The organism is Pseudomonas sp. GW822-FHT06D10, assembly GCF_058799535.1.
This window is the reverse complement of record NZ_JBXALN010000002.1, coordinates 738,192-794,063: the sequence shown is the minus strand read 5'-3', so window position 1 is coordinate 794,063 and position 55,872 is coordinate 738,192. Positions and strand designations below refer to the sequence as shown.

At 64.9% G+C, this 55,872-nt stretch carries 53 protein-coding genes and 1 tRNA gene (2 of these 54 running past the window's edge); 18 read left to right on the top strand and 36 right to left on the bottom strand.

Annotated elements, in window-relative coordinates; translation table 11 throughout:
• Positions 1-456 carry the 3' portion of an alpha/beta fold hydrolase gene (locus tag AC1RL5_RS09220; RefSeq protein ID WP_015634505.1) on the top strand. 429 nt of this gene lie to the left of the window's left edge, so only the last 456 of its 885 coding nucleotides appear in the window; its start codon lies off the left edge, out of view; the stop codon is at positions 454-456.
• Positions 457-611: 155 nt separating this feature from the next.
• Positions 612-685, top strand: a tRNA-Gly gene (locus AC1RL5_RS09215).
• 106 nt (positions 686-791) lie between these two features.
• Here the strand turns inward: AC1RL5_RS09215 and AC1RL5_RS09210 are convergent.
• Positions 792-1,220, bottom strand: coding sequence for an SMI1/KNR4 family protein (locus AC1RL5_RS09210; RefSeq protein ID WP_072451057.1), 429 nt, complete (start codon positions 1,218-1,220; stop codon positions 792-794).
• A gap of 272 nt (positions 1,221-1,492) precedes the next feature.
• Here AC1RL5_RS09210 and AC1RL5_RS09205 point away from each other — a divergent pair, with 272 nt between their 5' ends.
• Positions 1,493-2,221, top strand: a complete 729-nt coding sequence (locus tag AC1RL5_RS09205) for a class I SAM-dependent methyltransferase (RefSeq protein WP_207239867.1) — start codon at positions 1,493-1,495, stop codon at positions 2,219-2,221.
• 77 nt (positions 2,222-2,298) lie between these two features.
• Here AC1RL5_RS09205 and AC1RL5_RS09200 read toward each other — a convergent pair whose 3' ends face one another.
• Positions 2,299-4,074 carry a sensor domain-containing diguanylate cyclase gene (locus tag AC1RL5_RS09200; RefSeq protein ID WP_019094829.1) on the bottom strand — a complete coding sequence of 592 codons (1,776 nt, stop codon included), beginning with the start codon at positions 4,072-4,074 and terminating at the stop codon, positions 2,299-2,301.
• Between the two features lie 374 nt (positions 4,075-4,448).
• Here AC1RL5_RS09200 and AC1RL5_RS09195 point away from each other — a divergent pair, with 374 nt between their 5' ends.
• The 4 genes from AC1RL5_RS09195 (at position 4,449) to AC1RL5_RS09180 (ending at position 8,554) form a co-directional block, all read left to right on the top strand.
• Positions 4,449-5,984 (top strand): DUF1800 domain-containing protein, encoded by a 1,536-nt coding sequence (locus AC1RL5_RS09195; protein WP_492589257.1) that lies wholly within the window; start codon positions 4,449-4,451, stop codon positions 5,982-5,984.
• Positions 5,985-6,011: 27 nt separating this feature from the next.
• The gene (locus tag AC1RL5_RS09190) at positions 6,012-7,199 is read left to right on the top strand and encodes a DUF1501 domain-containing protein (RefSeq protein ID WP_207239865.1); all 1,188 of its coding nucleotides are present in this window, start codon (positions 6,012-6,014) and stop codon (positions 7,197-7,199) included.
• Positions 7,200-7,674: 475 nt separating this feature from the next.
• On the top strand, positions 7,675-7,962 hold the full coding sequence (locus tag AC1RL5_RS09185) for a hypothetical protein (RefSeq protein WP_015634499.1): 288 nt from the start codon (positions 7,675-7,677) through the stop codon (positions 7,960-7,962).
• A 217-nt stretch (positions 7,963-8,179) separates the two neighbouring features.
• Positions 8,180-8,554, top strand: coding sequence for a hypothetical protein (locus AC1RL5_RS09180; protein ID WP_015634498.1), 375 nt, complete (start codon positions 8,180-8,182; stop codon positions 8,552-8,554).
• 58 nt (positions 8,555-8,612) lie between these two features.
• Here AC1RL5_RS09180 and AC1RL5_RS09175 read toward each other — a convergent pair whose 3' ends face one another.
• On the bottom strand, positions 8,613-9,149 hold the full coding sequence (locus AC1RL5_RS09175) for a GNAT family N-acetyltransferase (RefSeq protein ID WP_492589256.1): 537 nt from the start codon (positions 9,147-9,149) through the stop codon (positions 8,613-8,615).
• A 231-nt stretch (positions 9,150-9,380) separates the two neighbouring features.
• Between AC1RL5_RS09175 and AC1RL5_RS09170 the strand changes: the two genes are divergently transcribed.
• Positions 9,381-11,537 (top strand): TonB-dependent receptor, encoded by a 2,157-nt coding sequence (locus tag AC1RL5_RS09170; RefSeq protein WP_492589255.1) that lies wholly within the window; start codon positions 9,381-9,383, stop codon positions 11,535-11,537.
• A gap of 74 nt (positions 11,538-11,611) precedes the next feature.
• On the opposite strand, the gene AC1RL5_RS09165 is transcribed toward AC1RL5_RS09170, so the two are convergent.
• From AC1RL5_RS09165 to AC1RL5_RS09150, 4 genes are all read right to left on the bottom strand, one after another.
• Positions 11,612-12,622, bottom strand: coding sequence for an Ldh family oxidoreductase (locus AC1RL5_RS09165; RefSeq protein WP_053149530.1), 1,011 nt, complete (start codon positions 12,620-12,622; stop codon positions 11,612-11,614).
• Between the two features lie 88 nt (positions 12,623-12,710).
• The gene (locus AC1RL5_RS09160; RefSeq protein ID WP_093404222.1) at positions 12,711-14,297 is read right to left on the bottom strand and encodes an aldehyde dehydrogenase (NADP(+)); all 1,587 of its coding nucleotides are present in this window, start codon (positions 14,295-14,297) and stop codon (positions 12,711-12,713) included.
• 32 nt (positions 14,298-14,329) lie between these two features.
• Entirely contained in the window at positions 14,330-15,901 is a 1,572-nt protein-coding gene (locus tag AC1RL5_RS09155) for an APC family permease (RefSeq protein WP_492589253.1), read from the bottom strand.
• Positions 15,902-16,060: 159 nt separating this feature from the next.
• On the bottom strand, positions 16,061-16,981 hold the full coding sequence (locus tag AC1RL5_RS09150) for a dihydrodipicolinate synthase family protein (protein ID WP_072451064.1): 921 nt from the start codon (positions 16,979-16,981) through the stop codon (positions 16,061-16,063).
• A 276-nt stretch (positions 16,982-17,257) separates the two neighbouring features.
• Between AC1RL5_RS09150 and AC1RL5_RS09145 the strand changes: the two genes are divergently transcribed.
• From AC1RL5_RS09145 to AC1RL5_RS09125, 5 genes are read left to right on the top strand one after another with little or no spacing between them, the layout of a single operon-like run.
• A complete protein-coding gene (locus tag AC1RL5_RS09145; protein WP_072451065.1) occupies positions 17,258-18,190 on the top strand; it encodes a 4-hydroxyproline epimerase in 933 nt (310 codons plus the stop codon).
• On the top strand, positions 18,187-19,308 hold the full coding sequence (locus tag AC1RL5_RS09140; protein ID WP_072451066.1) for an NAD(P)/FAD-dependent oxidoreductase: 1,122 nt from the start codon (positions 18,187-18,189) through the stop codon (positions 19,306-19,308). Before AC1RL5_RS09145 ends, AC1RL5_RS09140 begins: the two co-directional genes overlap by 4 nt.
• Positions 19,305-19,538, top strand: a complete 234-nt coding sequence (locus AC1RL5_RS09135) for a 2Fe-2S iron-sulfur cluster-binding protein (RefSeq protein ID WP_041116425.1) — start codon at positions 19,305-19,307, stop codon at positions 19,536-19,538. The genes AC1RL5_RS09140 and AC1RL5_RS09135 overlap by 4 nt, the downstream gene beginning before the upstream one ends.
• Positions 19,535-20,824: an FAD-dependent oxidoreductase gene (locus tag AC1RL5_RS09130; RefSeq protein WP_492589251.1), complete on the top strand. Its 1,290-nt coding sequence runs from the start codon at positions 19,535-19,537 to the stop codon at positions 20,822-20,824. Before AC1RL5_RS09135 ends, AC1RL5_RS09130 begins: the two co-directional genes overlap by 4 nt.
• A gap of 59 nt (positions 20,825-20,883) precedes the next feature.
• Positions 20,884-21,660 carry an AraC family transcriptional regulator gene (locus AC1RL5_RS09125; protein ID WP_011059750.1) on the top strand — a complete coding sequence of 259 codons (777 nt, stop codon included), beginning with the start codon at positions 20,884-20,886 and terminating at the stop codon, positions 21,658-21,660.
• Positions 21,661-21,667: 7 nt separating this feature from the next.
• Here AC1RL5_RS09125 and AC1RL5_RS09120 read toward each other — a convergent pair whose 3' ends face one another.
• Positions 21,668-22,441 carry a GNAT family N-acetyltransferase gene (locus tag AC1RL5_RS09120; protein ID WP_492589249.1) on the bottom strand — a complete coding sequence of 258 codons (774 nt, stop codon included), beginning with the start codon at positions 22,439-22,441 and terminating at the stop codon, positions 21,668-21,670.
• Between the two features lie 206 nt (positions 22,442-22,647).
• Positions 22,648-23,733 (bottom strand): type I restriction endonuclease, encoded by a 1,086-nt coding sequence (locus tag AC1RL5_RS09115; RefSeq protein WP_015634486.1) that lies wholly within the window; start codon positions 23,731-23,733, stop codon positions 22,648-22,650.
• A 251-nt stretch (positions 23,734-23,984) separates the two neighbouring features.
• On the opposite strand from AC1RL5_RS09115, the gene AC1RL5_RS09110 reads away from it, so the two are divergent.
• Complete coding sequence (locus AC1RL5_RS09110) at positions 23,985-24,395, top strand: low affinity iron permease family protein (RefSeq protein WP_072451069.1); 411 nt, start codon at positions 23,985-23,987, stop codon at positions 24,393-24,395.
• Positions 24,396-24,433: 38 nt separating this feature from the next.
• On the opposite strand, the gene AC1RL5_RS09105 is transcribed toward AC1RL5_RS09110, so the two are convergent.
• The 7 genes from AC1RL5_RS09105 to yiaY all read right to left on the bottom strand — a co-directional run bounded on the left by AC1RL5_RS09105 (position 24,434) and on the right by yiaY (position 31,209).
• On the bottom strand, positions 24,434-25,342 hold the full coding sequence (locus AC1RL5_RS09105) for an SDR family oxidoreductase (RefSeq protein WP_072451070.1): 909 nt from the start codon (positions 25,340-25,342) through the stop codon (positions 24,434-24,436).
• A 43-nt stretch (positions 25,343-25,385) separates the two neighbouring features.
• Positions 25,386-25,916, bottom strand: coding sequence for a DUF4142 domain-containing protein (locus tag AC1RL5_RS09100; protein WP_093404236.1), 531 nt, complete (start codon positions 25,914-25,916; stop codon positions 25,386-25,388).
• Between the two features lie 159 nt (positions 25,917-26,075).
• Complete coding sequence (locus tag AC1RL5_RS09095) at positions 26,076-27,425, bottom strand: sensor domain-containing protein (protein ID WP_011059745.1); 1,350 nt, start codon at positions 27,423-27,425, stop codon at positions 26,076-26,078.
• A 104-nt stretch (positions 27,426-27,529) separates the two neighbouring features.
• Positions 27,530-28,168, bottom strand: coding sequence for a LysE family translocator (locus AC1RL5_RS09090; protein ID WP_011059744.1), 639 nt, complete (start codon positions 28,166-28,168; stop codon positions 27,530-27,532).
• Positions 28,169-28,407: 239 nt separating this feature from the next.
• Positions 28,408-29,139 (bottom strand): PA3715 family protein, encoded by a 732-nt coding sequence (locus tag AC1RL5_RS09085; RefSeq protein WP_072451073.1) that lies wholly within the window; start codon positions 29,137-29,139, stop codon positions 28,408-28,410.
• A gap of 25 nt (positions 29,140-29,164) precedes the next feature.
• Positions 29,165-29,902, bottom strand: a complete 738-nt coding sequence (locus tag AC1RL5_RS09080) for a PA3715 family protein (protein WP_053149500.1) — start codon at positions 29,900-29,902, stop codon at positions 29,165-29,167.
• A gap of 158 nt (positions 29,903-30,060) precedes the next feature.
• Positions 30,061-31,209 carry an L-threonine dehydrogenase gene (gene yiaY / locus AC1RL5_RS09075; protein WP_011059741.1) on the bottom strand — a complete coding sequence of 383 codons (1,149 nt, stop codon included), beginning with the start codon at positions 31,207-31,209 and terminating at the stop codon, positions 30,061-30,063.
• Between the two features lie 158 nt (positions 31,210-31,367).
• On the opposite strand from yiaY, the gene AC1RL5_RS09070 reads away from it, so the two are divergent.
• Positions 31,368-32,387 carry a DUF4917 family protein gene (locus AC1RL5_RS09070; RefSeq protein WP_041752724.1) on the top strand — a complete coding sequence of 340 codons (1,020 nt, stop codon included), beginning with the start codon at positions 31,368-31,370 and terminating at the stop codon, positions 32,385-32,387.
• Positions 32,388-32,496: 109 nt separating this feature from the next.
• On the opposite strand, the gene AC1RL5_RS09065 is transcribed toward AC1RL5_RS09070, so the two are convergent.
• On the bottom strand, positions 32,497-33,039 hold the full coding sequence (locus AC1RL5_RS09065; protein WP_015634479.1) for a helix-turn-helix domain-containing protein: 543 nt from the start codon (positions 33,037-33,039) through the stop codon (positions 32,497-32,499).
• 161 nt (positions 33,040-33,200) lie between these two features.
• On the opposite strand from AC1RL5_RS09065, the gene AC1RL5_RS09060 reads away from it, so the two are divergent.
• Both AC1RL5_RS09060 and AC1RL5_RS09055 read left to right on the top strand, forming a co-directional pair.
• A complete protein-coding gene (locus AC1RL5_RS09060) occupies positions 33,201-33,983 on the top strand; it encodes an aldolase (protein ID WP_011059738.1) in 783 nt (260 codons plus the stop codon).
• Between the two features lie 31 nt (positions 33,984-34,014).
• Positions 34,015-34,902 carry a dihydrodipicolinate synthase family protein gene (locus AC1RL5_RS09055; protein WP_011059737.1) on the top strand — a complete coding sequence of 296 codons (888 nt, stop codon included), beginning with the start codon at positions 34,015-34,017 and terminating at the stop codon, positions 34,900-34,902.
• Between the two features lie 68 nt (positions 34,903-34,970).
• On the opposite strand, the gene AC1RL5_RS09050 is transcribed toward AC1RL5_RS09055, so the two are convergent.
• The 19 genes from AC1RL5_RS09050 to AC1RL5_RS08960 form a co-directional block, all read right to left on the bottom strand.
• Complete coding sequence (locus AC1RL5_RS09050) at positions 34,971-35,504, bottom strand: hypothetical protein (protein WP_072443233.1); 534 nt, start codon at positions 35,502-35,504, stop codon at positions 34,971-34,973.
• Positions 35,504-36,148 carry a hypothetical protein gene (locus AC1RL5_RS09045; protein ID WP_011059735.1) on the bottom strand — a complete coding sequence of 215 codons (645 nt, stop codon included), beginning with the start codon at positions 36,146-36,148 and terminating at the stop codon, positions 35,504-35,506. The genes AC1RL5_RS09050 and AC1RL5_RS09045 overlap by 1 nt, the downstream gene beginning before the upstream one ends.
• Before the next feature lie 272 nt (positions 36,149-36,420).
• Complete coding sequence (locus tag AC1RL5_RS09040) at positions 36,421-36,759, bottom strand: YegP family protein (RefSeq protein ID WP_011059734.1); 339 nt, start codon at positions 36,757-36,759, stop codon at positions 36,421-36,423.
• Between the two features lie 62 nt (positions 36,760-36,821).
• Positions 36,822-38,150, bottom strand: a complete 1,329-nt coding sequence (locus AC1RL5_RS09035; RefSeq protein ID WP_072451354.1) for an LLM class flavin-dependent oxidoreductase — start codon at positions 38,148-38,150, stop codon at positions 36,822-36,824.
• Positions 38,151-38,163: 13 nt separating this feature from the next.
• Positions 38,164-39,591 carry an MFS transporter gene (locus tag AC1RL5_RS09030; RefSeq protein WP_072451077.1) on the bottom strand — a complete coding sequence of 476 codons (1,428 nt, stop codon included), beginning with the start codon at positions 39,589-39,591 and terminating at the stop codon, positions 38,164-38,166.
• Positions 39,592-39,720: 129 nt separating this feature from the next.
• On the bottom strand, positions 39,721-40,470 hold the full coding sequence (locus AC1RL5_RS09025; protein ID WP_492589247.1) for a tRNA-dependent cyclodipeptide synthase: 750 nt from the start codon (positions 40,468-40,470) through the stop codon (positions 39,721-39,723).
• A 4-nt stretch (positions 40,471-40,474) separates the two neighbouring features.
• Positions 40,475-41,251: a 2OG-Fe(II) oxygenase gene (locus AC1RL5_RS09020; RefSeq protein ID WP_011059730.1), complete on the bottom strand. Its 777-nt coding sequence runs from the start codon at positions 41,249-41,251 to the stop codon at positions 40,475-40,477.
• 292 nt (positions 41,252-41,543) lie between these two features.
• Entirely contained in the window at positions 41,544-42,530 is a 987-nt protein-coding gene (locus AC1RL5_RS09015; protein ID WP_492589246.1) for an aliphatic sulfonate ABC transporter substrate-binding protein, read from the bottom strand.
• 3 nt (positions 42,531-42,533) lie between these two features.
• The gene (locus AC1RL5_RS09010) at positions 42,534-45,002 is read right to left on the bottom strand and encodes a TonB-dependent receptor plug domain-containing protein (RefSeq protein ID WP_492589245.1); all 2,469 of its coding nucleotides are present in this window, start codon (positions 45,000-45,002) and stop codon (positions 42,534-42,536) included.
• A 25-nt stretch (positions 45,003-45,027) separates the two neighbouring features.
• The gene (locus AC1RL5_RS09005) at positions 45,028-45,525 is read right to left on the bottom strand and encodes a RidA family protein (RefSeq protein WP_072451079.1); all 498 of its coding nucleotides are present in this window, start codon (positions 45,523-45,525) and stop codon (positions 45,028-45,030) included.
• 88 nt (positions 45,526-45,613) lie between these two features.
• The gene (locus AC1RL5_RS09000) at positions 45,614-47,191 is read right to left on the bottom strand and encodes a flavin monoamine oxidase family protein (RefSeq protein WP_015634470.1); all 1,578 of its coding nucleotides are present in this window, start codon (positions 47,189-47,191) and stop codon (positions 45,614-45,616) included.
• A 266-nt stretch (positions 47,192-47,457) separates the two neighbouring features.
• A complete protein-coding gene (locus tag AC1RL5_RS08995; protein WP_019094807.1) occupies positions 47,458-48,669 on the bottom strand; it encodes a dipeptidase in 1,212 nt (403 codons plus the stop codon).
• A gap of 203 nt (positions 48,670-48,872) precedes the next feature.
• Positions 48,873-49,835 (bottom strand): ABC transporter substrate-binding protein, encoded by a 963-nt coding sequence (locus tag AC1RL5_RS08990; RefSeq protein WP_072451081.1) that lies wholly within the window; start codon positions 49,833-49,835, stop codon positions 48,873-48,875.
• Positions 49,836-49,847: 12 nt separating this feature from the next.
• Positions 49,848-50,657, bottom strand: a complete 810-nt coding sequence (locus tag AC1RL5_RS08985) for a class II aldolase/adducin family protein (RefSeq protein WP_015634468.1) — start codon at positions 50,655-50,657, stop codon at positions 49,848-49,850.
• A 161-nt stretch (positions 50,658-50,818) separates the two neighbouring features.
• Entirely contained in the window at positions 50,819-51,757 is a 939-nt protein-coding gene (locus tag AC1RL5_RS08980) for a D-isomer specific 2-hydroxyacid dehydrogenase family protein (protein ID WP_072451082.1), read from the bottom strand.
• Positions 51,754-52,959: an acyl-CoA dehydrogenase family protein gene (locus AC1RL5_RS08975; RefSeq protein ID WP_072451083.1), complete on the bottom strand. Its 1,206-nt coding sequence runs from the start codon at positions 52,957-52,959 to the stop codon at positions 51,754-51,756. Before AC1RL5_RS08975 ends, AC1RL5_RS08980 begins: the two co-directional genes overlap by 4 nt.
• A complete protein-coding gene (locus AC1RL5_RS08970; protein WP_011059720.1) occupies positions 52,956-53,735 on the bottom strand; it encodes an ABC transporter ATP-binding protein in 780 nt (259 codons plus the stop codon). Before AC1RL5_RS08970 ends, AC1RL5_RS08975 begins: the two co-directional genes overlap by 4 nt.
• A 3-nt stretch (positions 53,736-53,738) precedes the next feature.
• Entirely contained in the window at positions 53,739-54,560 is an 822-nt protein-coding gene (locus AC1RL5_RS08965; RefSeq protein WP_015634466.1) for an ABC transporter permease, read from the bottom strand.
• Between the two features lie 222 nt (positions 54,561-54,782).
• Positions 54,783-55,682, bottom strand: coding sequence for a LysR family transcriptional regulator (locus AC1RL5_RS08960; protein ID WP_011059718.1), 900 nt, complete (start codon positions 55,680-55,682; stop codon positions 54,783-54,785).
• A 106-nt stretch (positions 55,683-55,788) separates the two neighbouring features.
• Here AC1RL5_RS08960 and AC1RL5_RS08955 point away from each other — a divergent pair, with 106 nt between their 5' ends.
• A protein-coding gene (locus AC1RL5_RS08955) for a cysteine dioxygenase family protein (RefSeq protein ID WP_492589243.1) crosses the window boundary here: on the top strand, positions 55,789-55,872 show its 5' end (the start). The gene runs 546 nt beyond the window's last position; the window shows 84 of its 630 coding nt (coding positions 1-84); it begins with the start codon at positions 55,789-55,791; its stop codon lies beyond the right edge, outside the window.

The window sequence follows — 55,872 nt, the reverse complement described above, 5'->3', positions numbered from 1 at the left end:
GACTACCTCGGCAGCCGCGATGGCCATCGCGTCGGCGACCTGGTCAACAACACCATCGGCAAGCACCTGCCGTCGCTGTTCAAGCGTTTCAACTATCGCCACGTCAGCAGCCTGGCGGAACATGAGTACGGGCAGATGCACTTCCACATCAGCCATGTGCTCCATGGTGATCGCCAGTGCTACCTCAGGGCTGCACGCAACATCCAGGTCCCGGTGCTGTTCATCAACGGCGAATGGGACGAGTACACCTCGGCCAACGATGCCCGGCTGTTCGCCAACCATGTGCAGCAGTCGAGCTTCAGCACCATCCAGGCCACCGGGCACTTTCTGGACATGGAGCACAAGGCCGCCTGCCGCGACACCCGCCAGGCCCTGATGGGGTTCCTCAAACCGGGCCAGTACGACAACCGTTCGCGTGCCCCGCATGTCCAGGAGCAGCATGTACGAGCCCTCTGAAAAGCCCTCCTCGCAGGCCGCCTGCATACCGTGACAACCCCGGTTTTCACGGTAGGGGGCGGGCTGGCGATGAAGGTCAGCGGCGCGCAAGCACAAGTCAGCTAAAGAAAAACTTCAAATCCACGGCCACATCTGGTACAAAGTCAGCCGTTCGAGCGGGTGTCGTATAATGGCATTACTCCAGCTTCCCAAGCTGATAACGAGGGTTCGATTCCCTTCACCCGCTCCACTTCCCCAATCTGCGTGCCCACGCAGAAGCTCCAAGCAGTTTCCCAGTCGTTGAACTGCAGCGATCTCTCCCTCCAGACCTGACCATTCAAGCCCAAGCCTTGTGCCTATCCGGGCCGATCGGTGCTGGCCAGAAAAGCTGCATAGCCATCGGCAACCACGGACGTGGCGCCAGTCTCATGGGACCAGAGCACCACCACCGGCTCACCGGCCTCCCCCAGCACGGCGTAATCGAAGCAGTAGTAGTCGCCCGTGCCGAACTGGGCGAACGGCAGCAGGCTGGAGAAACCCGCCGGCTCAGCGCAGACGTTGTCCTGACAGGCCCGCCAGCCGCCTTCGAAATGGCGGACTATCGACTCCCAGGTCTTGCGCGGATCCCGGGCATCGAAGACCGGAAACACCTCCAGCGCCCCCAGGGCCTTGCCGTTGTGCTCCAGCAACCAGCGCGCGAACGAGCAGGGCAAGGTACGCCCCAATGCCGTCTCTGCCGCGCGGATCGCCTCGATCGTCGTGCCTGTCACTCTCGCTTTGCCCATGATGCCTCTCTTGGGGTACGAATTCGGGGCCGGGGACACTCGGTGTTCCCGGCCGGCGATTGTGCCGATGAAGATCCTGGCGTGCAAAGCATCCGGCGATGGCCCGGCCCGCAAAACTGGCTAAGATATCCGACCTGTTTTGCTGCACCACCTGCCCGGCTATCGACGATACCTGCGTCGCGCCCTGCGAGGGAGAAGCCCCTCAGCCGTTTCAACTGCATGACATTCCCTGCCCACCAGGGCTGCACACGAACCTGAAAGAGCCTCCCCACATGACTCAGAACATCTACGACGACCCGATTTTTTTCCAGGCCTACAGCCAGATGGGCCGCTCCCTCGGCGGCCTCGACGCCGCGCCGGAATGGCCGGCCCTGCAAGCCCTGCTGCCACCGATGAACGGCCTGCGGGTGCTGGACCTGGGCTGCGGCTATGGCTGGTTCAGCCGCTGGGCCAGCGAGCACGGTGCCCGCCAGGTAGTGGGCCTGGACGTTTCGCAGAAGATGCTGGCCACCGCCCGCGCCACGACCTCGGCACCCAACGTGCAGTATCAGCAAGAGGACCTGGAGCGACTGCGCCTGCCCGCCTGCAGCTTCGACCTGGTCTATAGCTCACTGGCCCTGCACTACATCAAGGATTTGCCCGGCCTGTTCGCCCAGGTCTATGCGGCCCTGGTACCGGGGGCGCGCCTGGTGTTCTCCATCGAGCACCCGATCTTCATGGCACCGCGCAACCCGGGCTGGCAGGTGGACGCGCAGGGCCGCCAGTCCTGGCCGGTGGACAGCTACCAGCAGGAAGGCGAGCGGGTGACCCACTGGCTGGCCGAAGGGGTGATCAAGCAGCACCGTACCCTGGGCACGCTGCTCAACACGCTGATCGATACCGGCTTCAACCTGCGCCATGTGCAGGAGTGGGGCCCCACGGCGCAGCAGGTCGAGGACCTTCCGGCGCTGGCAGAGGAGCGGGAGCGGCCGATGCTGTTGCTGGTGTCAGCGCAGCGGTGAGGAGGTGCGGCGCCCTTGAAACGGCAGCTCGGTCGCAGCCTGCGGCCGCGGCTGCAGAAGAACATCTGTAGCCGCAGTCAGTAGCCTTGCTGGAGTGGAAAGCGCTGGGCCGCGCTGCGGGCCAGGAATTTTTCCTGGACCATGGGCCGGGCCAGGAAATAACCCTGGGCCTCATCGCAGCCGAAGGTGCGCAGCATCTGCAGGCACTTGAAGCTTTCAATGCCCTCGGCCACGGTGCGGTAGCCCAGTTCCCGGGCCAGGGCGATGACCGAGCGGGTGATCTTCTGGTGCTGGGCACTGCTCTCAAGGTCGGTGACCATGGATTTGTCGAGCTTCACCACGTTGGCCGGAATCTGATGCAGATAGGCGAAGTTACTGTAGCCGGTACCGAAATCGTCGATGGCCACATCCATGCCCAGGGCGCGGATCTTGCTCAACTGGTCCAGCACCCGCGGGTTGGAACGCAACCAGGCACCCTCGGTGATTTCCACTTCCAGGCGATGGGGTTCGATGCCGTGGCGGCGACAGGCCGCCTTGAGCACATCAGCGATGTCCTGGTCCTCGAAATCCTGGGGCGAGAGGTTGATCGACAGGCGCTGCACTTCATCGTCGCTCCAGGCTTGCAGCTTGCCGAGCACCGCATTGATCACCCAATGGGTTACGCGGTGGATCAACGCATTGCGCTCCATCACCGGAATGAACTCCGCCGGTGAGATCGGCCCCAGCCAGGGGTGATCCCAGCGGATCAGCGCCTCGGCGCTGACCTGGGCGCCGTCGGGCAGGGCGAAACGCGGTTGGAACATCAGGTAGATCTGCCCACTGTCCAGGGCTTCGCTGATATCCGAGGCCAGATTGAAGGCTCGCCGGTAGGCCTGGTCCCGCACCACGTCGTAAGGCGCCCAGGTGCTGCGGTTGAGGGTCGCCAGTTCCAGGGCGAACATGGCCTTGCGCAACACGTCGGGCACGGCGTCGCGATCCGTGGAGAACTCCACCGTGCCCGCGCACACCCCGGGAATCATCGGCAGTTCCAGCCCTGGCGGCTGACGCCGCAGGCGCCGCACCAGGCCTTCCAGGAAGCGCTCGATCCCGGGAGCCGCCGGCAGCAGGAAGCCGAAGCGCTTGACCGATACGTGATACACCCGCACATGGCGCCCCAGGTAGGCGAGCAGTTGCTGGGCCAGGAACCGCACGATGGTCTCGAACGGCGCCAGGCCCATGGCCAGGGTCAGCTCGTGGGCCACGGTCATGTCCACCGCGTCCACCAGCACCAGCACGCGCCGTTCTCCCGGGTTCTCATCCGCCAGGTCGTACAGGTCGCTCTGAAATTGCTCACGGTTGGGCAGCCTGCTCACCGGGTCGCGCCGGGTCAGGCGCTGACGCTGCTCCACCTGCTCCATCACCAGGGATGCCAGGTCGCGCAGTTGCTGACGCTCGGCAGCGTTCAGGCGCTGGGGCTGGCGATCGATGACGCACAGGCTGCCGATCGCATGCCCCGTGGAGGTAATCAGCGGCGCGCCGGCATAAAAACCGATGCCCGGGTCTTGGGTCACCAGGGGGTTGGCGTGGAAACGCACATCCTGGCGGGCGTTTTCCACCTCGAATACATCGCCGGACTTGATGGTATAGGCGCAGAACGATTGCTCGATGGGGGTCTGCTCGGGCGCAAAGCCCACCCGCGACTTGAACCACTGCCGATCACGGTCCACCAGAGTGATCAGGGCCGTGGGCACCTTGAAGTACTCTGCGGCCAGCCGGCAGATGCGGTCAAAACGCTCGCACCGGGCCGTATCCAGCAGTTCCAGGGCATACAGGGCAGCCAGGCGCTGCTCCTCGGCCAGCGCCTTATCGGGCATATTGCGCCTCGGGCAGGATCAACACACTCATCACCAATCTATCTCACCAACGCAGGGATGGAACGACACCCGGAAACCGGGTCGGGCCTTGAAGTAGTGGCACTACGACATCCATCGACAGCATGACGCAGTGACTAGTGCTTGCCAATTCCATCCGTCGGACGAACGGTCGACGGCAAGCCCCCCAACCCTGCGTTGAAACACTTGTCCTAGAGCATTGCCGACTGAAAGCCGGAACAACCCTCTGATAGCCTGCGACGCTATACCGCTGTGCTGCCCAGGGAGCCGGGACAGGCTTCACGCCCTGCCCTGAACCTGGCAACGGACGGCGAAAATCCCATCGGCCGCGACCTCTCACTTCGGACCAACCGCCCATGCCAAGGCTTTCCCCGTTGCCCCGCTGCCTGTACCTGTCGACTGCCCTGGCTGTGCTGCTGCCAATCCTGGCCGACGCCGCACAACCTCAAGCGCCCAGTGCCGCCGACATCGCCTGGCTGCGGCGTGACGGCTTCGACCTGGACGCGGCGCAACTCCAGCGCCTGCACACCCTGGGGCGCAATGAGCTGCTGAGGGCGCAACTGGACGATCGCCTGCACGATCCGTTGCCACCGGTCATCGACACCCTGCTGCGCAGTTATCCGGCCCTGAACGATTCACCCCGCTCCCTGCTGGAGGAGTTCCGGCAGCGCCAGGAACAGATCAAGGCAATGCCCGAGGGCGAAGCGCGCAACCAGGCGCAAAAAGACCTGCGCCAGTACGCCGCCCAACTGGCTGAACAGACCCAGTCCAGTGTGCTGTTGCAAGCTGTCTACGGCCCCAACCAGCTCAAGGAACAACTGGTGCTGTTCTGGCTCAACCATTTCAGCGTGTTCCAGGGCAAGGGCAGGGTGCGGCTGCTGACCGCCGACTACCTTGAAAACACCCTCCGCCCCCACGCCCTGGGCAAGTTCAAGGACCTGCTGCTGGCCACCCTGCAAAGCCCGGCCATGCTCGAATACCTGGACAACAGCAGCAACGCCAGGGGCAAGGTCAACGAGAACTACGCCCGTGAACTGATGGAACTGCACAGCCTGGGCGTCGACGCCGGCTACAGCCAGGAAGACGTGCAACAGCTGGCGCTGATCCTCACCGGAGCCGGGCTGGTGCCCCTGGACGGTCGCGAGCAGCACTTTCCCCGCAACCTGCAGCCCCTGGTGGTGCAACAGGGCCTGTTCCAGTTCAACCCCAAACGTCACGACTTCAGCGACAAGCACCTGCTGGGCCATACCATCAAGGGCAGCGGGTATGACGAGATCACCCAGGCCGTGGACCTCATCACCCGGCAACCGGCCTGCGCGCGGTTCATCTCGCGCAAGCTGGCCCAGTACTTCGTCGCGGACGAGCCGCCAGCGCTGGTGGCGCGCATGGCCAAGAGCTTCAGTGACAGCGATGGCGACATCGCCCAGGTCATGGCCACCCTGATGCAATCGCCGGAGCTGCTGCGCGCGGCCGGCAGGAAATTCAAGGACCCGCAACAGTTCGTGGTCTCGGCGCTGCGCCTGACCTATGACGGCAAGCCCCTGGCCAACCCGCGACCACTGCTCAACTGGCTGAATCAGATGGGCCAGCCGCTGTTCGGGCGCATCACTCCCGACGGCTGGCCGCTGGTAGCCAGTGACTGGTCGAGTTCCGGGCAGATGGCCAAGCGCTTTGAAATCGCCCGGGCCATGGGCTCGGGCAACAACCGGCTGTTCACCGCCGAGGGCAGCCAGGTCCCGGGGCCGGGGTTTCCCATGATCACCACGCCGATGTATTACCAGGCGATCGCCCCCTACCTCTCCAGCACCACCCGCAACGCCCTGGAGCAGGCCGTTTCCCCCCAGGAATGGAACACCTTCCTGCTGTCCTCGCCGGATTTCAACAATCGCTGAGAGCGCCCTACCTGACCAGGAGCCGTCATGAATCGTCGCCAATTGTTGATCGCAGCCGCCGCCCTGCCCAGCCTCACGTTTTGTGCCCGGCTGTTCGCCGCACCGGCCTCGGCGCCGCGCACCCTGCTGGTGTTCCTGCGCGGCGGCTATGACTGCAACAACCTGCTGGTGCCCTACAGCAGCGACTTCTACTACGAGTCGCGCCCGACCCTGGCGATAGCCCGGCCCGAGGGGCACAACCCGCAGAGCGCCATCGCGCTGGACAGCCACTGGGGCCTGAACCCGGTGCTGCGCGATTCGCTGTACCCGCTGTGGCAGCGCCAGGAACTCGCCTTCGTGCCTTTTGCCGGCACCGACGACCTGTCCCGCAGCCACTTCCAGACCCAGGACACTATCGAGGCCGGCCAGCCGAGCCAGCAGCACCGGCGCTACGACTCGGGGTTCCTCGCACGCCTGGCGCGGCAGGTGCCCGACAGCGCGCCTATCGCCTTTACCGACGCCCTGCCCCTGAGCTTCCAGGGCGGCCAGGAGATTCCCAACCTGTCCTTGCGCAGCGCCGGCAAGACGCCCTTCGATGAGCGCCAGGCAGCGATTCTGGCCTCCATGTACCAGCACACGCCCTATGCCGCCGCGGCCAGCGATGGACTGGCCCTGCGCCAGAAGGTCTCCCGGGACCTGCAGCAAGAGATGCTCGCAGCCAATCGCGGGGCGGCCAATGCACAGAGCTTCGCCGCCCAGACCCGGCGCATGGCCGGCCTGATGCGCGAGCAGTATCGCCTGGGCTTCGTCGATGTCGGCGGCTGGGATACCCACGTCAACCAGGGCAGCACACAGGGCCAGTTGGCCAGCAACCTGGCCAACCTCGGGCAAGGGCTGGCGGCCTATGCCGAGGCCATGGACGAGCACTGGAAGGACAGCCTGGTGGTCGTGGTCTCCGAATTCGGCCGGACCTTTCGCGAGAACGGCGCCCGGGGCACCGACCACGGCCATGGCACGGTGTACTGGGTGTTGGGCGGCAGCATTCGCGGCGGGCGCCTGGCCGGCGAGCAAGTGACGGTGAACGCGCAAAGCCTGCTGCAGAACCGCGACTACCCGGTGCTCAACAACTACCGGGATCTGCTCGGCGGCCTACTGGGCGCTACCTGGGGGCTTTCCCGCGCTCAGGTGCAGGCGGTGTTCCCCGGTTCCCGGCCCGCGACCCTGGGCCTGGTCTGATGCCGTTGCTGAAACGCCCGGATGCAGGCAAAAAAAGAGCGATCCCAGGGTCTGTACGAAAACTCGCCGAGCAAAGATCAGGCAAGGCAAAAACAGGCGAGGAAGCGGAGTTTAGGAACCTAAATGAGCATTCCGAGCCTGTTTTTAACGCAGTCTGATCGAAGCGCAGGTAGTTTTCGTACAGAGCCAACGATCGCTCTGCGGTTCGCAAACGGATGCACCGGGCCATTCACCCCGGCAGACTCTTGGCAACCTGCCGTGAATCCGCTTGAAACCATTTGCCCCCTGTCACCGCCCGGCTCCTGCCCGGCGTGCCGATATTTTTACCAGTGCGCAACTGTCTGCTTGCTGAACCTGAAGCCAATCCCGCCATCGATGCTGTCCCCCTCCTGCCCGGGCGCTTGCCAAGCCGGGGAAAAACCTGAAGCATTCGCAGCCCGCGCCCCTGGCGCCCCCCCACGGAAGGAGCCGTGCCTTGAAAACACTGCTGTTGCTGCTCTCCCTCATCCTGCTGATGGTGCTCAACCTCGGTTACTACACCGAGCTTGAAGAGGCTGAAACCCATACCCGCTGGTTTATCAAGACATCCCCGACCCTGCGCCTGGAATTCTTCAACATCCACGCCAATGACGGCGACTACCGGCGCGTGGAAAAACTCACCGATGAACAGCGCCAGATGATCATCGACTATTGCAAATACCGCCTGGGCATCGACACCCAGGTCACCACCCAGGCCGATGTGGAGCGTTGCGCCAAGCTCTAGGGCCGCCCTGCCCCCCTCTCTCCCAGCCTCTGACCAGGGCTACGACCGCGCTAAACAGCCCTGATGCGGTGCTCATTGGCCCCTGGGGGCCGGAGCACCTGCGCCCGACACGGCTCCCAAAGTGCTATGGTGGCCGGCTGCCCTGCGTGCCAGGGCTCACTGGAGGAGCAATACGCTGAGCGCGTGGTCGCCACCTTGAGGAGGTCACTGAAGAGATATGTGTAACGCAAAAGATATCTATACCGCGGGTTGGGTCCTGGTGGTCATGGCCGGGCTGGTGTCCCTGGCGATCCAGGTCTACCTGGGCTATTTCAGGCTTGATGACATGGTCAAGCACCTGTCGCGCTGCCGGGTCATTGCCATCCGCATGCCACTCCTGGGCAAGGACCCCCTTAGCCGTTTCTTCATGCTGCTGTGCATCGGCGCACTGTTCGCCATGCCCCACCTGTTCCTGCGCAACGGCGGCCTGAACGTGAAGGACTACAGGAAATTCCCCCTGGGCCTGAAGTGGCTGATCAATCTGTTCCAGTTCGCGGCCCTGGTAGCCGTCATTGCCTTCCTGGTGCTGTGGTGGGTCAGCCGCCACCTCTGACGGCAGGCATGGACCATACGGGGCGCCGCCAACGGCGCCCCACGCGTGCCCCCCCGCCTCAGCCAGCCGACCGTTGCTGGCAAAAATCCTCACGGGTCATTGCAAAGAAGCGGCAGGGCAAGCCTTCGAAATCGGCATTGTGGGTGAAGCGAAAACCGACCTTGCGCGCCACCGCCAACGACGCCTCGTTGTCGACATGGGCATCGGCGACTATGCGCTGCACCGCCGGGTCGGCAAACGCATGCTCGACGATCCGCCGCGCGGCCTCGCTGGCAAAACCCCGCCCCCAGGCCCGCCGCACCAGGCGCCAGCCCATTTCCAGCTCGGGCCCCACAGCATCGAAGGGAATGAAGGAAACCCAGCCCAGCAACTCATCCGGCGCGTCCTTGGCGAAGATCGCCCAATACCCGCAGCGCGGGCCGAAATCCTGGGTCATGCGCCCCTGTAAAAAGTCCCTGTGCCACTGCCCGCCATCCCAGGTCCCGGGGATGAAGCGCGTGACTTCGGGATCCTGATCCATACCCAGGCACGCCCGGAAGTGCTCAAGGGTACGGGGGCGCAGCAACAGGCGGGCGGTTTCGAAATGCAGGTTCATCCGTGAGTTTCCTGAAAGGGGGCGCTCATGAAACCGCAACGCCGGAAAAAAAAGAACCCTCCGGTTCAGCAACAGGCCACGGCCCCTTGGTAGCGGTCCTGAGGAGGGCCCGGCTATCGCGCATACAACGACGCATACACTTTTCGACATGATTGTTCAGATAGTTCTGATTGAATGATATTAATTCGCAGATGAGAATCCATTCCAAATAAAACGGAGGCTCTATCTGAAATGTCCAGTCCTGCCCGCCCACACCCATGGAAGTTGTGGTCCACATCCCTCGGTTTGATGGCCCTTAGCGAAGCCAGCCTCGGCGCCACCGAGCAATCCACCGAACGCCCGTCCGACCCGGCATCCGTCACCCTCGGCACCACCCACGTCAAGGGCGAACACAAGCCGGGATACAAGCGCGAAACATCGGATTCGGTGAAGTTCACCGCACCGCTGCGCGAAACCCCGAAGTCGGTGACCATCATCACCGAATCCCTGATGCAGGAGCGTGCGGTGTCGACCCTGGCCGATGCCCTGCGCACCACGCCGGGAATCACCTTCGGCGCGGGCGAAGGCGGCACACCGCTGGGCGACCGGCCCTTCATCCGTGGTTTCGAAGCCAGCACCGACATCATGATCGACGGCATTCGCGATGTCGGGCGCATGACCCACGAAGCCTTCAACGTCGAGCAGATCGAGATCGTCAAGGGCCCGGGCTCGGCCTACGCGGGGCGCGGTTCCACCGGCGGCACCATCAACCTGGTCAGCAAAGTGCCGCAGCAGGAAACCTTCGCCGCCGGCAGCCTGACCCTGGGCACCGATCAACTGCGCCGCACCACCGTCGACCTCAACCAGTACCTGCCCGAACAGAACATGGCGCTGCGCCTGAACGCCATGAAACATGAAGCCGATACCCCCGGGCGCGACGATGTGGAAGTTACCCGCTGGGGCCTGGCGCCGAGCTTTTCCTTCGGCCTGAACACCGATACCCGCGGCACCCTCAGCTACTACCACATGCAGAGCGACGACATTCCCGACCAGGGTGTTCCGGTATCGGCCATCAGCGGCAAGCCGGTCAAGGTCGACCGGGACAATTTCTACGGCTTCAGCAAACGCGACTTCCGCAAGACCTCGGCCGATCTGTTCACCCTGCAACTGGAACACGACTTCAATGACCACCTGACCCTGCGCAACACCACACGCCAGGGGCGCAGCATGCAGGACTACATCATGAGCCGGCCGATTGCGACACCGGCCCAGGAGCGCAACAACCTCGCACAACGCACCGCTCGCCCACGTAACGTGGTCAATACCTCGCTGATCAACCAGACCGATATTTTCGGCAAGTTCGACACTGGCTCCATCGGCCACAGCTACAGCGCCGGCCTGGAATTCTCCCGGGAACGGATCGACGAGAAAAACCGCTATGGCAGCGCGGGCAGCGCCGACCTCGGTGACCTGAACCACCCTAACCCCAAGGATCCCTACACCCCGGTGCCACGCGGCGATGGCCAGCATCGCGTCACCAAGCACAACAACCGCGCCCTGTACGTGATGGACACCATGGCCCTGCATGAACAGTGGGACCTGAACCTGGGGGCACGCTTCGACAACTACCACGTGCGCGATGACGCCCAGAGCAACCGCAGCAACCTCTGGACCTACCAGAGCGGCATCGTCTTCAAGCCGCTGCCGTACGGCAGCATCTACCTGTCCTACGGCACCTCGTTCAACCCATCGGGGGAAACCGCCGGGCAATCCGGGGGGGCCGACGGCGCCGCGGGCGGGCGGTTGAGCAACCTGGATCCGGAAAAGAGCCGCAGCATCGAGCTGGGCACCAAGTGGGACCTGCTGAACGAACGACTGTCCCTGACCGCGGCCCTGTTCAAGACCGAGAAGACCAACGCCCGGACCTACGACCCGATCAGCAACGAGGTCACGCTGGACGGCGACGTCGAGGTGAAGGGGTTTGAAGTGGGAGCCACCGGCCATCTCACCGAGCAGTGGGAAGTGATGGCGGGCTACACCTACCTGGATGCCAAGACGGTCAAGTATGCATCCGGAAAAAACACCAACTTCGATGGCAACCAGGCCAAGTTCATCGCCCCCAACAGCGGCTCGGTCTGGACCACCTACGCCCTCACCGACCGCTGGAAGGTCGGCGGCGGCGCCAACTATGTGGACAAGCGCTATACCAACGATGAAAACACCCGCAGCCTCGATTCCTACTGGCGCTACGACGCCATGCTCGCCTACCGGGTGAACAAGAACCTGGACCTGCAACTCAACGTGCTCAACCTCACCGACGAGACTTACTACGACGCCTCCCACGTGGGGATGTTCGCCACCGTCGCGCCGGGGCGCTCCGCCGAGCTGGCGGCCAACGTACGCTTCTGATGCCGTAAACATCCTTTCGCCGGCAAGCCGGCTCCTGCACTCATCCGCAGGAGCCGTCTGCCGGCGAACAGGCCTCAGAGCAACCCGCGAATATCCTCCAGCAGCCCTCGGGGAATCTGCACTCCGTGCTCCAGGCTGCGGGCCCGGGCCGCAAAACGCCGCTGTGACGGCAGCCGTGCGCCCTGCCGGGCAATCGCCGCGAACAACCCTTCCGCCCGTTCCAGCCCCTGCTCATAGCCCTCCCCCAAAAACACCCTGGGATCGAACGCCAGCACCAGTTCCCCATGGCAGGGCGTAGCCCCCACGCCTCCATCGAAGGCCATGGACTCGGCACTGGTCAGGTCGCCGATCAGGGCACCGGCCAGCAACTCGATCATCGCCGCCAGGGCCGAGCCCTTGTGCCCGCCGAACGTCTGCATGGCGCCCTGCAATGCCGCCTTGGCATCAGTGGTGGGCTGGCCATCGGCGTCGATGGCCCAGTGCTCGGGAATCGGCTTGCCCTGGCGCGCATGCAGTTCGATATCCCCCCGGGCAATGGCACTGGTGGCGAAGTCAAAGACAAAAGGCTGGCCCCCCGGGCGCGGCCAGGCAAAGGCCAGGGGGTTGGTGCCGAACACCGGATGACGCCCGCCCGCCGGGGCCACCCAGCTATGGCTGGGGTTCATCGCCATCCCCACCAGGCCGTAGTCGGCAATCGCCTCGACCTCCGGCCACAGCGCGGAAAAGTGGAAGCAGCGCTTGATCACCATGGCGGCGATCCCCTGGCTGCGGGCCTTTTCCGCAAGGATCGGCAAACCGGTATGAAAACCCAGCAGGGAGTAGCCGTAATGGGCATCCACCTCCAGTACCCCGGGAGAAACATGCCGCAGGCTCGGTTCGGCCCGGGGATCTATCCGGCCCTCGCGCACCGAACGTACGCAGCCCAGCAGACGATACACCCCATGGGAGTGGCACTCGTCACGCTGGCCCTGGGTGATGACTTCGGCGATCGCCCGGGCATGGGCGTCGGACAGGCCGTGGCGAGTGAGGACCTGATAGGACAGGGCACAGACTTCATCCAGTGACAGGGTGATGTATTCAGACATGCAGGAACCTCTATGGCAGGTGGGGAACGCTCCTGTGGGAGAGTTTGCGGATAGGTAAGGCAAGAAGGATGAGCAGGCGCGCCTCGGGTCAGCCCGGGCCCTGGCCGTCGAGCAACTGCGGCACCTGCAATGGATTGGCGCTGTGCAGTTCAGCCGGCAACAGCGACTCGGGCAGGTCCTGGTAGGACACCGGGCGCAGGAAGCGCTGGATCGCCAGGCTGCCCACTGAAGTGCTGCGGCTGTCGGAAGTGGCCGGGAACGGCCCGCCATGGACCATGGCATGGGCCACTTCGACACCGGTGCCGAAACCGTTGGCCAGCAGGCGCCCGGCCTTGCTCTCCAGCAGCGGCAGCAGCGCCCGCACCTGCGGCTGATCGCCCTCGCCCAGGTGAATGGCAATGGTCAGCTGGCCCTCCAGGCTGCGCAGTACCTGTTGCAGGACAGTCAAGTCGGCGCAGCGGACAATCAGCGAGGCCGGGCCAAAGATCTCCCCGCGCAACTCGGGGCACGCCATGAACGCCGCGGCCGAGGTGGCGAACAATGCCGCGCGCGCCTGCTGGCCCTGCCCTTCCGGGCCCTGGGCCGGGCCCTGGGCCAGGAGCTGCACCCGGGCATGCGCCGCGAGGCTGGCCACGCCTTGGCAGTAGCTGCGGTAAATGCCCGGCGTGAGCATGGTCTGCGCCGCCACGTGGCCGAGGGCCTCGGCGGCGACCCGCTCAAAACGCTGTAACGCCGGCCCATCGACGGCCAGGATCAACCCCGGGTTGGTGCAGAACTGCCCGGCGCCCTGGGTCAGCGAGGCGACAAACGCCGGGGCGATCTGCTCGCCGCGCTCCTCAAGGGCATGGGGCAGCAGCAGCACCGGATTGATCGAACTCATCTCCGCATACACCGGGATCGGCTCGGCGCGCGCCGCGGCGATCTGCATCAGGGCCATCCCGCCGCTGCGCGAGCCGGTGAAACCCACGGCCTTGATCCGCGAGTCCGCCACCAGCCCCTGGCCGATATCCCGGCCACTGTCGAACAACAGTGAAAACACCCCTTCGGGCATTCCCTGCTGCCGTGCCGCCCGGACGATGGCCTGGGCCACCAGCTCCGAGGTGCCGGGGTGGGCCGAGTGCGCCTTGACGATCACCGGGCAGCCCGCCGCCAGGGCCGATGCGGTATCGCCGCCGGCCACGGAAAAGGCCAAAGGAAAGTTCGACGCACCGAACACCGCCACCGGCCCCAGACCAATCTGCCGCAAGCGCAGGTCGACCCTGGGCAAAGGCTGGCGCCCGGGCTGCGCCGGGTCGATCCGCACCCCGAGAAACCCGCCCTTGCGCACCACCGCGGCAAACAGCCGCAACTGGCCAACGGTGCGCCCGCGCTCGCCTTCCAGGCGGGCACGGGGCAGGCCGGTTTCCAGCAGGCAACGCTCGATCAGTTCATCCCCCAGCTCAAGAATCTGGCTGGCGATACTCTCCAGAAACGCCGCCCGCCGCTCCAGCGGCAACAGCCGATAAGGCTCGAACGCCGCCTGGGCCAGGGCACAGGCACGCTCCAGGTCGGCCGGTGCGGCCCCGCCAAAAGCCGGTTGCAGCACCTCGCCGGTGGCCGCGTTCAGCCCATGGATATGCCCGTGAGTGCCTAAGCCGGCTTGCTGGCCGATCAGCATCTGTCCAGTAACAGTCATGGTTTGCCTCGTCTGCTTGAAAGTGGGCACCCTCATTCCACCTCATCGCCGTCCAGCACCAGCTTGGCGCCGGGCACGCCGGTGTTGGCGCCCCAGTAGTAGATACACAGGGCCATGAGGGTGACGGTCAGGGTGTCGAAGGGGTGAGCCAGGGCGCCGATGCCGCCGAAGCTGCCCAGGTAGGAAATGACGATGGTCAGGGCATAGAACGCGATCAGCCACAGGGACGAACGCACCTGTTCGCCAAGGCTCAAGTGATCGGTGGGCACCAGGCGCTTGCACAACAGGTAGATCACGAACATCAGGATCTGCAGCCCCAGCAGCCAGGACACCGTGCCCCAGCCCGACCAGTAGACGATCAGCGCCGCGATCACGAAGGACACCGGCCCCAGCAGGGCAAAACCACGCACACGGAACGGCCGCGCCAACTCCGGCGCGCTCTTGCGCAAGGCCGCGACACTGATGGGCGCCACTGCATAGCTCAGTACCAGGGCCGCCGAGACCACATTGATCAGGGCTTCCCAGGAAGGGAACGGCAAGGTCCAGAACACCGACAGGCCGAAGGTCAGCCACAGCGCCGGACGCGGAATGCCGGACTCTTCGTCGATGCGGGTGAAGATCTTGAAAAAGGTCCCGGTGCGGGCCCAGCCGTAGACCACCCGCGGCGTGGCGTTCATGTAGATGCTGCCGCAGCCGCTGGGGGAGATCACCGCGTCGGCCACCACCAGGTAGGCGAGCCAGCCGACCCCGAGCGTCAGGGCAATATCGCGGTACGGCAGAGAGAACTCCTTGCTGATGCCACTCCAGCCGTTGGCCAGCATTTCCGTGGGAATGCTGCCCAGGAAGGCCAGTTGCAGCAGGCCGTAGATCAGGGTCGAGAGCAGCACCGAAAGGATCAGGGCAATGGGAATGGTGCGCTGCGGATTGCGCACCTCGCTGGCCACGGAAATGATCGGGGTCAGCCCCAGGTAGGCAAAGATGATGCCCCCCGCCGAGACCGCCATCTCGATCCCCGAGAGACCGAACGGCGCAAAGCCCTGGACATGGAAGTTATCGGGCTTGAAGAAGGTGAACAGCACCCCGATCACCAGCAGCGGCACGATGAACTTGAACAGGCTGATGAAGTTGTTGGATTTGGCGAAGGTCTTGACGCTGTAGTAGTTGAGCCAGAAGAACAGGCACAACAGGGCGAACTGCACCAGCCAGCCGATGATCGTCGGGTTGCTCGAGCCCTCGTGGGTCAGCGCCGGGAACCAGGCCGCGGCGTACTGCCGGGCCGCCACCACTTCAATCGCCACCAGGCTGGAAAAGGCGATCAGGGTGATGAACCCCATCAGGTAGCCCAGCAGCGGCCCGTGGGAAAACACCGGATAGCGCACTACCCCGCCGGCCCGGGGCAGAGCTGCCCCCAGCTCGCAGTAGACGATGCCCAGCAGCAGTACGGCAAAGCCGCCCAGCAGCCAGGAAAAGATCCCCGCCGGCCCGGCAATCGCCGAAACGTGGCTGGCAGCGAACAGCCAGCCGGAACCGAAAATCGCACCCAGACCGATAAAGGTCAGGTCCACCAGAGAGAGTTGTTTCTTGAATTTGCCTTTGCCTGACATGGGGCTGCGCCTGTTTTGGATTATTGGAATGGGCAGATGGAATGTCACGTCGGCGGGGCCGTCCGACGCTTGCAGCACTGCACCCGGGCTGTGCCTTGTGGCTGCCCGGAGCTGTTGTTCGAAAGCGGGCGCCCTTCACCCTGGGCGCCCGTGAACGCCTTACAAGCCGACGTTGGGCAGGCTCGGGCGCGTGGCCAGGGCCTTGGCGACAATCGCCTTGACCTCGGCCAGGGTCTCGCCTTGCAGTGGCAAGCGCGGCGGCCGGGTAATGCACGAACCACGCCCTACCAGTTCCTCGCAGAGCTTGATGCACTGCACCAGGTCCGGACGGGCATCCAGGTGCAGCAGCGGCATGAACCAGCGGTACAGGGCCAGGGCTTCCTCGAAGCGCTTTTCCTTGGCCAGGCGGAACAGCGTCTCGCCCTCCTTGGGGAAGGCCACGGACATCCCGGAGACCCAGCCCTCGGCGCCCACTGCAACGCTTTCCACCACCACGTCATCAAGCCCGGCGAACAGCACGAAGCGGTCGCCGACGGCATTGCGCAGGTCGATGAAGCGCCGGGTATCGCCGGAGGAATCCTTGAAGCAGACGATGTTCTCGCAGTCCTGCAGGGCGATCAGTACGTCGGGGGTGACGTCGTTCTTGTAGATGGGCGGGTTGTTGTAGACCATCACCGGCAGGTCGGTGCCGGTGGCCACGGCGCGAAAATGCGCGGCGGTCTCATGGGGCTTGGCCGAGTACACCAGGGCGGGCATCACCATCACCCCGTCGGCCCCGGCCCTGGCGGCCTCGCGCACGGTGTTGCGGGCAAACTCGGTGGTGAATTCGGCCACCCCGGCAATCACCGGCACCCGGCCGCCGGCGGCGTCCTTGGCCACTTCGATCACCGCGAGTTTTTCCGCGGTGGTCAACGAGGTGTTCTCCCCCACGGTGCCGCACACCACCAGCCCCGAGACGCCATCGTCCACCAGGCTGCGCATGACCTTGTGGGTGGCTTGCAGGTTCAGGGAAAAATCGGCGTTGAACTGGGTGGTCACTGCGGGGAACACACCGCTCCACTGGATGGCTTTACGGCTCATGGTCTTGTCCTTGTATGAAGTCGGCCGGGCCGACAGGCGTTGGATACGAAATCCAGAGTCGCCTTTTATCCCCGTCGCAGCTTGAGACTTTTCACCCCCGAAGGAGACGAAATCGGCACACTTGCCCGGCGCTCGCGGCTCACCGGCGCGTTCCTCGCACACCGCCTCTACCGCCGAACGGACTGTGCCGATTTCGTCATCCACGACAGCGAAAACCCACAAGCGGCAGCGCCCCCGCCAAGGCCACTCTGTAGCTCTTTGCCCTCAGGTGCCCTCATGAAAAAAATAACCGTGATCGACTCCCACACCGGGGGTGAACCCACCCGCCTGGTCATCGACGGCTTTCCCGACCTGGGCCGCGGCTCCATGGCCGAACGCTTGCAGATCCTGGAGCGCGAGCACGACCAGTGGCGCCGGGCCTGCGTCCTCGAACCCAGGGGCAGCGACGTGCTGGTGGGGGCCCTGCTGTGCCAGCCGCAGGCCAGCGACGCCTGTGCCGGAGTGATCTTCTTCAACAACAGCGGCTACCTGGGCATGTGCGGCCACGGCACCATTGGCCTGGTGCGCTCGCTGTATCACCTGGGGCGCATCGACCAGGGCGTGCACCGTATCGAAACCCCGGTGGGCACCGTCGAGGCCACCCTGCACGAGGACCTGTCGGTGAGCGTGCGCAACGTCCCCGCCTACCGCTACCGCACCCAGGTGATGCTGCAACTGCCCGGCCACGGCAAGGTGCACGGCGACATCGCCTGGGGCGGCAACTGGTTCTTCCTGATCAGCGACCACGGCCAGCGCATTGCCCTGGACAATGTCGAAGCCCTGACCCACTACACCTGGGGCGTGCGCCAGGCCCTCGAAGCCGCCGGCATCACCGGCGCCGAGGGCGGGGTCATCGACCACATCGAACTGTTCGCCGACGACCCTCAGGCCGACAGCCGCAACTTCGTGCTCTGCCCCGGCAAGGCCTACGACCGTTCGCCCTGCGGCACCGGCACCAGCGCCAAACTGGCGTGCCTGGCGGCGGACGGCAAGCTCGCCCCGGGCCAGGCCTGGCGCCAGGCCAGTGTCATCGGCAGCCAGTTCAGCGCCCACTATGAGAAGGTCGGCGAGCAACTGATTCCGATCCTTCGCGGCAGTGCCCACATCAGCGCCGAAGCCACTCTGCTGCTGGACGACAGCGATCCGTTCGCCTGGGGCATCGGCTCGTGACGCCGGTGGCCGAGGCCGAGGTGATAGTGGTGGGCGCTGGCATCATCGGTGCCGCCTGCGCCCATGAGCTGGCCCGGCGCGGCCTGCGGGTACAGGTGCTCGACGATGGTCGTGGCGGTGCCACCGGGGCCGGCATGGGCCATCTGGTGGTGATGGACGACAACCCGGCGGAACTGGCCTTGAGTCACTACTCCCTCGGCCTCTGGCGGCAGCTGCGCGAACGCCTGCCCGAGGCCTGCGCCTACCGGAACTGCGGCACCTTGTGGCTGGCCGCCGACCACCACGAGAGGGACCTGGCGCGGACCAAGCAGCAGGCCCTGGCCGACCACGGCATCAGCGGCGAGCTGCTGGACAGCACCCGGCTGGCGAGCCTGGAACCGATGTTGCGCAAAGGCCTGGCCGGTGCGCTGAAGATCCCCGGCGACGCGATCCTCTACGCCCCGGCCACTGCCCACTGGCTGCTCGGCAACGCTTCGCTGATCAGGCGCCAGGCAGCCCGGGTGCGCAGCGTCGCCGGGGACCAGGTGGAGCTCGCCGACGGTCGCGTGCTGAGGGCACAACGGGTGCTGCTGGCCAACGGCTTCGCTGCCCGGGAACTGTTGCCGGCCCTGCCCCTGCGCCCGAAGAAGGGCCATCTGCTGATCAGCGACCGCTACCCGCAACAGGTCGGCCACCAACTGGTGGAGCTGGGTTACGCCGCCAGCGCCCACGCCAGCCACGGCACCTCGGTGGCGTTCAATGTCCAGCCGCGGCCCACCGGCCAGTTGCTGATCGGCTCGTCCCGACAGTTCGACACCCTCGATCCGGCCATCGAACCTAGCGTACTGGCGCCCATGCTGCGGCGCGCCGTGGACTACCTGCCGGCGCTCGCCGAGCTCAACGGCATCCGCGCCTGGACCGGCTTTCGCGCCGCCACGCCGGATGGCCTGCCAATCCTCGGCGAACACCCGCGGCAACCGGGCCTGTGGCTGGCGGTCGGGCACGAAGGCCTGGGAGTCACCACCGCCCCCGGCAGCGCGCGACTGCTGGTGGACCTGATGTTGGGCGAATGCCCGGCGCTCGACCCGCGCCCCTATCTGCCCGGGCGCTTCGCCGCCCTGACTGGAGACTTGCCATGATCATCTACCTGGACCAGCAGGCCCTGCAGGTGGCCAACGGCCTCAGCGTGGCCGCCGCCGTGGCCGGCAGTGCCGACCCGCGCACCCGCACCTCCTGCGGTGGCCAGCCGCGGACCGTGTTCTGCGGCATGGGCATCTGCCAGGAATGCCGGATGACCATCGATGGCCGCCGCCAGCTGGCCTGCCAGACCCTGTGCCGGGACGGCATGCAGGTGGAGCGCAGCCAATGACCGCCCGCCACCTGCAGTGCCAGATCCTCATCGTCGGCAGCGGCCCGGCGGGGCTGGCCGCCGCCCAGGCCGCCAGCCACAGCGCCAGCTCGATCCTGATCGTCGATGACAACCCGCGCCCCGGCGGCCAGATCTGGCGCCACGGCCCCCAGCATCCGCCCAGCGCCGCCCAGGCCGAGCACTTCAAGGTGCTGCAGCACCCGGCGGTGCGCTACCTCAGCGCCACCCGCATCATCTCGACCCTGGGCACCCACAGCCTGTTGCTCGAAGATGCCCGGCAGGCCTGGCACGTGGAATTCGAACAACTGATCCTATGCTGTGGCGCCCAGGAACTGCTGTTGCCCTTCCCCGGCTGGACCCTGCCCGGGGTGACCGGGGCCGGCGGCCTGCAAGCGCTGCTCAAGAACGGCCTGGCGGTGGCAGGAAAGACCCTGGTGATCGCCGGCAGCGGTCCCTTGCTGCTGGCCAGCGCCGCCACCGCGCGCCGCGCCGGCGGCCGAGTGGTGCGGGTGCTGGAACAGGCCCCGGCGGCCTCGTTGCTGGGCTTTGCCGCCCAGTTGTGGCGCTGGCCGAACAAGCTGGCCCAGGCCCTGAGCCTGGCCACCCCGAGCTATCGCTGCAACGCCCACGTGGTCGAGGCGCTGGGCGAGCAGCACCTGCAGGCCGTGCGCATCCGCCAGGGCCGGCGCACCCTGGAAATCCCCTGCGACTACCTGGCCTGCGGCTTCGGCCTGGTGCCCAATGTGCGCCTGGCCAGCCACCTGGGCTGCCGCCTGGAACAGGGCGCCATCGCGGTCGATCAGCAACAGCGCAGCAGCCTGCCCCAGGTCCTGGCCGCCGGCGAGTGCACGGGCATCGGTGGCAGCGAACTGGCGCTGATCGAAGGCCGGATCGCCGGCTGTGTGGCCAGCGGGCAGGCAGACCGGGTCGCCGAACTGATCCAGCAGCGCCGTCACTGGCAGCATTTTGCCGAGCGCCTGCTGCGGCATTTCGAGCTGCAACCGCAGGTCCTGCAACTGGCCCGAGCTGATACTCTGCTGTGCCGGTGCGAGGATGTGCCCTACGCCGCCGTGGCCGCAGCCCCCGACTGGGCCCAGGCCAAGCTGCAGAGCCGCTGCGGCATGGGCGCCTGTCAGGGCCGGATCTGTGCCAGCGCGGCCCACCGCCTGTTCGGCTGGGCGCCCACCCCGCCACGGGCACCCCTGGTGCCGGCGCGAATCGCCACGCTGCTGCTCGACAGCCAGCAGGCACGCCCCGGCGCCGACAATGCAACCGGCGGCCCCTGAACCCCTTGGCTTTATCGACCCAGATCCATCCCCCAAGCCCCCATAGAGAGAGGCAGACGATGATCGATGGCGCACAGCTGCACCACTTGCCCCGGGCCATCGCCGCCCATGCACCCCGGGACCTCAATGGCCTGCTGGCCAACATGGCGCCGATCACCCCGCTGCTGGACTGCATCCCCAGCGCGGTGTTCTTCATCAAGGACCTGCAGGCCCGCTACCGAGTGGCGAACCTGACCCTGGCCCAGCGCTGCGGTTTCAAGAATGTGCGGCCCCTGCTGGGCAAGACCTCCGCCGAGGTCTTCCCGGCGGTGCTCGGCCCGGTCTACACCGAGCAGGACCAGCGCGTGCTACGCCAGGGCATCACCATCAAGGGCCAGCTGGAACTGCATCTGTATGGCAGCCGCGAGCCCGGCTGGTGCCTGACCCACAAACTGCCGCTGTACGGGCGTGACGGGCAGATCATCGGCATGGCCGGGATCTCCCTGGACCTTCAGGCCGCCCATGACACCCATCCGGCCTATGAACGCCTGGCAGCGGTGGACCGGCATATCCGCGAGCACTACAGCGAGGCCATCCGCCTGGACGACCTGACCCGCATCGCCAGCCTGTCCACTGCCCAGCTGGAGCGCTACTGCAAGCGCATCTTCCACCTCACGCCACGGCAGATGATCCACAAGGTCCGCCTGGAACACGCTTCGCAGTTGCTGCTCACCGAAGAACCCATCACCGAGGTCGCGCTGCAATGCGGCTACACCGACCACAGCGCCTTCAGCCGCCAGTTCAAGGCCCTCACCGGGCTCAGCCCGCGCCAGTTCCGGCAGAACGCTGCCCGCTAGGGCGGGCTCATTCCTGGCAGAAGGCGCGGTAGTCGAACAGCGGTTCGAAGCCGGCCTTGCGGTAGATCGACAGGCCATCGAGGGAGGCCTCCAGCACGCAGGTCCTGGCGCCCCTGGCCCGGGCGAACGCCAGCACCGCTTGAATCAGCGCCGAGGCATAGCCCTGGCCCTGGCAATCCTGCACGGTGCCGATGTCATCCAGGCGCGCCAGCCCCGGCAGCAGCGAGAGAGTCAGGGCACTCACCGGGCGCTCCTCGACATATAGGGTGAAATGGCTCAGGGCCCGGCCCGCCGACAGCGCCGCCCGATGCCGGGCCAGGTACTGCTCGATCCCCCCCTCGCCGGACTCGAATGCACTCTGCACGGGCTGCGCCCAATCCTCCAGGCGCAGGTCGCTACAGCGCACCTGGGCCTGCGCCGCAAGCGCTTGCCGGGGCTCATGGCGCGTCAGATCGAGCACCATGCAGGTGGTCTTGTCCGCCGCCAGCAGATGCTGCTGGTGCAATTGCCCGCTGACCCGGGGCACCAGCGCCTCGGGCACCACCACACAGAACGGCATGCCCGTGCGCTGCAGGAACGCCACGCCTTCGGCCAACGCTCCCGGCTCGTCGACAGCGCAGACATTCATCATCAACAGGTTCAGGCTGCTGGCTTCGACCCCGGTGCAATAGGCACTCAGGCCACTGCCGAAACGTCGATAGAACTGGGAGATGGAAACGAAGAAGTAGTCTTGCGCCTGGTGATACAGGTCGATGACCGAAGCACCGGTACTCGCCGACATAAGCTGCCTCCTTGAGCGTCGTGGCGCCCCATGGGGCACCTGGCCCGGGCCACGTTAAGCCCAGTGCCCCGACAGCTCCAGCACAATCCTGTTTTATTGTGCGAAGGAGTGTTGTGAGGTGTAAGCGGGCAGCCAATTGCTCTGCTCCAGCGGCCAGGAAGCGCCCCTCCTGCCGCCTTCGCCAGTTTCACTGCGAGCCCGGTCACCTAGTCATAAAAACCCACCGTCTTCTTTAGATGTTCCGAGTACTCGTAGATCTCGTCGACAGAGTTGATGGGATGGCGAGTCTCAACCTTGTCCTGGTCGAAAATACCGATGTACTTCTGTGATCTATTGAAATGCAAACGGCAAATCGGCTTGCGATTGTTATCGTCAAGCAGGATGCCGAAATAGCTCTGAGTGTCGCGTTGCACGATACGCTTGGCATCAACCACCGAGCGCACCACCGCTCGTACGATGTGATATCCCTCAAGCTCCTCCAGTGTCGTGAAGATCTTCTCATCTGTGCGCTCCTCCTCATCGACTCCCGCTTCATCGTTGAGGGGTGCCGAATGCTGGGGAATGAGAACCTGATTAGCCCCGCTCATGGCGGACTTCAAACGATCATTGATCTGATCATTGAGGAACTGACCGATGGCTTTGCGCGTCAGTTCGTAAAACTGATCGCGTACTTTTTGCGTGATCACGCCTTCATAGACTCGCGATGCAAAGACCTTCACAAAGTCATCGTCCGGCTTGCTGACTTGTGAAGCGACGACCTTCTTGATCTGACTGACATACTTCAATTCGCCCGCTGCGCTGAGAATCGACTCGACATCAAACGCCGACTTGGTCAGCTTGATCAGCTCCGGCACCGAGTACTCATCAATGTCCAGCAGATCAAGCTCAAGGAAAGGCTTTTCATCCATCTTGTTCGGCGCATCCAGGTCCGTGAAAAACTTATAGACCTGACCATTAGTGAGGATGGATATACGTGCGCTGGTCACGTGAAAGTAACGAAACAACTGGGATGCATGATTGATGTGTAACGGCTCACCGATTTTCTTGCACTCGATAAGCATCTGCACCTCGCCATCCTTGATGATCGCGTAATCAATCTTCTCGCCCTTCTTGGTCCCGACATCGCAGACGAACTCTGGCGTCACCTCCATGGGATCGAAAACGTCATAGCCCAGGACCGTACTGATGAAAGGCATGACGAACGCGTTTTTCGTCGCCTCTTCGGTTTGAATGGCCGCGCCTTGTAGACGTACCTTGGCAGCAAGACTGGTGAGTTTTTCAAGAAATTCCATGAGAGACCTCTGACAGTTTCCGATCCGTGTATTAGCGTGATGGCACTTTGAACGCCATTGATACTAGCCACAAACCCGTACAAAGACAGACATCCCCGTCAACTCAAACACAGGTTACTGCCAGGCAGCTGGGTAAAAGATAAAACAGCTCCCATCAGGAGCCCTCATACCTCGGTGAATTAACGAAAAAAGCACTTTCGCCAGAGCCCTGCTGTCACACCTTCAGACACCTCCCCATAAGGAACACGGCCATGAAGTTCTCGAAGATTTCGCAAGCGCTGTCGATGTGGGCCGGCAGCCCGAAAACCTTTCTCGGCGCGCTGTTGCTGATTCTGATCTGGGGGCTCAGCGGGCCGGTGTTTCACTTCAACGACACCTGGCAGTTGATCATCAATACCTCCACCACCATCATCACCTTCCTCATGGTGTTCCTGATCCAGAACACCCAGAACCGCGACAACGACATTCTGCACTTGAAGATCGACGAGCTGCTGCGGGCCACCAAGGCGGCCCACAACGCCATGCTCAGCCTGGACGGGCTGGACCTCAAGCAGCTGGAGCAGATGCGCCGCGAATACCGCGAGATCGGCCAGGGCGGCGATTCCGAGCTGTCCGTCAGCACCTCCAGCCAGCAGGACAAGACCGATCTCAACCAGTGCTGAGATCGGCTCGGCGAAGGCAGGCCCCTGCGCCGATCATCCTAGGGCAGAGGGTTGCCGCCGGTGACCCCGAACACTTCGCCGGTGATGTAGCTCGATTCCTGCGACGCCAATAGCACGTACAGGGGAGCGCATTCGGCCGGCTGCCCCGGACGCTTCATGGGGGTTTGCAGGCCGAACTGCGGGATCTTTTCCCGAGGCTGGCCACCACTGGGTTGCAGTACGGTCCAGATCGGCCCCGGCGCCACGGCGTTGACCCGGATACCCCGCCCGATCACCTGTTTGGCCAGGGCCTTGGTGAAAGCCACGATCGCCGCCTTGGTGGTGGCGTAATCCAGGAGGCTGGCCGAAGGCTGGTAGGACTGGATCGACGCGGTGTTGATCACCGTGGCGCCAGCCGGCATCAGCGGCAAGGCCGCCTGACAGATCCAGAACAAGGCATACACGTTGGTCTTCAAGGTGGCGTCGAACTGAGCGGTGCTGATGTCGGCGATGTCCTCCTGCGCCACCTGCTTGCCCGCCACGTTGACCAGGATGTCCAGCCCACCCAGTTGCTCATGGGCACGGCGCACCAGGTCGCGGCAGAAACGTTCGTCGCTGATATCGCCGGGAAGCGCAACGGCCTTGCGCCCGGCGGCCTTGATCAGCTCTATCACCTGGCGGGCGTCGCGCTCCTCCTCGGGCAGGTAGTTGATGGCGACGTCCGCGCCTTCACGGGCATAGGCAATGGCCGCTGCGCGGCCGATACCCGAATCGCCGCCGGTGATCAGGGCCTTGCGCCCCAGCAACCGGCCAAACCCGTGATAGCTGTGCTCGCCGTGGTCGGGACGGGGGATCATGTCCTGGTCGATGCCCGGCGCCGTTTGCGGCTGGTCGGGAAATTCCGGCTGGGGGTACTGGGTCAGGGGATCCTGCATCGCGTACTGATTGGATACGGATTGAGTCGACATGGTGCTCTCCAACTAAAGGGCAAGGATGGGGCAACGGCGGGGCTCAACCGTCCAGCCGGTCGGACCGGCGCCCGGCCTGCAGGGCCTTGGCCATCTGCAGGTGGTTTTCCAGCTTGGGCAGGGTCTCTTCGGCAAATGCCTTGAGCTCCGGCACCTCGCTGGTCTGCGCCTGCTGCTGGATCTGCTCGATGGCTTCTTCGGTGGCCTTGACCTGGCTGGCGGCGTAGGCACGATCGAAGTCCTCGCCCTCGGTTTCAGGTACGCGGGGCATCAGGCGCTTGGCCTGGTCCATCACCTGGTCCCGGGGGGCGACCGGCAAGTCCAGCTGCTTGGCGATCTTGGCCAGGTGCTGGTTGGCGGTGGTGCGGTCGTTGATCACCTGGATGGTGTATTCCTTGACCGCCTTGGATGAGGTCTGCTGGTGGGCCAGGCGGCTGGCTTCGATATCGGCCATGCCCTTGGCCGAGGCGTCGTCGATGAAATCCGCGGGGGACTGGGCCAGGGCGCTGGTGGCGCCAAGGCCCAGGAGCAGTGCCAGTCCGGCACCGCGCATGACTGTAGCCATGGGGTTCATGAGGTGGCTCTCCGCTTGCAAATTGATCTGCCGGAAGCCATGGCTCCCGTCTGCATAGGGAAAGGTGGGGGGCGCAAAGGTTTAGAAAAACCCTCGCTTGCACGACGAACGGTGAACCCCGGCACGGCCGGGCCAGGGCTTCATCCGGTGCTTGCCGGCTCAGGCGTTGGAGCGGCTTTTCTGTGCCCGCTTGACCGCGTACATGGCTTCGTCGGCGTGCTTGAACAGCTGTTTTTCCTCCAGGCCATGCTCGGGATACAGGCCGATGCCGATGCTCGGCAGGATGTTCAACGAGTGGCCGTCCAGGCGCAGCGGCTCGCCCAGCGTCCGCCGGATCTTCTCCGCTACCCGCTGGGCATCCTCGCTGTGCTGCACGCTCTCCAGCAGGATCACGAACTCGTCGCCACCGATCCGCGCCACGGTGTCGGTTTCCCGCACGCAGCCCTTGAGCCGGTTGGCCACCGCTTGCAGCAGCATGTCCCCCACCGCGTGCCCGCAGGTGTCGTTGACCTCCTTGAACTTGTCCAGGTCGACATACAGCAGGGCCATGCGCCCCGACTCGCGCCGGGCCCGAGCCAGGGCCGAACGCAGGCGCTCGCGCAGCAGTTCGCGGTTGGGCAGGTGAGTCAATTGATCGTATTCGGCCATGTAGTGCAGGCGTGCATGCAGCTGCTTGCGTTCGATGGCCGCGGCCAGCTGCGCGCTGACGTACTGCAAGAGTTCCTGGTCCTGTTCGCTGTAGCTTTCGGTGCCCGGGGCGCTCTTGACCATCAGCACGCCGATGGTGCCCTTTTGCGAATTCAGCGGCACGCCCAGCCAGCAGCGCGAACCCTGGATAGCCGCGAATTCGCTCCAGAGCACCCGGTTCACCGGGCACTCCGGCGCCAGCAGCAAGGGCTGGCCGCATTGCAGCACCTCGACGCAGAAGCGTTCGATCAAGGTGCCCGGCAGTTCCGGGCTGCCCTCGCAGTCATCGACATGATAGGGAAAACTCAGGCTGGCGCTGCGCTCGTCGTAGAGCGCCAGGGAACAGTTCAGCGCCGGCAGCCATTCGCCGATGATCCGATGCACATGCCGGAACAGCACCAGCAGGTCTTCGGTGGCATGGGCCGCCTCGGAAATCGCGTACAGCGCCGCCTGCCGGGACTCCGCCTGCTTGCGCTCGGTGATGTCGCGGGCCACGGCGATGCGCAACTGATCCACTTCCGACCAGCGCGCCGACCAGAGAATATGCGCCACCCGCCCGTCCTTGCGCACGTAGCGGTTCTCGAAATTCGGCTTGGGCACCCCGCCCATGATTTCCCGGGCGGCCTGCAAGGTACGTTCACGATCGGCCGGGTGCACCAGCTCGATCATCGGGCGGCCGATCAGCTCGTCGGCGGTGTAGCCGAAGACCCGCTCACAAGCGGCGCTGACGAACACGAAGCGACCCTCGACATCCACGGCGCACACGGCGTCCAGGAGCAGGTCGATGAAACTGGCCAGAGGCGCGGAGTTCTTGGTTGCCATCAGAGAAAGCTACTACCCATGAAAAATGCACTGAGTACCCATCCCTTGAGCCCGGTCGCAGGCCGAAGCCTGCAACTGCACACCGTCGCAACCCGCGCGGCGCGTCACGCCTTGTTGCCGACCAACCCTGGCACTGCGTGCAGCAGGGCATTGATCGCGAAACCGATGAACATCACCCCGCAGACCCGGGTGATCGCCAGCTCGTGGCGCTGGTACCAATTGCGTACCTTACGCGCGCCGACGATGCCGATGAGGATAGCGTATGCGCCAAGGCCGCCAAGGAAACTCAGGGCAATCAGCCCCGGCAGCATCGACCAGGTCAACAGCTCCGCGCGGCTGGAGAGCAGCGCGGTGAAGGTTGCCACCGCCACCGGATAAGCCTTGGGATTGGTCAGGCCGAACAGGATCCCGTGCCAGAACGGGTTGCGCGCCGGGCCCTGGGGTTCGTCGCCATCGCGCGGTTTACTGCGGATGGCCCGCAAGCCGAGCCAGAACAGGTACAGGCCGCTGAGCACGCCGAGGATATTGAACGCATCGCTGCCGATCTCCCGGGCCCCGACAATGGCGATCAGCGCCGTGCTGCACCAGACCACGTCGCCCAGCATGTGCCCGCAGAGAAACCCGGCCCCCGCCTGCCGCCCGCGGGCCGCGCCGATGCCGAACACCGCCAGCACTCCGGGCCCGGGGGTGATCGCATAAATGAAACCCGAGGCGATAACAGCCAGCAACAGCGATGAGGTCATCAGCAAGACTCCAGGACGATGCGCCTGACAAAAACGCCAGGCACAGGGGGAATGTGGCGGATTCTGCACGATCAAGGCACCTTGCCACCAGCCGCTTTCGTCAGCTGCCCCTGTGGAACAGTCTCTCAATCGGCGGAGTAAAAGCGCATTCCCGGGTAAGGATGATCGCGCCAGGCCAGCAATCGCGAGGCCAGATCGCTGACGGCCAGGCTCAGGTGGTTGAGCCCCTTGAGCATGGTTCACGCTCCCGTCAAGGTTTTCGCCAAGGGGTAGCGCTGGCCGTCGTAGTGCAAGGTGACACGGCTGTCCCTGGGCGCCAGGTCGCGGCTCTCGCAACCGGCCGGCCCCTTGAAATGCTCGGTGTCGACGATTCGCGTACGCACCAGCAGGTCGGCATGGCCGTTGCGCTGGCCGTTGCCCAGTTCCAGGGTCCGGTGCAGGGTCCGGCTGCGCCCGACACACTCACCGCCCCGGCCGAGCTCAGCGCGGCGCTCATCCACCACCAGCCCTTCGAGCCTCGGCGGAAGGCCCTTGCCATCACGCACGAACAGGGTCAGCACGGTTTTCTCATGGGGGTGGGTGCTTGAGGTACGGCGGTAGGTGGCCCGCAGGCCAAAGGCCCGCTCCTCCTCGCTCAACTGGTAACGCCCGGTATCGATCTGCAACCCCTGCAAGGCCAAGCCATCGGAACGCCGGGCCAGGTCCTTGTTGTAGCTGGCCACGGCCCAGCCGCTGTCGTCGAGCAGCAGCGCCACATCCAGGTTGTAGCGAGGTGCCTTGGCGTTTTCGGCCCCTTGCATCGGCGTTGCTCGAACCCCGATGTTGATGCCGTCTTCCGCCGGCCAGGGTTTGCAGACGTGGAGTTCTCCCGGGGAATTGGGGCTGTTGTCGCACTCGGCCAGCGCCATCGTCGCCACGCCCAGCAACGCGCACAGCACCAGCCCGCGGGTCGATTGTTCAAGCAGGTTCATCAAGCTTCCTTATCGCTCGCCGGTATCAGATGCCACTGAAGCCATTGGGCAGGACGTAGCGTTGGCCATCGTAGTGCAGGGTGCTGACCACCGGTTTGGCGGCCACGGAGGTGGACTGGCATTCTTCCCCGACTTTTTTGCTCTGGGTACTGACGCTGACCGAACGCACGATCAGGTCGGCGTAACCGTGGCTGCGGGTCTTGGCGATATCCAGGGTGCGCGTGGTTTTAGTGCCCTCGCCGGCGCACTGGCCATCCCATTCGCCGTTGTAGGAATGGGCCACGAACTTCTCCAGCACCGGGCGCAGGGTGCTGCCCTCGCGCACGTAGAGGCTGAGCCAGGTCTGATTGAAGGGGTTGACCCTGGATGAACCCTCGAACGCGGCCCGGACCCCGAACGCTCGAACCTGAGGCGTCAGTTGGAAGCGCCCGGTATCGAGCTTCACGCTCTCCAGGCGAAAGGCGTCGGAGACAAAGGCGGCAGGCTGCTCATAGCTGGCCAGGGCCTGTCCGCTGCTGCGGTCCAGCACTGCCAGTTGCAGGTTGTAGGTGCCGTCATCGGTGCCGGTGTCGCTGGGGTCCGGAACCTGCTCGGACAGCAGGCTGATGCTCTGGTCGGCAAAGGCCGGCCAGTCCTTGCACAGGGAAAAGCCCGGGACTTCGGCATTGCGTGGCGGCGGCAGGCACTGGGCGGCGGCGGATGTGGCACCGGCCAGCAGGGCCAGGCTGCCCAGAAGCGGGGCCAGGGAAGAGCAACGGATCATTCACGACTCCTTGTGACAGGCGGATAGAGCGCCATTTCAGGTCGCACTATCCTCCGCGGCGCGGGCGCTTTCAACGCCGGGAGCAGTTGCTCGGGAGTCTGTGGTGCCGGGCGTGCGGATGAACCCTTCGCTGGCTTGCCAGCGAAGGGTCCCGTCCCTCAGAACGCGTTGCGGAAAATCTCCTCGATCTGCCGCTGATCCGCCGGACGCGGGTTGGTCAGGCCGCAGGCGTCCTTGAGGGCATTGGCCGCCAATAGCGGAATGTCCTGCAACTTGGCGCCCAACTCGCGCAAACCGGCGGGAATCTCCACATCACGGGCCAGGGTGCGGATCGCCGCGATGGCCGCCTGGGCGCCCTCTTCCGGGCTGAAACCGCGAATGTCCGCGCCCAGCGCGTGGGCCACATCGGTCAGGCGCTGGGCGCATACCGTGGCGTTGAAGCTCTGCACATGGGGCAACAGCACCGCGTTGCACACGCCATGGGGCAGGTCGTAGAAGCCGCCCAGCTGGTGGGCCATGGCGTGCACGAAACCCAGGGACGCATTGTTGAATGCCATGCCGGCGAGGAACTGCGCATAGGCCATGTTCTCCCGTGCCAGCAGATCGTTGCCGTCGTGCACCGCCTGGCGCAGGTTGGCGCTGATCATTTCCACGGCCTTCAGGGCGCAGGCGTCGGTGATGGGGTTGGCGGCGGTGGACACATAGGCTTCCACCGCGTGGGTCAGGGCATCCATGCCGGTGGCGGCGGTCAGGCCCTTGGGCATCGCCACCATCAGTGCCGGATCGTTCACCGACAGCAACGGCGTGACGTTGCGGTCGACGATGGCCATTTTCACGTGGCGCGATTCGTCGGTGATGATGCAGAAACGGGTCATTTCGCTGGCAGTGCCGGCGGTGGTGTTGATGGCGATCAAGGGCAGTTGCGGCTTGGCCGACTGGTCGACGCCTTCGTAATCGCGGATCTGCCCGCCATTGGTGGCACACAGGGCAATGCCCTTGGCGCAGTCATGGGGCGATCCGCCGCCCAGGGAGATGACGAAATCGCACTGTGCCTGCTGCAATTGCGCCAGGCCCTGCTCGACGTTGGCAATGCTCGGGTTGGGCTTGGCACCGTCGAAGATCACCGAATCGATGTCCTGCATGGCCAGCTTCTCGGCCACCATGCTGGCCACGCCAGCCTTGGCCAGGCCCGTGTCAGTGACGATCAGCGCCTTGCGAAATCCATAGTTGCGGATGGCGCTCATGGCCTCGTCGAGACAGCCGATGCCCATGATGTTCACGGCTGGAATGAAAAAGGTGCTGCTCATCAGAAGGTCTCCCGGCGAATGCCGATTTCACGGTGTCGATGCAATGTTTGCCAAACAGGATCGACCGATCGGTCACCGGCGTTGTTGATCTGGCTCAAGGGTCGGTCGTGATAAAGTCGCCAGCCGAAATACCTCCAGCCTTGAGACCGATGACCGCGATGATGGATTTCCAGGAATTTGATGCCGAACTTGAAGACTGGAACGCCCTGGGTGCCAGCACACCGTTCAGTGGCCTGCTGATCGGCAACGGCGCCAGCCGTGCCGTGTGGGAAGACTTTGCCTACGACTCACTGTTCGAAAACGCTCGCACAGTGGAAGAAAAACCCCTCAGCCAGTCCGAGCTCAGCGTATTCGAGGCCCTGCAGACCCGCAGTTTCGAGCAGGTACTGGGCGCCCTGAAAACCACCAGCCGAGTCAACAAGGCCCTGGCAGTCAGCTCGGCGGCGCCGCGCAATCGCTACTACGCCATCAAGGAAGCGCTGATCAACACCGTGCACGCGGTGCACATTCCCTGGCGCCTGGTCCAGGAGCAGAGCCTGGCGGCGATCAACCAGGAACTGCGGCGCTATCCCACGGTGTTCACCAGCAACTATGACCTGCTCAACTACTGGGCCGTGCAACAGGACAGCCAAGGCATCGACGACCTGTTCCACGGTGCCGATCCGGCCTTCGAACTGGGCAGCGCCCCTAGCGCCCCGACCCGCATCCTCTACCTGCATGGCGGCCTGCACCTGGTGCGCAACCTGGACGGCAGCGCGCGCAAGCTGACCTCCACCGAAGGCACCCTGCTGGGCAGCTTCGCCATCAACAACACCCTCAAGACCCTGGACGACGTGCCGCTGTTCGTCAGCGAGGGGCCGCTGGCGGACAAGCTCAAGACCATCCGCAGCTCGGATTACCTGTCGTTCTGCTACCAGCAGTTGCTGGATCACAGCGGCGCGCTGTGCATCTTCGGCCACAACCTGGGGCCCCAGGACAGCCACCTGGTCCAGGCGATCCGCCAGTCGGCGACCCAGACCCTGGCGATCTCCATCTACCCGCGCAGCGCGGCGTTCATCCAGCACCAGAAACGCCACTACGCCAAGCTGTTCGAAGGCCTGGACCTGAGTCTGCGTTTCTTCGACTCCAAGACCCACGCCCTGGGCAACCCGGCCCTGTCGGTGCCCGTGGAGCGCTGAGCACTCCCGCCCTGTAGGAGCTGGCTTGCCAGCGAAGACGTCCGCCAGGGCGATGCATGTCTTGGTGCTCATTCGCCAACCAGCCGGCTCCTGGCGGCGCTGAACGCCTTCAGTCCTCGCTGCTGTGCACCACCACCAGCAACTGCGCCTGCTCGTCCCCCACGGAACGGATGCGGTGGGGTTTCTGCGCATTGAAGTGCAGTGCATCGCCACGGTTGAGAATCACCCGCTCGTTCATGAAATCCACTTCCACCTGGCCTTCGTGGACGAACAGGAACTCCTCCCCCAGGTGTTCCTTGAAGGTCTTGTCACTGAATTCCCGGGCCGGGTAGATGATGAACGGCAGCAGGTTGCGCTCGCTGACCTGATGGGCCAGCACCGCATAACCCGGGACCTGCCCATTGGCCGCCAGTGACTGGCGCTGGTCGCTGCGCACCAGGCTGTAGCTGTCGAGGCTGATGCTGTCCTCGGCGAACAGTTCCTCGACCTTGACGTTCAGCGCCTTGGCCAGCTTCAACGCGGCAGCGATCGACGGCGTGTTCAGCCCGCGCTCGACTTTCGACAGATAGCTCTTGGTCATCCCGGATTTCTCGGCCAGGGCTTCCAGGGTCACGCCCAGTTTTTTTCTCAGTAATTTCAAACGGATAGACATGTAGAGCGGTTAATCCATCTAGAAAACAACGATTGGCGCTTGCCAATGACACAAAGTGTCATATAGCCTCTTAAGTGTCATCGCGATTCACCCAGCGCCGTCGCAAGCAGCAGGTGAAGCGCAGATCCGACGTCCATTGCACTTCTCAAAGGACCTTCGACATGGCCAAGACATTAGCATTGCCCAAAGACCAACTGGTCAAGCAAGCCCTGACCCAGATGCAAAATACCCTGGCGGATAATACGTGGACCGACCGACAAAAGCTGGCCCTGACCTGCCGCATTCTGTTCGAGAACGGCCACGACTCGGGCCTCGCCGGGCAGATCACCGCCCGCGGCCCGCAACCCGGCACCTACTACACCCAGCAACTGGGCCTGGGCTTCGATGAAATCAGCGCCAGCAACCTGCTGCTGGTCAACGAAGACCTGGAGGTCCTCGAAGGCCACGGCATGCCCAACCCGGCCAACCGCTTCCACAGCTGGGTGTACCGCGCCCGGCCGGACGTGAACTGCATCATCCACACCCACCCGACCCACGTCGCCGCGCTGTCGATGATCGAAGTGCCGCTTGCGGTGTCGCACATGGACCTCTGCCCACTGTACGAGGACTGCGCCTTTCTCGAAGCCTGGCCAGGGGTGCCGGTGGGCAACGAAGAAGGCGAAATCATCTCCGCCGCCCTGGGCGACAAGCGCGCGATCCTGCTTTCCCACCACGGCCAGCTGTCCACCGGCGCGAGCATCGAGGAAGCCTGCGTGATCGCTCAACTGATCGAGCGTGCGGCCAAGCTGCAACTGCTGGCCATGGCCGCCGGCACCATCAAGCCGATCCTCCCGGAGCTGGGCCGCGAAGCCCACGACTGGATTTCCAAGCCCAAGCGCCACAGCGCCGCCTTCAACTACTACGCTCGGCAAAACCTGAAAAAACACGCCGACTGCCTGAACTGATCCACCCCTTATGCCTTGCAGGAGTTGCACCATGCCTACTACCCAGATCCACGGCATCATCGGCTACACCGTCACCCCCTTCGGCCCCAACGGCGAAGGCCTGGACCTGGACGCCCTCGGGCGTTCCATCGACCGCATGATCGACGCGGGCGTCCACGCCATCGCCCCCCTGGGCAGCACCGGCGAAGGCGCCTACCTGAGCGACGCCGAATGGGACCAGGTCAGCGAGTTCAGCATCCGCCACGTGGCCAAGCGCGTGCCGACCATCGTCAGCGTCTCCGACCTGACCACCGCCAAGGCCATCCGCCGCGCGCGTTTTGCCGAAGCCAAGGGCGCCGACGTGGTGATGGTGCTGCCCGCCTCCTACTGGAAGCTCAGCGAAGCCGAGATCCTCGCTCACTACCAGGCCATCGGCGCCAGCATCGGCGTGCCGATCATGCTCTACAACAACCCGGCCACCAGCGGCACCGACATGTCGGTGGAACTGATCCTGAAGATCTTCCACGCCGTGGAAAACGTCACCCTGGTCAAGGAAAGCACCGGCGACATCCAGCGCATGCACAAGCTGCAACTGCTGGGCGAAGGCCAAGTGCCGTTCTACAACGGCTGCAACCCGCTGGCCCTGGAAGCTTTCGCTGCCGGTGCCAGTGGCTGGTGCACAGCGGCGGCGAACCTGATCCCGCAGCTCAATCTCGACCTCTATCAGGCCGTGCTGAGCAACGACCTGGCTCGCGCCCGGGCGCTGTTCTACCGCCAGTTGCCGCTGCTGGACTTCATCCTCAAGGGCGGTTTGCCGGCCACGGTCAAGGCCGGGCTGGAACTCGCCGGGCTGCCCACCGGCGAGCCGCGCAAGCCGGTATTCGCGCTGAACGAGAGCGGTCGCCAACAGTTGCAGACGCTGCTGCAGAGCCTGGGTTGATTTCCTGAAAAAAAGCCCGGACGGCTGACACCGTCCGGGCTTTGGCATGTGCCGCGTCCAAGCGTGGCTCAGTGACTGTCCAGCGCCACCGGGGCCTGGGCCTTGAACTGCGGGTCCTGCAGCATCTGCGCAATGAAGTCGTCGGTGATGCGCCGCACATGCTGGTATTGGCCGCCATCAGTGTTGGCCCACCCACGCCAGGAGCGGGTCTGGTTGCTGACCCGATACTTGGCCACCTCCTGGTCACCGCGGCTGACATGGAACATCACCTGGCTGTCCCAGGTGGTCCGGCCCGGCACGATAAACAAGGTCATGGCACTGAGCAGCCCCATGGGAATGTTCTGCCAGCCGAAGTAATCACTGTTGGCCATCACGATCACGTTGTAGCCATCGGCACTGAACCCCGGCTGCACCTGCTCGAAGGTGCCGCGACGACGCAGTTCGTCACGGATCAGGCCGGCAGGGATGGCCCCCATCACACTGACGCTGATCGCCGGTAGCCGCTGCTGATAATCCACCTCGGCCCGCTTGAGACTGTGGCTGGTCTGGCAACCGCCAAGCCCCAGCATCAGCACCATCAAAAACCACAATTGATTACGCATTACAGATCCCCCGACAGCATGGCCTTGAGCATCGACGACTTGGGCCCCTGCTCCCTGACGATCAACGACGTGACCTCCTCCATTTTCTCCAGATCGACCCGTTGCAGGTTCGGCACCTGCGGGTATTTGGCGCGCACCAGGGCGGCGTCGCGCTCCAGGTGGTCGCTGTGCAGAAACACGCACTTGGCCCCCGACGCCGACAGGCAGCCGGCGCGAAAATCACCCAGGTAATAAGCCTTGCCGGCTTCCAGTTCCAAGGGGATGGAGAAATCTTCGCGGCTCCAGGCGGTGGCGTTGCCGCGGTCGAAGTGCAGGTTGTAGATCTCGTAGCGCCCGGGTTTGAGCGGCATCACGAACAGGCTGCCGATGCCGTGCCAGGTCTCGCGCACATCCCGTGGCGTGCGGCCGTAGATCTGGTTGTACAAGCGCGCCGAGGCGAACCCGTCACCGCCGCGCGGGCGAATCAGCAGCATTTGTTCGTTGGCGGTGTGCACCGCCTTCGGCCAGATGCCGACCACCCCCACCACATAGGCCACCCCCGACTGCGAGTCGGGGCGCATGCTCTCGGCAACTTTCGTGGACGACAGGCTGTAGCAACCGCTCAACGCCAGCAGCGCGGCGAGTAATACGAGAGGGCGAATCATGAGGTCGCAGATCCCTTGGACAATGATTGATAACGTCAACCAGAGTGCCAAGCCTGCCGAGCGCCCGGTGACGGGCGCGGAGGATAAAACAAATGATGGCATTGCGCCATAATCCAGTCGCCAATTGGCTGGCGGCCTGCCAGATCACAATACGCTGCCCTCGCCCGGCCTCCAGGCAAATGCCAGGTGCTTGTGAAAACCCGCTGACAGCACAAAGCCCGAACGCTGCTTGGGTTCGGGCCTGGTGCTGTCGAGGGTGAGTGAAGCCGGGCCTAAACGGACGTCAGGTCCTTGATGTTGTGGCTGGGGCCGTTGGCCTTGACGCTGGCGATGCCCTTTTCCCGGGCCGCTTCCGAGGAATAGGTTTCACTGTTGCCGATGATTTGGTGGTTGGCCGCCTTGAGGTTGAAATAGGGTTTGCCATCCTTGGCGCTCTTGCGCTCGTAGCGCTCTTCCAGGGGACTGTTGGCCTGCACCGAGGCGATGCCGTTCTCGGCTGCGGCGCGTGTGGTGTACTGCTCGCTGCTGAGAATGACCTCGGCATTGGCCGCCTTGAGCACGAAGCGAAACTGGCCGTTGCTGCTTTTCTTCAACTCATACCATCCGGACATGCTGTAGCTCCTAGGGTGATCGATGGGCGTTGCGCCTTGAGAGTAAAGACTCTTTCAGCCATTCAGCCATTGCCCCGGTGGCTGAAGAAACGGTTTTCCACCCGCGACAGCCCCAGGTGTTCGCGCAGGCTGCGGCCGGTGTAGCGCTGGCGAAACAGACCCCGGCGCTGCAGCTCGGGGGTGATCAGTTGCACGAAATCGTCGATGGCCCCCGGCAGATGGGTGAACAGCACATTGAAACCGTCGGCGGCGTACTCCTGGTACCAGGTAGCCAGCTCATCGACGATCTGCCCCGGCGTGCCCACCAGTACCTTGTGCCCGCTGGCCGACAGGCTGCGCAGCAGTTGCGCCAGGCTCGGCCGCTCCCGGCGGATCAGTTCCTGCACCAGGTGCCGGCGGCTTTTATGCCGCTCGGTGGGGGCGGCGTCCAGCAACGGCACCTGCGCATGCAGGGGCAGATGCGACAGGTCGATACCCAGGTCCAACAGGTAGGACAGGGCCTTGAGCTGTGCTTGGGGGTCCTGCAATTCCTGCAATTGCTGGTACTTCTCCTCGGCTTCGTTGAGGGTGCGGCCCACCGTGGGGGCGATGCCGGGGAAGATTTTCAACTGCCCGGCATGACGCCCGTAAGCGGGAAGCCGTTCCTTGAGTTCGCGATAGAAAGCCTTGGCCTGCTGCAGGTCGGTCTGGGCGGTGAACACCAGCTCGGCGCAGCGCGCCGCCAGCTCACAGCCCGGCCCGGACGACCCGGCCTGGGCGATCACCGGCCAGCCCTGCAATGGCCGCGGTGCATTCAACGGCCCCTGTACCTGGAAGTGCCGCCCCCGGTGCTGCAACAGGTGCATGCGCTCCGGGCGCAGCCACTGGCCGCTGGCCTTGTCCCGGGGAAAGGCGTCGTCGGCCCAGCTGTCCCACAGCCCGCTGGCCACACTGAAGAACTCCTCGGCCCGGGCGTACCGCTCGGCGTGGCTCAGGGGTTCGGGGTGGTTGAAGTTCTCGCCGCCGACCAGCCCGGTTACCAGGTTCCAGCCAGCCCGGCCCTCACTCAAGTGGTCCAGGGAGGCGAACTTGCGCGCCAGGTTGTAGGGCTCGTTGTAGGAGGTGCTGGCGGTGGCGATCAGGCCGATATGCCGGGTCACCACCGCCAGGGCCGGCAGCAGGGTCAGCGGGTCCCAGCGCAGGCTGTAGGAACTGCGGGCCAGTACCCGCGGGTCCAGGTCCCCCACCGCCACGTTGTCGTTGAGAAACAGGGCGTCGAAACAGCCCCGCTCCAGGGTTTGCGCGTAGTGCCGGTAGCGCTGGAAATTCAACGAGGCGTCGGCATCCGCCTGGGGATGGCGCCAACTGCCGCCATGGGCGCCGGAGCCGGAGAGAAAAGCCCCCAGCCCCATCTGCCCGCCGCGCTCAGCCACGGCTGGTGCCCTCCTCGGCCGTCGGCACCGGCGCCGGGGCCGTGCGCAAGAGCAGGCTCACCGAGGCCCAGACCAGCAGCGTGACCACCGCCAGAAAGCCCATCACCGCGCGGTAACCATTGAGAAAGGCGCCCTGGGCATCGTCCAGCGGCGTGGCGGAAAAGTGATGGAACAGCCCCACCCCCACCGCCAGCCCGACACCGCCACCGACGTTGTGCAAGGTCATCAGCGAGCCCATGGCCACCGAACCCACTTCCTGGGGCACCGAGGAAATCCCCAGCACCGTGGACGGCCCGAGAATGCTGGCCCACCCCAGGCCCATGACGACAAAGGCGCCCAGCAGATAAGGCAGCGAAGTCTGGCCATCGAAACCGGCCTGCAACAGCGCCGACAGCACGAACAGCAGCAGCCCGGTCTTGATCAGCAGCGCCGGCCCCTTGCGATCCACCAGGCGCCCCACCAGCGGTGACAGCAGCGCCACCCCCAGGGTGGTGGGCAGCAACAGCAGGCCGCTGGCCTGCACCGTTTCGCCGCGGATCTGCGCCAGGTACAGCGGCATGACGAAAAACGCCACGCAGTAGAACAGCGCCAGGCCGAAACTGGCCGCCACCCCGGCAACGAAACGCCGGTTGGCGAACAGCTTGAGGTCGATGATCGGCGCGGCCACCCGCCGCTCCACCGCCAGGAATGCGCCCAGGGCCAGCACCGCCAGCGCCACCAGGGCCAGGGTCAGGGGTGAGCCCCAGCCCCAGCTGCCGCCCTGGACGATCACCAGCACCAGGCTCGGCAGGCCGATCAGCAACAGCAGCGCGCCCCAACCATCCAGGCGCGCCCCGGTCTCGGCCGAACGCGACTCCTTCACGCTGAAGCTGCAAATGCCCAGGCTCAGCAGTACGAAGGGCACGTTGATGAGAAAGATCCACTGCCAGCCGAAGGCGCTGGTTATCAGCCCGCCCAACACCGGGCCGACCGCCAGCCCCACTCCATTGACCCCGAACAGCACGCCGAAGGCCCGGCCCTGCTCGGCGGTCTCGAAGGTGCTGGAGACAATCGCCCCCGAGGCGGTATAGAGCACCGCGCATGCCAGCCCCTGGGCCACCCGCGCACCGATCAGGGTATCGATCTGCCCCGCCAGCCCGGCCGCCAGGGAAGCCAGGCCGAACACCGTCAGGCCGATGAACAGCACCCGCTTGCGCCCGTGCAGGTCGGCCAGGCGCCCCACCAGCACCATGAAGCTCGACAGGGCCAGGATGAAGCCGTTGATCACCCATTGCAGGGCGTCCACCGAGGCCCCGAGGTCGGCCTGCAGGGCCGGTAACGCGGTGTTGACGATGGTGAAATCCACACAGCCGAGAAAACTGGCGATGCTCACACCGAGCAATGCCCACCATTTGCGTTGCTGTTGCGCAAAAACGCCCATGGAAACTCCTTGTCAGTCATAAAAAACGCTCTGTAGGAGCCCGCTTGCCGGCGAACAGCCCCTTGAATCCGGCATCGCCGGCAAGGGCGCTTTCGCTGGCAAGCCAGCGCCTACATTGATCGCGGCGGATCAGATGGCGATGGCGCCGCTAGTCCAGTTGGGGTGAATGGCGCCGGGCAAGGTGAAGGGAATCGGGATCCCCCGCTTCTTGAACTTCAGGGGCAGCCAGCGCACCCGGTCCGGGCTGTGGGGTTCGATCAGCAACTCGCGGCTGGTGGCCATGGCCGTGGTCATCTGCTGCGGGTAGAGCACGTAGTGGTAACCCTCGTCGGCCCACAGCGGCAGGATGATCGGGATCTCTTCCAGGATGTACTCCCGGCACTGGGCCGCCGCCCGCTCGATGTCCGCGTGTTCGTCACGCAGGCGCAGGCGCTCGGTGAACACGCCGATGGTGCTGTCGATGGCGTCGCGCAGTTCCTCGCGCTGCTGGTAGACCTGGTTCAGTTGCTGGCGCAGCTCGGCATAGCGGTCGCTGGCCAGTTCCTGGTTCCAGCGGGTGATGTGGTACGGCACCCGCAGGCCGTCGAGGATGCCCTGGTTGCGCGCCAGCCAGGCATCGCCATCGCGGATCGCCGCCGACAGCGCCTCCCCGGGGGACTTGCCGTGCTTGTTGTGGCGTTGCAGGGTATCGGCCACCACCACCTTGACGTGGCTGAAACCGGACTGGTTGATCAAGTGAATGGTGGACCGCAGCTTCTGGTCCTCGTGATATTCCTGGCCGACGCTGACCGCCAGTACCACGCGCTTGCCGTCGAATTCGTGCTCCTCGCCGCCCTTGTTGAAGTAGGCCTTGAGGTTGATTTCCTGCACCTTGCTCATGAGTTCAGCTCCAGTAGGCCAAAGGCTGGTGTTCGCCGTAGTAACCGATAAAGACCCCGAGGGTGACCCGGGTGCTGCTGGCCGAAGGGCGCACGGCGTGGATCAGCCGCGGGTTGAGGAGGATCAGGTCGCCGGGCTCGGGCTTGACCACGAAATCCGGCGGCGGCAGCAGGTGGCGTTCGATGCCGTAGGCCCGTTCGCCCTTGAGGCGGTTGTACTCCTGCTCGTCCGGCTCGATGCCCCAGATCTCCAGCTCGCCGCCATCCTCGGGGATCTCCAGGTAGATGTTGGTGGACAGCTGGGTCAGCAACTGCGGGCTGTGGCCCTCGGGGGCATTGCGTTCAAGCTTGTCGGTGTGGGGCGTGAGATCGACCCCAGAACCCTGGAAGCGGGCAATGCCGACGAAACACTTCTGCCCGTCCACCTGCAACAGGTGCGCGCCCTGCGGCCAGACTTCGTCCAGCAGCAGGCGCAGTTCGTCGATGGGCGAGGCCAGTGGCCGGAACAGATTGCGGATCTTGCGAATGTTGGGCAGGGCCAGGGCGTGGTATTCGGCCCGGCTCTGCTCATCCTGGATCTCGATATAAGCCTTGCCGACCCGGACGAACTCCTGCTGCTGGCTGAAGGCACTGCGCAGTTCCTGCTGATACAGATGATCCCGCGCCACCTGCAAGGTATCCGGTGGGCAGAAACCTTTGAGCTGAACGCCGTAAGAGCGTTTTTCCACAACATCGAGGATATGCCGCGCTTCAAGTTTGTCGGCCGTAGTGACTGTGAACATGCAAGCTCCCTTAATTCCCTGGAAGTAGCGACGAAGTACAACATCGGTAGAACGTAATAATTTGTTTCAGGGCCACCTTAGGCAGTTGCGATGGCCTTGTGAAATATCCTTTATCTCTAATATCCAAACTTAAAAATGTATCGAAAATCAGACAAATAGCGGCCACCACAGGCACTTTGAAAGTGCTGCGAGAAGATTATGAAATTTGCTGATAGTTAAATTAAGCGAAGGACATTATTGCTCTTTATTTATTTAAAACCTCCCGAGATCAATTAATAAAACTGCCACACACTCATTCAACTTCATTGAATTGAGCATCCATGTAAGCTGCGGCATCGAAAGTCTTCTGAATAATGCCCTCCTCGCGGTAGAGATCGGCGGTGTGCTGCACGTCCTCCACCACGGCCGGGCCGACGCCGATGCGCCGGGGCAGCGAGTAGCGATTGGAGCGTTCATGCACCTCCAACGGCAGGCCGCTGTAGCCAGCCTGGATCTTTGAAAACTCGCGCTGGTGCTGGTTGGCCCAGGCATAGGCACGGTCCAGGCGCCGGAGGAAATCGGCGATCTGTGCCGGCTTGTCACGGATCGCCTGGTCATTGGCCACCAGCAGCATGTGCCCGGCGAACAGCCCCTCGCCACTGACCAGCACCCGGGTGCCACCTTCCATCTGCACCATGCTGGTGTAGGGGTCCCAGGTCGACCAGGCATCGGCCTGGCCGTTGCTCAGCAAACTGCGGGACTCGGCCGGCTGGAGAAAGATGAACTGCGCATCCACGCCGTGCAGGCCCACCGAACGCAGGGCGGCCAGGGCCAGGAAATGGCCGATGGAGCCGCGCGTGGTGGTGATGCGCCGGCCCTTGAGGTCGGCGGCGCCCCGTAGCGGCGAGTCGTCCTTGACCAGCATCGCCACCGCCGTCGGCGTGACCTTGAGCTTGATCACCCCCACGGTCTTGATCGGCGCCCCGGCGGCGGCAGCGAACACGAACGGCGCATCCCCCAGGCTGCCGATATCCACCGCCCCGGCGGCCAGGGCCTCGGCGGTGGGCGCGGCGGCGGCGAAAGAGGCGAACTCGATGGGGTACGGCACCTGCTCCAACTCACCGGCGGCTTGCAGCAGGATCTTCAGCGACTGCTTCTGGCTGGACACCCGCAGCGCCGGCTGCGCCAGGGCATGGCTACCGAACAGAAGCAGCGCCAGGATCGCCAGCCGCCGTCTGCTGCGCAGCCGATCGCAGCCTGCGGCAGCGGCTACAGGGTGCTCGTTCGCCTGCTTGATCATCGTTCAGAACGCCAGGCTGACGCGGCTGTAGTAGTAGCCGCCGCCCAGGCCATAGGGCGAGAACATTCCGTATTCATAGGTTCCCGCCCAGGCCTTGAGGCCGATCTTGTCCGGGTATACGTCGAACAGGTTGTTGGCGCCCACGGCCACGGTGAGGTTCTGGGTCACGTCGTAGGCCACGTCCAGGTCGGTGATCCACTTGGCGCTGTAGGTACGGTCGTTGGCCGGGATGTTCGAGCCTTCGGTGTACTCGCCAAAGCGGGTCAGCTGCAGGTTGGTGGTCCAGTCGCCGACCTTGTAGTTGCCGGAGAGGATCCACTTGTCCTTGGGCGTGGATTTAGTCAGGTCGATCTGCTGCTGGCGGTCGAACAGCACATACCCCGCCCCCAGGCGCGACAGGGCCGCCGGGGTGTCCGCCAGGTCGCGGATGGTGGTCTTGTTGTGGTTGTAGGCGACGCTCCATTTCGCCGTGCCGTACTCGCCGAAGGACTGGCGGTAGTCCGCCACCAGGTCAACGCCCTTGGTCCGGGTGTCGGCAGCGTTGGTGTAGTACTGCCCGGCGAGGTTCGGCGAGAGGCCGTTCTCCACCAGGATCTGCGACACCGCCGGGCCCTTGAGGATGCCGGTCTGGAGAATGCGCTTGTCGATGTCGATCAGGTAGAAGTCGGCCGTCAGGCGCAGCCGATCGGTGGGCTCGGCGGTGAACCCCAGGCTGTAGTTGCGCGAGGTTTCCGGCTCCAGGTCCCTGGCGCCCAGGGCCACCGCTTCCGGCGAGTTGGGGCGCATCTGCTTGGTACGCACCGAGGTGGTGGTGCCACCGGCGCCGAATTCGGTGACCGTGCTGGTGGTGGAAAAGACGCTCTGGGCCAGGGACGGTGCACGGAAACCGTTGCTCACCGCGGCCCGCACCGCGTACCCGGGGAGGAACTCGTAACGGGTGGTGAGCTTGCCGCTGGTGGTGTCGCCTACCCCTAGGTTGTACTTCTCGTAGCGCGCCGCCGCGCCGACGTACCAGTTGGGGGTGATGTTCAGGCCCAGGTCGATATAGGCCGCCTCACTGTGGCGCTTGAGGCTGTAGGCATCTTCCGGGGTCGTGCCGTTGACCGAGAACAACCCCGGGTCCGGCACCACACCGGCGAAAGGCCCGGTGTTGGGGACATAGCTGCCCTGGTTGTAGGAGTTGGCCTCGCCCTCCTCCAGCGCATATTTCTCCCAGCGGTATTCCACGCCGAAGGAGGTTTCCAGCGGGCTGCTCCAGCCGATGTCCAGGGCCCGGGAGAAGTCCAGGTTGTTGGTCCACTGGTCGAACACCAGGTTGCCCAGGTGGAAGTCGTGCTGGCTGTAGGGGCCATTGGAAATGTTCAGGTTGTTGGCCGTGTCGAGCACGCCGCGATCCTTGCCGTAGGTGCTCGACAGGTCCCAGTCCCAGCCACCGAGCAGGCCCTTGGCACCACCGGCGACCTGGAAATCGGTCTCGTGGATTTCCCGCCGCGCCTGGCCGCCGTTGGGGTAAGGCGCATTGGGAATGCCCGCCAGGCTGGTGATGTCGGTGGGCTTGCGGTGCCCCAGGTCCTTGTTGCTGTTGCGGTAGCTCAGGGTCGAGAACGAGTACAGCTTGAGGTCGTCCTCCAGAGGCAGCTCGGCGTTGTAGGCCAGGCTGGTGGTGCGGTCGCGGCCCAGGCCGTACTCGGTGCCCCAGCCCTGGCGATTGCTTTCCCGGGGGTCCGGCGAGCCGTCGGCCTGCTTGAAGTACAGCTGGCCGCTGGCGGCACTGGAGCGCTCGTAGGGTTCCTGCAGTTTGGCGTCCCAGGACAGGTTGATGAAGCCGCCGTTCTCTCCCAGTTTGTTGCCCCAGTTGAAGGCTTCGTGGCCGGTGGTGCCGTCGCCGTCGTAGTACTGGCCCAGGGTGGTGTCGGAGGTCAGGCCTTCGGCATTGCGCTTGAGGATGATGTTGATCACCCCGGCGATGGCGTCGGAGCCGTACTGCGCCGCCGCGCCGTCGCGCAGCACTTCGATGCGCTCGATGGCGGCGGTGGGAATCAGGTCCAGGTCCACCGGCACCGAGGCGTTGCCGACCCGTGCGCCGTTGTTGATCAGCGCCGAATTGTGCCGGCGCTTGCCATTGATCAGCACCAGCACCTGGTCGCCGCCCAGGCCGCGCATGCTCACCCCCCGCACCAGGAACGCCGTGCCGCCGCCGTTGATGGTCGGTACGTTGAACGACGGCAGCAAGCGCCCGAGCATTTCTTTCAGGCCGTTCTGGCCGATGCTGCGCAACTGCTCGCTGTCGATGACATCGATCGGCGCCGGGCTGTCGGTCACCGTGCGTTGCTGGCTGCCGCGCACCCCCGTGACCACCACCGTGCCCAGGGTTTCGTCGGCCGCCAGCAGTTCGGCGGGCAGCGCCAGGCCCAGCAGGCCAAGGCTCAGGGGCGCCGCGCCGAAGAGGATTTTATGCAAGGAAATACTCATGACTTCAGATCCTTTGACAGGCGGCTCAGCGCGCTCGGGCGGCAACGGTTTCGACTTCGATCAAGGCGCCGGGCAGCACCAGCCCCGCCACTTGCACCGTGGTCCGGGCGGGTTTGAGCGGCTGCTTCTGGGTGCCGAAGAACTCGCGGAAGGCCACTTGCAGGCCGTCGAAATCCAGCTTGCCGCCCAGGGCCGGGTCCCCTACCAGGTAGATGCGCAGTTGCACCACGTCCCCCAGGCTCAGGCCCTGGCTGGCGAGGATCGTCTCCACCTTGCGCAGCACCACCCGGGCCTGGGCCTCGGTGTTGCCCTCGGCGTGGATCTGCTCCTTGGACGCCTTGGGGTCCACCGGGTCCGGCAGCAGCCCGGAGAGGTAGGTCACCTCGCTGTTGGCGGGCAGGGTCACCGATTGCAGGATCGGTGAATTGGGGTAGCTGGACGGCACGCGCTGGATTCCCGCGGCCCAACTGCTGCTGGCAGCGAACAACAGCCCCAGCCCTACGACGGTGTTTTTCAAAGACATGCAAAGACGCTCCCAAGGTTGTGTGTGCCAGCCTCGGAGGTCCGCTACCCGGCATGGGTTACCGCTGTTGTGTGAATGCTCGGCTTTTTCAGGCCGTTTGCTGTAGCGACGAGCCTTGCGCCCGTTGGAAAAGTTGCCGCACCACCCGCCGCGCCGCGCCGGCGGCGGCTTCCTGCCAGATGCCCACGCCGCTGTGGGCCAGGCCGTCGCTGGTGAGGTAGACCCGGCCCTGGGGCTGGTTGAGCAGGCCATAGTCCGGCTCGGCCACTTCATGGCTGATCCAGGGGCCGAAGTTGTAGGGGATCTTGCTCCAGGCAATCACCAGCGGATTGCGCAGTTCCTGGCTGTGCCCGGGGTGCAGGAGCTCCACCGCCTGACGGGAAATCTCGATCTGCTGGGCCAGGGTTTTCTCCCCGAACCGTCGGGCGGTTTCGCCGTTGTTGTAGGCCGCCACCAGCACCCCTTCGGCCTGGTTGAAACCGCCGCTGGGGTACCACAGCCCGGAGGCTTCCTGGTTGATGAACGACAGCCCGCCGTAGATCTGGTACTGGCTTTCCCAGAAGCGCCGCGACTGCCAGGCCACCTTGTTGGCGTAGCCGAACTGCACCGCGCCGATGGCCTGGCGCACCGGGGCGCTGAAGTTGTTCTGCACCTTGGCCAGCAGCGGCAGGGGCAGGCTGCTGATCACGTAGTCGGCCTTGAGGTTGTGGGTGCGGCCGGTGCGCCGGTCCAGGTAGACCACTTCGGCGCTGTCCGCCTGGTTGCTGATGGAGCGCACCTCGCTGTGCAGCCGCAACTGGCCTTTCAGGCGCCGGGCAAAGGCCTGGGGAATGCGGTCCATGCCGCCCACCGGCTGGAACATGGTGGGCGAGAACTCCGGGTATTCGTCGATCATCAACGCCGTGGTCAGCGCCGGGTTGAGCAGGGTCTGCAACGGCAGCGGATCATTCTTCTGCGCCAACTGGTCGCCGGCGCCGGGCCAGACCTTGTAGCCGGAGCGGGCCGAACCCAGGTATTCGAGCTTGTCGGAAAGATCACCCCAGGTTTTCAGGAAACTCAGCAGGTTGCTGCGATCGGCTGGTGTCAGCTCCTGATCCAGGGCATGGCGATTGACGGCCTTGGCCAGCAGCTCGGAAAAATGCCCGCGGCTGTCATTGACCGCCTGGCGGATCTGCAACGCTGGCTGGTCAAGGTCCGGACGCACCAGGGCGTTGCGGCTGGTATTGACCAGCACCTCCAGCTCCACCCCCAGCTCGCGGCAGTAGCCGAGCATCAACTGATGGTGGCTGGGCAGGCGGCCGGCCCCGGCATTGAGGTAGAACCCCTCCCCGAATTGCGCGACCTGGGTGCTGCCGTCGCTGTACTCCACCCGATCGCCACCACGCACCGTCCAGTTACGCCCGCCGACCCGGTCCCGGGCTTCCAGCAAGGTCACCTTGAACCCGGCCTTGCTCAACTCGTAGGCGCTGACCAGGCCACCGATCCCGGCGCCGATCACCACCACGCTGGCCCCCTTGCCCAGCGCCGCCGTGGGCAGCGCCGCGTAGTTTTCCTCGAACGCTTCGGCCGTTGCGCTGGCGCCGAACAGGCCCATGACCGCACTCGCCGCCTGGACCCCGCCGACAGCGGCAATACGGGCGATCAATTGTCTTCTGGTCAGTGGCATGCAAGCGCTCCCTGCTGCGGATGGATAGTGCGTTCGGTTATAGATCGGCGACTTATGCAGTCACTTGGGTCTATGTGAAGCCATCCTAGGGGCGCTTATTTAATAAGAGAAATACATTTTAAGCATATGCAAATATTACTTTGTTTCATATTCAAGCCAAAAGATTCTGCGCTCCGCGCATAGCCCTGCGCCTAGCCGTGCCTGGCCATACTCGCCCCGCCAGGAACCGGCTTGCCAGCGAAGAAGCCCCACGGCTCGCGCCGGCATCAGCGCCCCTTCGCCGGCAAGCCGGCTCCTACGGCCTGGGCGGCGTCGAGAACGCGCAACAAGTTGCCGCCCCAGATCTTCGCCAGGTCCGCTTCGCTGTAGCCCGCCGCCAACAGGCGCTGGGTAATCCGTGGCAGTTGCGCGACATCTTCGAGCCCCTGTACCCCGCCACCGCCGTCCCAGTCGGCGCCGATGCCCACATGATCCGGGCCGACCACTTCCAGGATGTGCAGCAGGTGGCGCAGGTAATCGTCCAGGCTGGCCCTGGGCTGCGGGTAGCGGGCTTCGACCTGGCGAATGCGTTCGGCCAGGTCCGCCACCTGTTCCGGGCTCATGCTCGCCGCCAGACGGAACTCGCGGTACAACGGCCCCAGGGCCTTGTCCCGCTCGGGATTGGGCGCAAGGTTGATCAGGTCGCTGGGAAAGCTGTTGACCTGCACCACACCGCCCCTGGCCGCCAGTTGCCGCAGGCGCCGGTCATCCAGGTTGCGTGGATGGGCGGTGATTGCACGGCTGCTGGAATGGGAGGCAATGATCGGCGCCCTCGACAGCGCCAGGACCTGGTCGAACACCTGGTCCGAGGCATGGGAGACATCCAGCAATATCCCCAGGCGATTGGCCTCGGCCACCAGCTCCCGGCCCGCCGGGCTCAGGCCGCGCCACTGCGGCAGGGCGGTGGCCGAGTCGGCGAAATCGTTGTTGGCCGAGTGCACCAGGCCGAGCATGCGCAGGCCCTGGCGGTAATAGGTGTGCAAGCGTGCCGGATCGGCGGCCAGGGGCTGGGCGTTTTCCATGCTGATGAAAACCACACGCTGGCCACGGGCGACAATGGCCGGTACATCGCCAGCCGTCAGGGCCAGGGCGAAATCATCGGGGTGGGCACCCAGCAGGTCGCGGATCCGCGCCAGCACCGCCAGCCCATGTTCGCTGGCCAGGGTCCGGCCTTCGGCGGTGAGCGGCCCCTGGGGGGTGAAAATGGCCCAGAAACCGCCGTCCAGGCCGCCCTCTTTCATCCGTGGCAGATCGACCTGGGACAGGTCGTCCTGGTAGCGATGGCGCTGGGTGATGTCCCAACCGGGGCGGGCCAGTTGCATGGGGGTATCGAGGTGACTGTCGAGCACGATCAGGCGCTGGTGCAGGGCTTGGGCGGGGCTGTCGGCCAAGGCCCAGGGGCTGGCCAGCGCCAGGCACAGCAAGGTTCGGGTAAACATGCGGCCTCCTGGCCAATGAAAGAATTTCCCCCCGGATCGCAGGAGCTGGCTGGCCAGCGAAAGCGTCATCCTGGCCAGTGCAAGGCTTGAGGGCCTCTTCGCCGGCAAGCCGGCTCCTACATGGGGTGTCGGGTGTTCCGTAGGAGCTGGCTGGCCAGCGAAGGCGTCATCGCCCTTTCGCCGGCAAGCCGGCGGCTACAGGCTCAGGTCCAGTGGAAGCTGCGGTCCCACAGGCCGGATACATCCAGTTGCTGGGGCAGTACGCCGGCCTCGAAGAACAGGTCGGCCACGTCCTGCTGGGATTTCACCGCTGCGTCGTCCACCGGTTGCAGCAGGCGCGGGCCGCTCTGGGCCCGGTACTGGGCAAGGAACACTTCCCGGGGCATGCCGAGAATCTGCGCGCTCCTGGTCGCCCATTCCTCGGGGTGGCTGGCAATCCACTGCCAGGAGCGGTACTCGCGCAGGATGTAGTCGGTGATCGCCGCGTGCTTGGCCGGGTCGGCGATGCTCTGCTGGTTGGCGGCGATCACGTAGTTGCCGGACAGGTAGCCCTGGCCGGTCTTCAATACCCGGGCCCCGGCCCGCAGTTCCGCCAGCTGGATGAAGTAGCCGAAGCTGACCCAGGCATCCAGGGCACCGTTCTGGAAAGCGGCGAAACCGTCCTGCGCAGTCAACGCCATGGGCACGATATCGGCAAAACCCAGGCCCTGCTCCTTCAGCGCCTTGAGCAGAAAGTAATGGGAACTGGTGGAGCGGATATAACCGATGCGCTTGCCCTTGAGCTCGGCCACCGACTGCACCGCAGAGCCCTTGGGCACGATGAAGGCCTGGTTGTTGACGTCGCCGGTGAGCACCGCGATCAGCTTCACCGGGGCGTGGTTCTTGATCCCGAAGATCGGCGGGATCTCGCTCATCGGCGAGATGTCCAGGGTGCCGCTGACCAGGGCCTCGAAGCTCAGGTTGCCGCCGGTGAACTCAGCGTACTTGACCTTGTAGGGCGGCGGCTCGATGCCCGCCTCGGCAAAGAAGCTCGGCGCCGCCCCCTTGTAGGTGGCGACGTTCAGGGTGACCCCGGACAGGTCCACGGAGGCTCCCAGGCCCAGGCGCGGCAAGGCCGCGGCCAGACCGGCCAGGGTCGAGAGTTGAAGAAAATGACGACGCTGCATGGGCAATGGTCCTTAATCGAGAAAGTCCGGTTCTTCGCGCACGATCCGCTCGCGGTAAGGCTGGAAACTGAACCAGCCGCCAAACTCGGTGCCGACCTGGCGTGCGGTGTGGCGCGCCACCTCATGGGGAATGGGCCGCGGGGTGCCGGCAGCTTCCGCCAGCAGTTGAGTCTGGGCGGCGTTGTCCATGGCGATGAAGCGCCACACCGCCGCCTCGACGGTTTCACCCACGGTGAGCAGGCCGTGGTTCTGCAGGATCAGCGCCTTGCGCCCCGCCAGTGCGGCGGCGATCCGCGCGCCCTCGCTGGCCTCCAGCACCACCCCGGAAAAGTTGTCGAACAGCCCGTGCCTTTCATAGAAAGCGCAGGCGTCCTGGGTCAGCGGATCGAGCAAGCGCCCCAGGCTCGACCAGGCCTTGCCGTACAGCGAATGGGCATGGGCCGCGGCGACCACCTCGGGATGGGCTTCATGCAGCGCCGCATGGATGGCGAACGCCGCCAGGTTCAACGCGCCCTCGCCTTCGATCACCGCCCCTTCGGGGTTGACCAGCAACAGGTCGCGGACCCGTACATGGCCGAAATACACCCCCACCGGGTTGACCCAGAAATGGTCCGGGCGCCCCGGGTCACGCACCGTGATATGCCCGGCGCCGCCCATGTCGAACCCCAGCCGGGCGAACACCCGGAACGCCGCGGCCAGGCTCTGCTTGCGCTGCAGGCGCTCCAGCTCGACGGTGGCCTGCTGGGGCGGATGCTCCCAGCGAAAAACCGTATGGCCATCGCGGGGCAAGTCATACACCGCGGGGCGAAAATGTGCGGTCATATCCGCTCTCCTTGAAATTGTCGAAAAGGCCCGCTGGGCCTTGCTTGGCGACCGCCCGCCGAACCTTCAGCGGCCTTGAGAACCCCGGCGCCCCTTCGGGCCGTGCGCAGCCTGCGGCAGCGGCTACACGAAGCGCTGCCGGCCAAGGCTGGAACCGCGCGTTAGTAGCCACGCTGGATCTCCACCGGGTTTTCCAGGGGTAAGCCATCGCCCCAGCGCTGGAGATTGCGCCCCAGCAGGCGCGCGATATTCAGGTAGACCCGGGGCGAATTGGCCGAGGTGTGGGGCGACAGGCGAATACCCGGGTGGCGATAGAAAGGATGCCCCTCGGGCAACGGCTCGGGGTCGGCCACGTCCAGGCTGGCCAGGGCGATGCGCCCGGTGTCCAGGGCCTGCAACAGCGCCGGCTGATCGATCAACGCACCGCGAGCGATATTGATCAGGTGCAACCCTGGCTTGGCCGCTGCCAGTACATCGGCATCAATGATGCCCCGGGTCTGCTCGGTCAACGGCACCGCCAGCAGCAGGTGATCGGCGCGGGCAAACAGCTCCTGCAGGTCGGCCACCGCCTCCACCCCAGGCACTTCGAACGGCTGCGCCGAACGCCGCAGGGCCAGTACCTGCATGCCCAGGGCCTGGGCCTTGGGCGCCAGTTCGCGGGCGATGCTGCCAAAGCCGAACAGCCCCAGGGTGCTGCCGGCCACTGCGGCCAGCGGCCGTTGCTGCCAGTGTTCGGCGCGCTCGATCCACACCTGGGGCAGTTGCTTGGCGGCGGCGAAGATCGCCGCCAGGGCAAACTCGGCAATGCTTTCGGCGGTGCTGCCTCGGGCACTGGCCACCGGCAGGTCCTGGAACAGCCAGCGAGGAAAATAATCCAGGCCCGAAGTCACCAGTTGCACGAAGCGCAGGCCAAACGGCCAGCCCGCCGGCGGCTCTGGCGCGTTGCGAAAATCGGCGTGGGGCGCGGCCAGCAGCACCTCGATATCGGCGGGCAAGCCACACGGCAGGCCCCGGGGCAGGCTCAATACTTCCACCCCCGGCAGCCACTGGCGCAACTGCTGGTTGAAGTGCTCGTCGAGCTGGCTGGCGATGCGCGTCACGCCTGGGCTCCGCGGCTGGGCAAGGCAAAGGCGGCGCGCCCCACGGCACCGAGAATCGCGTCGTTCTGCGGGGTATGAATGCGGCTGCACAGCACATCGCGGTAATGCCGCTCGATGGGGTTGCCCCGGGCCAGCCCGGGGTTGCCGATGGCTTCGATGCCCAGCTCCACGGCGTTGATGGCGTTGCTGGTCACCAGGTATTTGATCTGGGTCGCCTCCCCCGGGGCGATCCGCCCTTCGGCGGCGGCATCGAGCAGCACCCGGTTGTTGAGCAACAAGGCGTCGATGCGCCCGATCAGTTCCTGAAAGCGCGGCAGGCTCGACAACGGTGCGCCAAGGTTGGCCGGGGCACGCTGGGCCAGCCAGCCCAGCAACCAGTCGCGGGCGGCCCGGGCCACGCCGTCGTAGATGGCCGAGAGCAGCACCGCCAGCCAGAGCACGCCCTTGCTGTCCAGCTCGGAAGGCCGGGGCACGTGGGCCGGTTGGATATCCACCGCCTGTTCCTCGGGCACGAACACCTCATCGAAAATCACGTCGTGGCTGCCGGTGGCGCGCATGCCCAGGTGGTCCCAGGTTTCCTCGACGCTGATCCCGGGGCTGTCACGGCGGACCAGCCAGGTACCCACTTGCGGCTCGGCCTCGTCGCTGCGGGCCCAGACCGCAAGCCAGGTCAGCCCGGGAATGCCGGTGGAGTAGATCTTGCGCCCGCTGAGCAGCCAGCCGCCCTCGACCCGTCGTGCCAGGGTCGCCGGCAAACCGCCCCGGGCCGGGGTACCCAGGTCCGGCTCGACCCGCAGGGCGTTGATCAGGGCACCCTCTTGCACCGCCTCCCGGGCCACGCGCTGGCGCAGGTGCAGCGGCCAGGCCGTGTTCTGTTGCAAGCGCGTGTGCTGCAGGTACTGCATCACCAGCACCAGCGCGGTGGAAGGCTCGCCCCGGGCCACGGCGCCTATCACTCGTCGCGCCTGGGCCAGGTTCGCCTCGCTGCCGCCCAGGGCCCGGGGCACGGTCAGGGCCAGCAGGCCATGCTGGTGCAGGCGTTGCAGGTTGGCGTGGGGAAATTCGCTGTGACGGTCGTAGTACGCTGCGGTGGCGGCGAATTCTTCACTCAGTTGCTGCAGCAGGTCGGCGAACTCGCTGGAGTCTGGATCAGGGACGGGACGGGACACGGACGGAGACGGTTGCACGCTGGAAAGGCTCATCGGCTGGCAGTCCTGCTCAAGGGAAGGGAGATGTCGACGGCCGGCTCGGCCTCGGTTTCCACACCCAGCAGTTGCAGCAACCGCGCGCGCAGTGCCTGGAACCCAGGGGTGGAGGCCTGACGCGGACGCGGCAGGCGGATTGGCAATTGCTCGGCGATTTGCCCGTTGGCCAGCACCAGCACCCGATCGGCCAGCAGCAGCGCCTCGTCGACATCGTGGGTCACCAGCAGCACCGCCGGGGTGTGCACCCGCCACAGGCGGATGATCAGTTGGTGCATGCGGATCCGGGTCAGGGCGTCCAGAGCGGCGAAGGGCTCATCCAGCAGCAACAGGTGCGGCTCGCGTACCAGGGCCCGGGCCAACGCCACTCGCTGGGCCTCGCCGCCGGACAAGGTGCCTGGCCAGGCATTGAGCCGGTGGGCCAGCCCGACCTCCTCCAGTGCTGCCTCGGCCCGCTCCCGGGCCCCGGCCCCGCGCACGCCCAGGGCAACGTTGCGCCACACGCGCTTCCAGGGCATCAACCGTGGCTCCTGGAACACCGCGGCCATGGCCGAAGGCACCTGCAACTGGCCCTGGTCGATGGGTTCCAGCCCGGCCAGGGTTCGCAGCAAGGTGGTCTTGCCCGAACCGCTGCTGCCCAGGAGGGCCACGAACTCCCCGGGAGCGATGTCCAGATCCAGGCCATCGAGCACCGCCTGCCCGGCAAAGCGCCGGGTGATCCGGCGGCATTCGACGGCAGCGCGCAGGCGGCCCTGCTGGGGCAATGACAGAGTCATGGGTCAGTTCCTGATAAAGGTCGGGCGCCAGGCCAGGGCGCAACGTTCAAGGCCGCGCACCAGCCCGTCGATGCCCAGGCCGAGCACGCTGTAGACCAGGAGGCAGATGACGATCACGTCGGTGCGCATGAAGTCCCGCGCGTCGTTGACCAGGTAGCCGATACCGGCGCTGGCGTTGATCTGCTCCACCACCACCAGCCCCAGCCAACTGATGCCGAAGGCATAGCGCAGGCCGACGAAGAACGCCGGCAGGGCCCCGGGCAGGATCACGTGGACGATCAGTTCCCAGCGTTTGAGGCCCAGCAGGGTCGCGGCCTCCACCAGCTTGGGATCGAGGCTGCGAATGCCGGAAAACAGCGTGAGGTAGATAGGAAAGGTAGTGCCCAGGGCGATCAGCGCGATCTTCGGCGTCTCGCCCACGCCGAACCAGAGAATGAACAGCGGCACTATGGCCAGGAACGGCAGGGTGCGCAGCATCTGCATGGGGGAATCGATGGCGAGCTCGCCGCGCCGGGACAACCCGGCCACCAGGGCCAGGAGCGTGCCCAGGCTGACGCCGATGGCCAGGCCACTGAGGGCGCGCTTGAGGGACACCCACAGGTGCCCGGCCAGTTCGCCGCTGCCGAGCATCTGCCACAGGGTGCCGCCGATGGTACTGGGAGCGGCGATGATCCGCGCCGGCAACAGCCCGCTGCGCGAGGCCAGTTCCCACACCAGCAGAAGCAGCAATGGGCTGACCAGGCGCAGCAGCAGGTTGCCCAGGAGCTGGTATCCGGGGCGCTCGGCCCAGCGACGGGACGAGGTGAGGGGGGCTGGCGCAGGCATCGCAACATCCTTATTTCAGCGCGTTCGAGCCCCATGCTAACTACATAAAAAACGTCCGTGAAATTCGTTTTGGTTCTAACTTAATATACAAAAATTGCATTCAATGATTGCCAAGACATGCAAATCAATAATCAAAAACAATCCGAAGAAGCCGGCTTTCCGGCGAACAGCCCCCTGAGGTTTGCGCCGGCCTAGAGGGCGCCTTCGCTGGCAAGCCAGCTCCTACGGCGCAGCCTTGCCGACGCGGGCGGCGACCATCTCGCCGAACATGCTCACCGGCTCTTGCAGGTTGCCGAGGAACCGCGGGTGGACCAGCCACAGGTCGATCACCGGCTTGAAGTCGCTGACCGGGACGATCTCCAGCTTGTCCCGATGGCTGCTGTTTTCCAGCAGCGGCAGCGGCACCAGGCCATAGCCCAGGCCATTGGCGATCAACCCCAGTTGCAGCTCGGTGCCGAAGGTTTCCAGGTTGATCTGCAACGACAGCCCCTGTGCGCTCAGCGCCCGTTGCAGGCCGGCACGAAAGCCGCAGCCGTCCGGGTTCAGCACCCAGCCGCGCTGGTAACAGTCGGCCAGTTTGCACGAGCGCTTGCGCACCTCGCCCTTGGCCGCCACCACCACCAGGTTCATGCTGCCCAGGGAACGGCCCACCACCCCTTCGGGGAAGACCTTGCCAGCGGGAAACAGCGCCGCCACCACATCCAGCTCACCGTTCTCGACCTTGCTCAACAGGTGGCTGCCCCAGCCCGTGGCCACCGAGGTCTGCAACTGCGGATACAGCGCCTTCAACTGGCTCAGGGCATCGAGCAGCACCACATCGCCTATGGTCTGCGGCACGCCGATGCGCAGGGCACCACTGGGGGCGCCGTCATTGGCCACCAGTTCATTCAGCGCGTCGATGCTGCGCAGCACTTCCAGGCACTGGCCATAGACCCGCAAGCCCATGCTGGTGGGCTTGAGCGGCTTGGTGTTGCGGTCCAGCAATTCCACCCCCAGGGCTTCCTCGAAATTCTGCACCCGGCGGGTAATGGCTGGCTGGGTCAACTGCAGGGCATCGGCCGCCTGGCTGATGGTCTGGCAGCGGATTACCGCCACGAACGCATTCAGATCATCTATCTTCATTCTTTTTTCGCATAATAAATGACTGGAAAAATGTTCGATAAGAATAATACCTTTTAGCTCGCCCGTGTAGTTCGCGTCATTTGCCTTGTGTCCACGGAGGGAGCCCATGCCCCACAACGCCACGACAGTCGCCATCGAATCAGCCAACTTCGCCCGCCTGCGGGACTTTATCGCCGCTCTGGCCGAGCTG

Bases quoted from the DNA above. Each gene is read 5' to 3' on its own strand.
- AC1RL5_RS09210 (WP_072451057.1), bottom strand. From the start codon at position 1,220: ATGGGCAAAGCGAGAGTGACAGGCACGACGATCGAGGCGATCCGCGCG.
- AC1RL5_RS09205 (WP_207239867.1), top strand. From the start codon at position 1,493: ATGACTCAGAACATCTACGACGACCCGATTTTTTTCCAGGCCTACAGC.
- AC1RL5_RS09200 (WP_019094829.1), bottom strand. From the start codon at position 4,074: ATGCCCGATAAGGCGCTGGCCGAGGAGCAGCGCCTGGCTGCCCTGTAT.
- AC1RL5_RS09195 (WP_492589257.1), top strand. From the start codon at position 4,449: ATGCCAAGGCTTTCCCCGTTGCCCCGCTGCCTGTACCTGTCGACTGCC.
- AC1RL5_RS09190 (WP_207239865.1), top strand. From the start codon at position 6,012: ATGAATCGTCGCCAATTGTTGATCGCAGCCGCCGCCCTGCCCAGCCTC.
- AC1RL5_RS09180 (WP_015634498.1), top strand. From the start codon at position 8,180: ATGTGTAACGCAAAAGATATCTATACCGCGGGTTGGGTCCTGGTGGTC.
- AC1RL5_RS09175 (WP_492589256.1), bottom strand. From the start codon at position 9,149: ATGAACCTGCATTTCGAAACCGCCCGCCTGTTGCTGCGCCCCCGTACC.
- AC1RL5_RS09170 (WP_492589255.1), top strand. From the start codon at position 9,381: ATGTCCAGTCCTGCCCGCCCACACCCATGGAAGTTGTGGTCCACATCC.
- AC1RL5_RS09165 (WP_053149530.1), bottom strand. From the start codon at position 12,622: ATGTCTGAATACATCACCCTGTCACTGGATGAAGTCTGTGCCCTGTCC.
- AC1RL5_RS09160 (WP_093404222.1), bottom strand. From the start codon at position 14,297: ATGACTGTTACTGGACAGATGCTGATCGGCCAGCAAGCCGGCTTAGGC.
- AC1RL5_RS09155 (WP_492589253.1), bottom strand. From the start codon at position 15,901: ATGTCAGGCAAAGGCAAATTCAAGAAACAACTCTCTCTGGTGGACCTG.
- AC1RL5_RS09150 (WP_072451064.1), bottom strand. From the start codon at position 16,981: ATGAGCCGTAAAGCCATCCAGTGGAGCGGTGTGTTCCCCGCAGTGACC.
- AC1RL5_RS09145 (WP_072451065.1), top strand. From the start codon at position 17,258: ATGAAAAAAATAACCGTGATCGACTCCCACACCGGGGGTGAACCCACC.
- AC1RL5_RS09135 (WP_041116425.1), top strand. From the start codon at position 19,305: ATGATCATCTACCTGGACCAGCAGGCCCTGCAGGTGGCCAACGGCCTC.
- AC1RL5_RS09130 (WP_492589251.1), top strand. From the start codon at position 19,535: ATGACCGCCCGCCACCTGCAGTGCCAGATCCTCATCGTCGGCAGCGGC.
- AC1RL5_RS09125 (WP_011059750.1), top strand. From the start codon at position 20,884: ATGATCGATGGCGCACAGCTGCACCACTTGCCCCGGGCCATCGCCGCC.
- AC1RL5_RS09120 (WP_492589249.1), bottom strand. From the start codon at position 22,441: ATGTCGGCGAGTACCGGTGCTTCGGTCATCGACCTGTATCACCAGGCG.
- AC1RL5_RS09115 (WP_015634486.1), bottom strand. From the start codon at position 23,733: ATGGAATTTCTTGAAAAACTCACCAGTCTTGCTGCCAAGGTACGTCTA.
- AC1RL5_RS09110 (WP_072451069.1), top strand. From the start codon at position 23,985: ATGAAGTTCTCGAAGATTTCGCAAGCGCTGTCGATGTGGGCCGGCAGC.
- AC1RL5_RS09105 (WP_072451070.1), bottom strand. From the start codon at position 25,342: ATGTCGACTCAATCCGTATCCAATCAGTACGCGATGCAGGATCCCCTG.
- AC1RL5_RS09100 (WP_093404236.1), bottom strand. From the start codon at position 25,916: ATGAACCCCATGGCTACAGTCATGCGCGGTGCCGGACTGGCACTGCTC.
- AC1RL5_RS09095 (WP_011059745.1), bottom strand. From the start codon at position 27,425: ATGGCAACCAAGAACTCCGCGCCTCTGGCCAGTTTCATCGACCTGCTC.
- AC1RL5_RS09090 (WP_011059744.1), bottom strand. From the start codon at position 28,168: ATGACCTCATCGCTGTTGCTGGCTGTTATCGCCTCGGGTTTCATTTAT.
- AC1RL5_RS09085 (WP_072451073.1), bottom strand. From the start codon at position 29,139: ATGAACCTGCTTGAACAATCGACCCGCGGGCTGGTGCTGTGCGCGTTG.
- AC1RL5_RS09080 (WP_053149500.1), bottom strand. From the start codon at position 29,902: ATGATCCGTTGCTCTTCCCTGGCCCCGCTTCTGGGCAGCCTGGCCCTG.
- yiaY (WP_011059741.1), bottom strand. From the start codon at position 31,209: ATGAGCAGCACCTTTTTCATTCCAGCCGTGAACATCATGGGCATCGGC.
- AC1RL5_RS09070 (WP_041752724.1), top strand. From the start codon at position 31,368: ATGATGGATTTCCAGGAATTTGATGCCGAACTTGAAGACTGGAACGCC.
- AC1RL5_RS09065 (WP_015634479.1), bottom strand. From the start codon at position 33,039: ATGTCTATCCGTTTGAAATTACTGAGAAAAAAACTGGGCGTGACCCTG.
- AC1RL5_RS09060 (WP_011059738.1), top strand. From the start codon at position 33,201: ATGGCCAAGACATTAGCATTGCCCAAAGACCAACTGGTCAAGCAAGCC.
- AC1RL5_RS09055 (WP_011059737.1), top strand. From the start codon at position 34,015: ATGCCTACTACCCAGATCCACGGCATCATCGGCTACACCGTCACCCCC.
- AC1RL5_RS09050 (WP_072443233.1), bottom strand. From the start codon at position 35,504: ATGCGTAATCAATTGTGGTTTTTGATGGTGCTGATGCTGGGGCTTGGC.
- AC1RL5_RS09045 (WP_011059735.1), bottom strand. From the start codon at position 36,148: ATGATTCGCCCTCTCGTATTACTCGCCGCGCTGCTGGCGTTGAGCGGT.
- AC1RL5_RS09040 (WP_011059734.1), bottom strand. From the start codon at position 36,759: ATGTCCGGATGGTATGAGTTGAAGAAAAGCAGCAACGGCCAGTTTCGC.
- AC1RL5_RS09035 (WP_072451354.1), bottom strand. From the start codon at position 38,150: ATGGGGCTGGGGGCTTTTCTCTCCGGCTCCGGCGCCCATGGCGGCAGT.
- AC1RL5_RS09030 (WP_072451077.1), bottom strand. From the start codon at position 39,591: ATGGGCGTTTTTGCGCAACAGCAACGCAAATGGTGGGCATTGCTCGGT.
- AC1RL5_RS09025 (WP_492589247.1), bottom strand. From the start codon at position 40,470: ATGAGCAAGGTGCAGGAAATCAACCTCAAGGCCTACTTCAACAAGGGC.
- AC1RL5_RS09020 (WP_011059730.1), bottom strand. From the start codon at position 41,251: ATGTTCACAGTCACTACGGCCGACAAACTTGAAGCGCGGCATATCCTC.
- AC1RL5_RS09015 (WP_492589246.1), bottom strand. From the start codon at position 42,530: ATGATCAAGCAGGCGAACGAGCACCCTGTAGCCGCTGCCGCAGGCTGC.
- AC1RL5_RS09010 (WP_492589245.1), bottom strand. From the start codon at position 45,002: ATGAGTATTTCCTTGCATAAAATCCTCTTCGGCGCGGCGCCCCTGAGC.
- AC1RL5_RS09005 (WP_072451079.1), bottom strand. From the start codon at position 45,525: ATGTCTTTGAAAAACACCGTCGTAGGGCTGGGGCTGTTGTTCGCTGCC.
- AC1RL5_RS09000 (WP_015634470.1), bottom strand. From the start codon at position 47,191: ATGCCACTGACCAGAAGACAATTGATCGCCCGTATTGCCGCTGTCGGC.
- AC1RL5_RS08995 (WP_019094807.1), bottom strand. From the start codon at position 48,669: ATGTTTACCCGAACCTTGCTGTGCCTGGCGCTGGCCAGCCCCTGGGCC.
- AC1RL5_RS08990 (WP_072451081.1), bottom strand. From the start codon at position 49,835: ATGCAGCGTCGTCATTTTCTTCAACTCTCGACCCTGGCCGGTCTGGCC.
- AC1RL5_RS08985 (WP_015634468.1), bottom strand. From the start codon at position 50,657: ATGACCGCACATTTTCGCCCCGCGGTGTATGACTTGCCCCGCGATGGC.
- AC1RL5_RS08975 (WP_072451083.1), bottom strand. From the start codon at position 52,959: ATGAGCCTTTCCAGCGTGCAACCGTCTCCGTCCGTGTCCCGTCCCGTC.
- AC1RL5_RS08970 (WP_011059720.1), bottom strand. From the start codon at position 53,735: ATGACTCTGTCATTGCCCCAGCAGGGCCGCCTGCGCGCTGCCGTCGAA.
- AC1RL5_RS08965 (WP_015634466.1), bottom strand. From the start codon at position 54,560: ATGCCTGCGCCAGCCCCCCTCACCTCGTCCCGTCGCTGGGCCGAGCGC.
- AC1RL5_RS08960 (WP_011059718.1), bottom strand. From the start codon at position 55,682: ATGAAGATAGATGATCTGAATGCGTTCGTGGCGGTAATCCGCTGCCAG.